This window comes from Enterobacteriaceae endosymbiont of Donacia bicoloricornis, from assembly GCF_012567955.1.
Taxonomy (GTDB): Bacteria; Pseudomonadota; Gammaproteobacteria; order Enterobacterales; family Enterobacteriaceae.
In genome coordinates this window covers 134,470-183,326 of the sequence record NZ_CP046186.1, presented here as the reverse complement: position 1 = coordinate 183,326, position 48,857 = coordinate 134,470, and the positions used below count along the sequence as shown (strand labels likewise).

The window sequence follows — 48,857 nt, the reverse complement described above, 5'->3', positions numbered from 1 at the left end:
TATAAAAAAGATAATTTTTATAAAAAATAATAATTTTTGGAATAAATTTTATATGAAGATAGGTTATCCTATCATTGATAATAAAGAAAATTGTAATTTGTTTTTTCCACAACAAAGTAATATGGAGAAATTTGATGCAATTGATGTTAATAAAGGTTGTTATTTAGGCCAAGAATTAATTAGTGCTTTAAAATTTAAAAATAAGAAAAAGAAACAATTATTCTTATTAGAAGGTAAAACAAACATTTTTCCATTATTTAATGATTTATTAGAAATAAAAGAAAATAAAAATCAAAAATGGCAAATAATAAGAGGTAGTGTTATCTTAAAATCATTATTAATTAAATCAAATTTAATTTGGATGCAAGTTATATTGCAAAATAATATTTTTAAAAATTCTTTAATTAGATTAAAGAGAGATAAAAAAAGTATTTTTTCGATTATTAAGATTTTTAAATAATTGAAAAATATTTTAAAAATGTAAATATTAAATATTATTAATAATAATAAAGGGTTTATATCAAAATGAAAAAAATAACTATTATTTTTATAATGATTATAATGAATATTTATAATATTGCTAATGCTGGATCTAATTTTAAAGAATATTGGTATTTTGGTTCTAAATTTGGATTATCACAATATGATAATATTAAATTATTAGGAAAAGATATTGATAATAAAAAATATACCGTATTTAATAAAATAGGTAATGGATTATTTGTTGGTTATCAATCGAATAATTTTTTTGGTTTTGAAATGGGTTTTGATTGGCTAGGAATTGTTAAAAAAAATATAGAAGATAAAGGAACTACAAATTTTTTTGAATCTAAAGGTGTCCAATTAACATCTAATTTTAGATATCCTATATTTAAAAATGTATATTTATATAGTCGTTTAGGTGGTTTATTTACTCAATCAATTAATCAACAATCTGATAAGAATAATGGTAATAGAAATATAAATAATAAATATTATAGTATTTCTCCAGTAATTGTTTTAGGAGGAGAATATATTATAAATAATAATCTTTCATCTAGAATAGAATATCAATTTTCAAGTAATATAGGAAATAAATATGATGATGATTTAGGTCAAAGAACTAACAATTCTATGTTGACTCTTAATTTAGTATATAAATTTACTGATAAATACCACGTTCCTTCAATAAAATCTTTTATTAAAAAAGTAAAAAATAATCACTATAATAATTATGGAAATGGTCATGTTTTATCTAAAACAAAAGTTTATTTTAATTCTAATAAATCTGTTTTAGGGAAACAAAATAAAAAAAAATTAAATAAAATATTAGATATTAATATTAAAAATAAAAATTTATCTAAAAATAATGATAATCAAATTGTAATTATAGGTCACTCTGATTATTTAGAAAAAGATAATGATAATATTTTATCTGAAAAAAGAGTTAAACAAGTTATTAAACATTTAAAATCTAAGAATAAAAATTTATTTAAAAAAATAATTATTAAAAAAGGATTAGGTAGTAGTTTATTAATTAATAAAAATTGTCAAAAAATCAAAAATCGTAAACTTTTAAAAAGATGTTTAGTAATAGATCGTTATGTAGAAATAAAAATTTTAAAAGTTTGTAAAAAAACTAAAAAAAGAAATAACTTTTATAAAAATCATTATTTTATAGACGATAATAATCGTAATTATGAATATAATTATTGTCTTAAACATGGATTACATAATTGTAAAAATAAATTTTTTATCTATAATTTACTTTTAAAAAATAAATTATTAAAAATATATCAATTAAAAAAAAAATTATATTCAATAAGTAATTTTTTATATAAAATTTAAATAAAAAATGCAGAAAATTTTTTTTTCTGCATTTTTTATTTATGAAAAAGGTATGAAAAACATTTTAATAACAAAATAAAAATGCCCGAAGGCGGAATTGAACCACCGACACGGGGATTTTCAGTCCACTGCTCTACCAACTGAGCTATTCGGGCATATATTAAAATATTTTTATATTATGACAATATTTATCATTAAACGTCAATATTTTTTGTAAAAAAAATAAATAAAATTTTATAAAGAAAATATATAATATTTTATATATATATTTAGTTATATATAAATTAAATTTTTTAAAAAATAATTTTAGTAAAAAAATAATTTTTTAGTATAAGACTTGAAACAGAGAATATATGTCCTTATCTTTCAGTTCACATTATTTAAAATAAATTAATATTGTTTATGATAATTAAACTTCTTAAAAGGAGAATTATTAATGAATATTCGCCCATTACATGATCGTGTTATTGTAAAAAGAAAAGAAGTTGAATCTAAATCTTCAGGTGGAATTGTTTTAACAGGTTCTGCTGCGGGTAAATCTACAAGAGGTGAAGTACTAGCAGTAGGTAAAGGACGTATATTAGATAATGGAATTGTAAAACCATTAGATGTTAAAAAAGGTGATACAATCATATTTAATGATGGTTATAATGTAAAAACAGAAAAAATTGATGATGAAGAAGTTCTTATAATGTCTGAAAGTGATATTTTGGCTATTATTAAATAATAAAATTTGTCATTAAATAAATAAAATTATAGAAAATTTAATTAATTTAATATAAATAAATTTAAGGAATATTTAAAATGGCAGCTAAAGACGTAAAATTCGGTAATGATGCTCGTGTAAAAATGTTACGAGGTGTAAACGTACTTGCAGATGCAGTCAAAATTACTCTTGGACCAAAAGGTAGGAATGTAGTATTAGATAAATCATTTGGAGCACCAGCTATAACTAAGGATGGAGTAACAGTAGCTAGGGAAATAGAACTAGAAGATAAATTTGAAAATATGGGAGCACAAATGGTAAAAGAAGTTGCTTCCAAAGCTAATGATGTAGCAGGAGATGGTACAACTACAGCTAGTGTATTAGCTCAATCTATTGTAAGTGAAGGTTTAAAAGCTGTTGCTGCTGGAATGAATCCTATGGATTTAAAAAGAGGAATAGATAAAGCTGTTATAGCAGCTGTAGAAGAACTAAAAGTAATTTCTGTTCCATGTTCAGATTCAAAATCTATAGCTCAAGTAGGAACTATTTCTGCTAATGCTGATGAAACTGTAGGTAATTTGATAGCTCAAGCTATGGAAAGAGTCGGAAAAGAAGGAGTTATTACAGTTGAAGAAGGTACTGGATTACAAGATGAATTAGATGTTGTTGAAGGAATGCAATTTGATAGAGGATATTTATCACCATATTTTATAAACAAATCAGAATCTGGTACTGTAGAACTTGATAATCCATACTTATTATTAGTAGATAAAAAACTTTCTAATATTAGAGAAATTTTACCTATTTTAGAAATGGTTGCTAAATCAAGTAAATCATTATTAATCATAGCTGAAGATGTTGATGGGGAAGCTTTAGCTACTTTAGTAGTTAATACTATGCGTGGAGTAGTAAAGGTTGCTGCTGTTAAAGCTCCTGGTTTTGGAGATCGTCGAAAAGCTATGTTACAAGATATTGCAATTCTTACAGGTGGTAATGTTATTTCAGAAGAAGTAGGTTTAGAGTTAGAAAAAACTACATTAGAAGATTTAGGACAAGCAAAAAAAATAGTTATAAATAAAGATACTACAACCATAATAGATGGTACTGGTAATCAAAATGATATTTCAGGTCGTGTTAATCAAATTAGACAACAAATAGATGAAGCAACTTCTGATTATGACCGTGAAAAACTTCAAGAAAGAGTAGCAAAATTAGCAGGTGGGGTAGCAGTATTAAAAGTTGGTGCTGCAACTGAAGTAGAAATGAAAGAAAAAAAAGCTAGAGTAGAAGATGCTTTACATGCTACAAGAGCAGCAGTAGAAGAAGGTGTTGTTGCAGGAGGAGGAGTAGCATTAGTACGAGTAGCTGCTAAATTAATGAATTTAACTGGTCAAAATGAAGATCAGAATATGGGTATAAAAGTAGCATTAAGAGCAATGGAAGCTCCTTTACGTCAAATAGTTTCTAATGCTGGAGAAGAACCATCAGTAATTGCAAATAATGTTAAAGATGGTCATGGTAATTATGGATATAATGCTGCAAATGAAGAATATGGAGATATGATTAAATTTGGTATTTTAGATCCAACTAAAGTAACAAGATCAGCATTACAATATTCTGCATCTGTAGCAGGTCTTATGATTACAACAGAATGTATGGTTACAGATTTACCAAAAGATGAAAAATCAGAAATATCTAATACCCCACCAGGTGGTATGAGTGGTGGTATGGGTGGTATGATGTAATTTTTTATTAAATTACTAGTATTAGCTGTGCATTAATTTTCGGCACAGCTTTTTTATTTTAAACCTTTATATTTTTTTAAATGATAAATTTTTTATTTTTTCCTCCATAAATATCTTTAGTTAATCTAGGTACTAAAAATCCTGGTAAAAATAATAATATTTTTTTCATGATTTTTTTAGCTTTATTTTCAGATACATAAAAATGTTTACTTCCTTCTATTTTATCTAAAAGATGTAAATAATAAGGTAATATTCCAATATTAAATAAGTTATTACTTAAATTAACTAAAATTTTATAATTATCATTTATATTTTTTAATAAAACACTTTGATTCAAAATAGTTATTCTCCTTTTTTTTAAAAAATTAATTTTTTCAAATAATTCTTCACTAATTTCATTAGAATGATTAATATGTGTAACTATTACAATATGAAATTTACATTTACTAAATATTTTTAATAAATTTTTAGAAATTCTTTGAGGAAGAATACATATTATTCTGGTATGTATTCTTAATATTTTAATATGAGGTATTTTATTTATATCATTAATAAAAAAATTTATTTTTTTATCATTTAAGACTAAAGGATCTCCCCCAGAAAAAATAATCTCATTAATTTCAAAATTTTTTTTTATATATTTAATTATTATTTTCCAATTACATATTGTAATTGAGTTAATTTTTTTGGTGTTTTTACGAAAACAATATCTGCAATGTACTGCACAAATTCCTGTTAATAATATTAATACTCTATTTTTGTATTTGTGAATCATTCCTGGAATAATAAATTTTTCATTTAATGGATTTTTATTATATTTTTTATATTGAATTAATTCTTTTTTATTAAAAATAAACTGTAGTAAAATAGGATCTTTAGGATTCTTTTTTTCTATTTTTTTCAGAAAAATTATGGGTATTTTCACATTGAAAAAAATGTTTTTTTTTTTATATAAAAATTGAGGATTATCTTTTTGTTTTATTTTTGTGATTTTGATAAGATCAATATTATTATTAATGTTATTTGATAATTGTTTTAACCATAATTCTTTCATAAAATAATTTCATTTTTATAAATATATATTATTATAAATTAATATTTTTTTTTTAAAAAGAATAAAAATGGTTAACTATTATAGTAATAATTTTAGAATTGGGATGAAATTTATTTTTTTAAATCAACCCTATATTATAGAATCTAGTGAATTTGTGAAACCAGGAAAGGGACAAGCATTTGTAAGAATAAAAATGAGAAATCTAATTACAGAAAAATTAATTGATAAAACATTTAAATCTACTGATAATTTGAATACAGCAGATATTTTAGAAAAAAAATTAAAATATTTATATAATGAAAAAAATTATTTTTATTATTTTATGGATAAAAATAATTTTGAACAAACTATAATTCATAGTAAAATTATCAAAAATAAAAAAAAATGGTTAATTACTCAGTATGAATATGTCATAACATTTTGGAATCAATCACCAATATTTTTAACATTACCTAATTTTTTAAACTTAAAAGTAATAAATACAAATATAAATTTAAAAGGAGATTCAGTAAACAATAATAAACAAGCCATAATTAGTAATGGAGAAATAATAAAAGTTCCATCTTTTATTAAAACTGGCGATATTATTAAAATTGATACAAGAAAAAAAAAATATATTTCTCGTTTTAAATAAATAAAATATATAAATTTAAAAAAACAATATGAAAAATTTAAATTACTTAACCAGTGCAAATATTAATGTTTTAATTAAACGTGCTATTATAATAAAAAAAATCAGAAAATTTTTTGATAAAAAAAATTTTATTGAAGTAGAAACTCCAATATTAACTCAATTTGAAAATACAAGTATTTATTTAAAACAATTTAGTACAAATTTTATTAATAATAAAAATAAAAAAAAATTATTTTTAATTACTAGTCCTGAATTTCACATGAAAAGAATAATTGCATCTAAAATAAATGCTTCAATTTATCAAATATGTCATAGTTTTCGTAATAGTGAATTAGGTCAATATCATAACCCTGAATTTACTATATTAGAATGGTATCACAAAAATTATAATTTAAAACAATTAATGAAAGAAACAAATAATTTTTTTATAAAATTTGGATTTCATAAACCTAAAAAATATTCATATAAAAAAATTTTTTTAAAATATTTGAAAATAGATCCTTTTCATATAAATCAAAAAAAATTATTATTTCTAATAAAAAAAATAGGTTTTGTAAAAAATAAAAGTAATACTCTAATCACAGATGATTATTTACAAATATTATTTGATTTATATATTGTCCCTAAATTAGGGATAAAATATCCTGTATTAATATATAATTTTCCTTCTTCTCAAAAAACTACTGAAACTATAAATATAAAAAATAAAAATATAGCAAATAGATTTGAAATATTTTTTAAAGGTGTTGAGTTAGGTAACGGATTTCATGAATTAACTAATTATAAAGAGCAAAAAAAAAGATTTAATGAAGATAATAAAAAACGTAAATTAATTGGTTTACCAATTAAAAAAATTGATACTTATTTGCTAAAAGCAATAAAATATGGCATTCCAAATTATTCAGGTATGGCAATAGGTTTAGACAGATTTATTATGTTTTTATTAAAAAAGAAATCTATTCATAAATCTATTAGTTTTTCTATAAAAAATGCTTAACATTTAATGTTAAAAATTTATTACTAAATAATATGAGCTAATAATTCTCCAATTTTAATATTTAATCCTTTTTTTAAAATAGAATTAAATTTAATTGTTTTAGGTGGAAATAAGGTAATAACAGTTGATCCTAAATTAAAGTACCCCATTTCTTCTCCTTTTTTTAAAAAAATAAAATCTTTTTTATAACAATTTTTAATATATGGCCAGTTCCAAGTTTTTATTTTATTCTTTTTAGAAGGAAGAACTAGGCCATACCATGAATTATAAATACTTCCTACTATTTGTGCACCAATTAAAATTTTAACCATGAAACCAAAAGATGTTTTAAATAAAAAAATTACTCTTTCATTTAAAATAAATAAATTACATAAATTTTCAGATAATATTTTATTAACAGGAAATAATTTTCCAGGTATATATATCATTTTTAATAAAAAACCATTATAAGACATATGTATTCTATGATAATTTCTAGGTGCTAAATATATATTAATAAAATATCCATTAGTAAAAATATTATTTAAATTATTATCTCTACCTAAGAGGTCGTATAAAAAATATTTACAACCTTTAAATTGTAAAAGTTTATTTTTTTTTATAATACCTAACTCATTAATAATCCCATCTGTATTTTGAACTATGTGATTTTTATTATTGTCAATCGGTCTATTATTCATATCTAATTTTCTTATAAAAAATTTGTTAAAAGTTTTATAATAAAAAATATCAGGATATTTTGTTTCTTTCATATTTACCTTATTTATTTTAATAAATAAAAATATAAAAAAAGTAGTTATTATACTAAATTTTTTTTTTGAAATATATCCAAAAAATTTTGTAATTAATAGTTTTGGTAATAAATTTTGTATATATATATATATTCTTTTTTTCATTTTATGATTAATTATTATTATGAAATAATTTAATATAATATATAAAAAATATATATAATAGTATTGAAAAATTTAAATTAAAAATATAAGGATATTTCGTGCAAATTAATAATTATTTAATATGGTTAGATCTAGAAATGACTGGACTTAATCCTAATAAGGATTATATAATTGAAATTGCTATAATTATTACTAATAATAATTTAGATATTATAAATAAAGGAATAGTTTTACCAATATATCAATCAGATACTATTTTAAATAGTATGGACTCATGGAATAAAAACACACATAAAAAAACTGGTTTAATTAAAAGAATTAAAAATAGTAATTTTAATGAAGTAAAAGCAGAAAAATATATTTTAAATTTTTTAAAATCTTATATTAAACCTAATACTACACCTTTATGTGGCAATAGTATTTATAAAGATCGTATATTTTTATGTAATTATATGCCTAAACTAGAAAAATACTTTCATTACCGAAATATTGATGTTAGTTCAATTAAAGAACTCATTAAAAGATGGAAACCTAAAATTTATTCTAAATTAAAAAAAAAAAAACATCAACATAATGCATATTATGATATATATGAATCTATAAATGAATTAAAATTTTATAAAGATTTTATTTTTAATAAAAATAAATTTTTATCTAAAATAGATTGACAAATAAAAGTTAAATTTAATATGATAAAACAATTATCTAAATTTTTTTTAGCGGGAATAGCTCAGTTTGGTAGAGCACAACCTTGCCATGGTTGTGGTCGCGAGTTCGAATCTCGTTTCCCGCTCTATACCTTAATTTAATAAATAATTTTAGTTTAAATTAAAAAAATTTTATTAAAAATATTATTTAATGTCTATTAAAATTTTACCTAAAAATGTTATAAGAAGTATAGCTGCAGGGGAAATAATAGATAGACCTGCTACTGTTGTTAAAGAATTAATTGAAAATAGTATTGATGCAAAAGCATCACAAATAAATTTATATATAGAAAAAGGAGGAATAAAATATATTTATATAAATGATAATGGAATAGGTATGAATAAAAAAAATTTAATTTTATGTATTAAAAAATATGCTACAAGTAAAATAAAAAATTTAGATGATTTAGATTCTTTTACAAGTTTTGGTTTTAGAGGAGAAGCCTTGACTAGTATAAAAACTATATCTAGAATGAGTATTACATCTAAAACATTAAAACAAAAAATTGCTTGGCAATTGTATACAGAAGGATTTAATGAAAAAATTATTTATTTAAAACCAATTTCACATCCTATTGGTACTACAATAATTTTGTCTGATCTTTTTTATAATTTTCCTGCAAAAAGGTCATATTTTTCTAATGAAAAAATAGAATTTATTTATATTAAAAATATTATTAAAAAAATTATTTTAATGAAATTTGGTATAGGAATACAATTTAAATATAATAATAAAATTATTTATAATTTTAAAAAAGTAACTAATAATCTTTCTTATTTAAATAGAATACAAATTATTTTTGGTAGTAATTTTTTAAAAAATGCATTAGAATTAAATTTTATTTATAAGAAATTAGAATTATATGGATGGTTAGTTTTATTTAAAAAAGATATATTAAAAAATAATTTATTTAAATATTTTTATGTTAATGATCGTATTGTCTCGACTAATTTTATTTATCGTATTATAAAAGAAATAATATATGGTTATTTAGATAATAATTATAATTTTTCTTTTATCTTTTTTTTAAAATTAGAACCTAATCAAATTGATATTAATATACATCCTCAAAAAAAAGAAGTATGTTTTTATAACATAAAATTAATATATAATTTTATATTTAAAAATATTAAAAAATTATTAATTAATAATAATTTAATAAATGATACTAAAAATATTTTTTTTAATAAAAATAATAAAGAAAAAGAAAAAAATTTAGGATATACATTTATTACAAATAAGTTATTAACTAAAAATAAATTATTATTTAATCAAATTAAAAAAAAAAAAATAGTATATTTAGATAATTCACCAAATTTTTTTTTTAAAAATTTTGGTAAATTTTTAGCAATTTTAAAAAATACTCATATTATTGTAGAAAAAAAAAAAAAATTATACTCTATTGTAATAAATAAAATGATTTATTTATTATTAAAAATAAAATTTAAATTACATTTAAAAAATAAAAATATAATAAATAAAATAAAAACAAATATTAAAATAAAAATAAAAAAAGATGAATATCTTATTTTATATAAAATAAAAATATTTTTAATTAAATTAGGATTTAATTTAAAATTAAATAATAAAAATATCATTTATATATTATGTGTACCTATATTTTTATTTATCTATAATATAGAAAAATTTTTTTTAAATTTATTAAAATATTTTATAAATATAAAAAAAATTTCTTTAATTAAAATTAAAAAATGGATAATTAATTATATAATTAATATATACATATTATGGGATTTTTCAAAAATAATAAATTTATTAATGGAATTAGAATTATTAAAATTAGAAAATAATAATTTTTCAATAAAAAAATTATTTTGTTTAATTAATGTATAATTTTTATTATGAATAAAAAAAATAAAAAATTACCAATAGTTATTTTCTTAATGGGAACTACAGCATCTAAAAAGACCTTTTTAGCTACTAGATTAGCAAAAGTTTTACCTATTGAATTAATTAGTGTAGATTCATCTCTAATTTATAAAAAATTAGATATAGGAACTGATAAACCAAAAAAAAGTGATTTTTTTTATGAAAAACATTGGTTAATTGATATTAAAGATCCTTCTCAATTATACTCTGTTATGGAATTTTATCATGATGTTTTAAATATTATGGATAAAATTATTAAAAGAGGTAAAATTCCATTGTTAGTTGGAGGAAATATGTTTTATTTTAAAAAATTAATTAATACTATTTCTCCTTCATTACCTGCATCTGATTTGAAAATACGTAAAATGATTATTAATCAAATAAAAAATAAATCATATAAATCATATCATCATATGTTAAAATCAGTTGATGTTATATCTGCAAATAACATTCATCATAATGATATACAAAGAAATTTAAGAGCTTTAGAAATATTTTTTTTAACTGGAAAACCTTTAAGTAAATTACAAAAAAATATAGGTAATAAAATTCCTTATAAAATATATCAATTTGGATTAACTTATTATAATAGACAAATTTTATATGAAAATATAGAAAATAGAATTTTTAAAATGTTAGAATTAGGTTTTGAAAAAGAGGTAAGAGATCTTATCAAAAATAAATATTTAGAAATTAATTTTCCTGCAATACGTTGCATTGGATATAAACAAATGTTTCTATATATTTTAAATAAAATTTCTTATGAAGAAATGATAAAATCAACTACTATTAGTACACGTCATTTAGCAAAAAAACAACTAACTTGGCTACGTTATTGGGAAAATATATACTGGTTTGATAGTAATCAAATTTATAAAGCTTATGATTTTATTATAAAATTTGTAAAAGAAAAATTAAATTAATTAATTAATAATAATAATTAAAATTTATATTATTATTCTTTAATATATATAATTTATTAAAAATATTTATTAAATAATATGAGAGATATTATTTTTGGAATACATTCTATTGTTAATATGTTAAAAAATAATCCTATTTCTTTAAAAGAAATATTTATTTTAGATAGTAAAAAAAAATCTAATAAAATTAAAGAATTATTTTATTATATAAATAAATATAATATTAATATACATAAGGTAAATAAAAAATGGTTGGATAAAAAAACTAATAACAGTGTTCATCAAGGAATTATGGCAGTAATAAATATATCAAAACCTTTAACTGAAAAAGATATTTTAAAAATTATTAATACATCAAAAAAAATATTTATTCTTATTTTAGATAGAATTACAGATACTCATAATTTAGGAGCATGTATCCGAAATGCTGTTGCATTTAATGTTAATATGATTATTTTACCTAAAAAGTATTCTGTTAAAATAAATGCTATGGTAAAAAAAGTATCTTGTGGAACATCAGAATATATACCTATAATTTATGTAAAAAATTTAAAAAATACTATTAATTTTTTAAAATTTTATAAAATTAAAATTATTGGAACTGATAATAATACTAAAAATAGTATTATTTATAATAATAAATTATTATTTCCTATATGTTTAATTATGGGATCAGAAGATAAAGGTATTAAAACTTCTATTAAAAATAAATGTGATTTATTAATTTCTATACCTATGCTTAATAATTTAAATTCTTTAAATGTTTCTGTAGCAACAGGAATTTGTCTTTATGAAATAATGAAACAAAATTTTATTTTTAATCTTAAAAATTAACTTTATAAAATATATTTTATGAATGTTTTGCAAATATATTTTATATATAACTGGAAATTTATTATGATTAATCCTTTATTATCTAATTTCTTATTACCGCCTTTTGATAAAATAACTAATGATTGTATGATTCCTGCAATAAAAATTACAATTCAAAATTCTAAAACTAAAATTAATAAAATTTTAAATAAATATAAACATAATTATAATTGGGAAAATTTTTGTCAATATATATTGGAATTAAATGAACATTTGTATCGTATTTTTTCCCCCATAAATCATTTATATTATGTTTGTAATAACAATAAAATTAGAAAAAATTATGAAATTATTCTTAAAATGATAACAAACTATAATATATGGATTATACAAAACATACATTTATATAATGCTTATATAAAAATACAAGATAACCAAGATAATTTAAATTTAAATGAATTACAAATTGAATCTCTTAATAATATAATACGTGATTTTAAATTTTCAGGAATTTTATTATCTCAAGAAAAAAAAAAAACATATACAGGATATGTAACAGATTTATTAAAATTACAAAATATTTTTAATAATAATATTTTAGATAGTACTCAAAAGTTAGAAAAAAATATTTTAGATAAAAAAAAATTAAATGGGGTTCCTAAACATATAATAGATTTTATGCATAAAAATGCTTTATTAAAAAATAAAGAAGGATATTTAATTACTTTTGATTTTCCTATTTATTCATCTATAATAACATTTTGTAAAAATGATGTTTTAAGAAAAAAAGTATATTATATGTATAATACGAGGGCTTCTTCTTTAGATCAAAATACATCCCAATTTAATAATGAACCTATTATAATAAAAGAACTATCATTACGTTTAAAATTATCTAAATTATTAGGATATCATTCTTATGCTGAAAAATCATTAGTAATGAAATCTGCTAAGAAAGTTGATAAAGTCTTATCTTTTTTATATAAATTAATAAAATTATCTAAAAAACAAGCAGAAAAAGAAGTGTTTGATTTAAAACATTTTATTAAAAAAAAATATAATTTAGTTAAAATTAATCCATGGGATATAGCATTTTTTTCAGAAAAATTTAAATTTTATTTATATGGAATTGATGATAATATTATTCGTGATTATTTTCCAATTGATATTGTAATTAAAGGCATGTTTCATATTATTAATAAAATATATGGTTTATTTTTTAAACAAAGAAAAGTACCAGTTTGGCATGAAAATGTCATGTTTTTCGATATTTTTAATTCAAAAAATCAATTATATGGAAGTATTTATTTTGATTTATATATGCGTCCAGAAAAACGTAGTGGTGCTTGGATGGATATATGTCAAACAAGAATATTAAAAAAAAATGGAACAATTCAGTATCCGATTGCTTATATTAATTGTAATTTTACTCCATCTTTTAATAAAATTTTTTTACTTAATCATAATGAAGTTTTAACTTTATTTCATGAATTTGGACATGCTTTACATCATATTACTTCAAAAATAAATATACCTAATATTTCAGGAATTAATGGAATACCTTTAGATATTGTAGAATTTCCTAGTCAATTTATGGAATATTGGGGTTGGGAAACAGAATCTTTAAAACTTATTTCTCAACATTATAAAAATAAAAATGTTATTCCAAAAAATATAATGAATAACTTAGTTAAATCTAAAAAATATAATGCTGCTTTATTACTTATGAGACAAATAGAATTAAGTTTATTTGATATAAGAATACATAAAGAATTTAATTTAAATAAAAAAAATCAGATATTAGATTTAATTCAAGAAATAAGAAAAGATTTAGTAACTATCTCACCTATGCCTATTTGGTATAAATATACTAATATATTTAACCATATATTTGGTGGAGAATATGCTGCTGGATATTATAGTTATTTATGGGCAGAACAATTAGCAGCAGATTCTTTTTTATATTTTAAAAAAAATGGATTATTTAATCAAACAATTGGAAAAAAATTTTTGAATAATCTTTTATCTTTAGGTAGTTCTAAAGATCCTATTATTTTATTTAAAAATTTTAGAGGTAAAGAATTAAATATTAATTCTTTACTTATACAAAGAGGTATTAATTATAATTAACAATATATTCTATTAAATTTTTTTTATATTTATAGGTTTTAAAAATATTATTTTATGAAAAATATAAGAAATTTTTCAATTATTGCTCATATTGATCATGGTAAATCAACATTTGCAGATAGATTAATTGAAATTTGTGGTGGTTTATCTTATAGAGAAATGACATCACAAGTATTAGATACTATGGATTTAGAAAGGGAAAGGGGAATTACAATAAAAGCACAAAGTGTTTCTTTAAATTATAAGGCAAAAAATAATAATTTTTATAAATTAAATCTTATTGATACTCCAGGTCATGTAGATTTTTCTTATGAAGTTTCTAGATCTTTATCTGCATGTGAAGGAGCATTATTATTAATAGATGCTTCGCAAGGGATTGAAGCACAAACTTTATCTACTTATAATACTGCTCTTAAAATGGGATTAAAAATCTTACCAGTTATTAATAAAATTGATTTATTAACTGTAAATATTGAAAAAATTCAGCAAGATATTAAAGAAATAATAGGTTTTGAATCAAAAGAAATTTTTAAATGTTCAGCTAAAACTGGATTAGGAATTCTAGAAATAATAGAAAATTTAGTTAAAAATATTCCTTCACCAAAAGGTGATATTAATACTTTATTACAGGCTCTCATTATAGATTCATGGTTTAATAATTATTTAGGAGTTATAGTTTTAATTTGTATTAAAAATGGTCAAATTTTTAAAGGAATGAAAATAATGGTTTTAAATACAAAAAAAAAGTATATTGTTGAAAAAATAGGTATTTTTACTCCTAAAAAAAAAAATTTAAATATATTAAAATGTGGTGATGTTGGTTGGATAGTTTTAGGTATAAAAAATATAAATGAAATTCCAGTAGGTGCAACTATAACATCATATATAAAACCATCTACTATAACTTTACCTGGGTTTAAAAAAAGTGTTCCTAAAGTTTTTGCTGGATTATTCCCAATAATATCAGATGAATATAAAATTTTTAGTAATGCATTAAAAAAATTAAGTTTAAATGATTCTGCTTTGTTTTTTGAGCCAGAAAATTCAGAAATATTAGGTTATGGATATAGATGTGGTTTTTTAGGATTATTACATATGGAAATTATACAACAACGTTTATTAAAGGAATATAATATAAATATTATTACTACTATGCCTTCTGTAAGATATGAAATAGAAACAATTAATAAAGATATTTTATATATAGATAATCCATCTAAATTTCCATCATCTTTTTTAATAAAAGAAATAAGAGAACCTATTTTAAAATGTAAAATTATTTCTCCCATTAAATATATAGGTAAAATTATTCAATTATGTGTAGTAAAAAATGGCATACAAAAAAATATAATATATCATGGTAATCAAGTAATATTAATTTATGAGATACCTATGATTGAAGTGATTATAAATTTTTTTGATAAATTAAAATCTATCACAAAAGGATATGGATCTTTAGATTATAATTTTATAAAATTTAAAAAATCAGATTTGATTTGTATTAATATTCTTGTGAATAAAAAGAAGGTAGATGCATTAACAACAATTACTCATAAAAAAAAAATTTATTCTTACAGTCGTATTCTAATAGAAAAAATTAAAAAATTAATTCCAAGACAACAATTTAATATTGTAATTCAAGCTGCAATCGGGAAAAAGATTATTTCTAGTACAAATATTAAACAATTACGTAAAAATGTTATTGCAAAATGTTATGGAGGAGATATTAGTAGAAAAAAAAAATTAATTCAAAAACAAAAAGAAGGGAAAAAAAAAATGAAAAAAATTGGTAATATAAAACTACCAACTTCAGTTTTTTTAGCCATGTTAAAAATAAATAAATAATTTTTATTATATTAAGATATATACATAACTACTTATTAAATAAAAAATTTTAAATTATTTTATTTATATAAAAAATAATATATTTAACTTTTACTATATAAAAATATATGTTAAAAAAAAATTTTTGGATACACCAAATTGGTTCTTTACTACCTATAATATTATTAATTTTTATAATTCGCATATTTATATATGAATCTTTTTATATTCCATCAAATTCAATGGTACCTACCCTATTTAAGGGTGATTTTATTTTAGTAAATAAATTTATTTATGGAATTAAAAATCCTTTAAATAATAAAATTATTATTAAAAATAAAATACCTAAAAGGGGAGATGTAATAGTTTTTAAATATCCTAAAAATACAAAAATAAATTATATTAAAAGAATTATTGGATTACCAGGAGATACTATTGTTTATAATTATAAAAATAAACAAATAACTTTATTAAAAAGTAAAGATTTTAAAAAAAATATTTTTCAATATAAAAAATTAAAAAAAAGTAAATTTATTAAAATTTTTAAAAATTTTAATAAAAAACATATTTTTGGTAAATTAAGATTATTCCAATATACAGAATATATAAATAAATTATCACATGAAATTTTATTTATACCTGAATTAGAAAATCAAACATTAAATATATATAAACAAAAAAATATTCCGTTGTATACTTGGATAATTCCAAATAATTATTATTTTGTTATGGGTGATAATCGTGATGATAGTTTTGATAGTAGATATTGGGGGTTTGTACATAAAAAATATTTATTAGGAAAAGCTATATTTATTTGGTTAAATATTAAAAAAAATACAAATTCATGGTTTTTTAAAGTTCAATTTAATCGAATACATAAAGTTAACTAATTTATTCAAAATAATACTTATTCTATATAATAGATTATAATTCAATTATGTGAATTTTATTATGATTAATCAATTACAAAAAAGATTAGGTTATATTTTTATTCATCAAGATTTATTATATCAAGCTTTAACACATAGAAGTGCAAGTAGTAAACATAATGAAAGATTAGAATTTTTAGGAGATTCTATATTAAGCTATATAATAGCTAAAGCATTATATAATAAATTTCCTGGTGTAAATGAAGGAAATATGAGTCGCATGCGTGCAACTTTAGTAAGAGGTAATACATTAGCAAGTATTGCAAGAGAATTTAACTTAGGTGAGTATTTATTTTTAGGTCCAGGAGAATTTAAAAATGGAGGATATAACAGAGAATCTATTCTTGCTGATACAATGGAAGCTTTAATTGGTAGTATTTGTTTAGATAGTAATATAAAAGTTGTAGAAAAAATTATTTTACTTTGGTATCAATTTAGATTAAAAAAAATATTACCTGGGAATAATCAAAAAGATCCAAAAACAAGATTACAAGAATATTTACAAAGATCACATCTTCCCCTACCTTATTATTTTATTATACAAATAAATGGTGAAGTACATAATCAAAAATTTACAATACAATGTAAAATTAGTGGAATATCAGCAATAATAATAGGAATAGGATCAAGTCGTCGTAAAGCTGAACAATCAGCAGCAGAAAAAGCTTTAAGGAAACTTGGTCTTGAATAATTTATTTATTATAAAGGTAATTTATGTGAAAATGATATCTTCATATTATGGTAGTATTTTAATCTTAGGAAGATCTAATTCAGGAAAATCTACTTTACTAAATACTTTAGTAGATAAAAAAATATCTATAATTTCTCATAAAATTAATACTACTAATTATAACATTATAGGAATATATAATAGAAATTCTTATCAAATAGAATATATTGATACTCCAGGAAATATATTTTATAATAATAAAATTTTAAATTCATTAGAAAATAACAAATATAATTATATTTTTTTTATTTTAGATCAAAATAGATGGAATTATATAGAAGAAAAATTTGTAAAAATTTTTAATAAAATAACTATACCGGTAATTTTAATTATTAATAAAATTGATAAAATTAATAATAAAAATATTTTATTACCTTATATTAATTTTCTTAAAAAAAAAATTAAATTTATTTATTTATTTATGATTTCAGCAAAATATAAATTATATACTAATGATATTAATGATGTTATTTGTAAAAAATTACCCAAAAAAAAACATAATTATCCTAAAAATTATATTACTAATCAAACAGAAAAATTTATTTTTAAAGAAATTATAAGAGAAAGTATTATAAAATATCTCCATAAAGAATTACCTTATTTAATAAATATTAAAGTAAATTATTTTAAAAAATTAAAAGTATTACCAGATAAAATAAATGTTTTTTTATTAACAAAAAATATAAATCAGAAAAAAATAATAATAGGTAAAAATTCGAAAATGATAAAATTAATTAAATATAGATCTGAAAAAAAAATAGAAAATTTTTTTAAAAAAAAAATAAGTTTAAACTTATGGATAAAAATACAATAATTAATTTATAAATGATTTATTTAAATTTAAAACATAAAATGAAAATTATTGGCATAGGTATTGATATAGTAGAAATAAATAGAATTAAAAAAATTTTTACACGTTTTGGAGAACGTTTTGCATATAAAATACTTACTAAAAATGAATTAAATGTATATAAAAAAAATAATAATAAAATTAAAATTTTAGCAAAATATTTTTCAGTAAAAGAGGCAACTGTAAAAGCATTAAGTACTGGTTTTGCTAATGGTATATTTTTTAATCAAATAGAATTATCTTATTATTTAACTGGTAAACCAAAATTAAAACTTTATCAAAAAGCATTAAAATTTTTAAAAAATATAGTTTATAAATATGATATTCATATTTCATTATCTGATGAAAAAAAATATACTTGTGCAATAGTTATAATTGAAAAAAAATAAGATATAAATTTATGTTATATTTTTTTTAATTATATTATATGCTTTATGTATATTTTGTGTTTTAATTTTTGCTATTTCTAATTGTTTAGATGAATATCCTTTAGATATTAATTTATCTGGATGATATTTACTAATTAATTTATGATATGCTCTCTTTATTGTTAATAGATTATCATTATAATTAATTCCTAATAATTTATAAGCTTTATCTAATTCTGATTGAGAATTATTTTTAGTTTGAAAATTATTGTTTTTATAAAAATTATTATTATAATTATATTTTTTTTCTTCTTTATTTTGATGAAAAAAATAATTATCAAATAAATCTTTTTCATTAATAAATTTATTATTATATTTTAATTTTTTTATTATAAAAAATAAATCAATAAATGATATATTCAATTCTTGAAAAATAATATTTAATATTTTTTTATTTTTGTTATTTAAAAAATTATTTATAAAAGATAATTCAATTTGTATTTCTAAAAATTTATTTATTAAACTTTTATTTTTATAAATTAAATAATTTAAATTATTTAATTCATAAACTAAAGGATAATTCTTTTTTTTACCATTATTAAATGATTTTTTTGCAAAAATTGTTTCTTCATCATTTAAATTCATTTTTTTAATTAATTTAATAGTAAAATTTATGTCATTTTTATTAATAAAGCCTTTTGATTTACTTATATAACCCATCACCTCAAAATTAGTTTTAAGAAATAATTTTTTTATATTATTTTTGTTATTATAATTATATTTTTTATTATAAAAATTTGTTATTTTATTAATTAAAAAACTTATTAATATTAATAAAATTATATTTAATAAATTAAAACTTACATAATAATTAATAATTAAATTTATTAAAAAGAATAATAATTGTAAATAAGAAAACATATATTCTCCAATAAATAGATTTAAAATTATAATTTAATTATCTATAATAATTATTAATTATACTAATTTACAATAATTAAATATGATTATTTATTAATAATAATTATTTACGAATTTAAATTATCTTTTATTATTATAAATAATGTAAAATTTAATTATTAATAGGATTAATAATGATAATTAAAAAAGTATTTTATATCATAATATTATATTTTTGTTTATTCAATATTTCTTACTGTATGTCTATAAAAAATATTAATAGTACTAAAGTTATTATAAATAATAATTTAATTTTAAAAAAAGAAATAGATGAAATTTTATCTATTACAAAAAAAATTTATAATAGTAAATATCCAATATTATATTCATTTTTAGATATTAAAAATGTTAAGGATGTAATAAAATATTTTATTTTTTTAGATATTATAAAAAATAATAGTTTATTTTTATTAGAAGAAGATTTGGAAAATCTTGTTTTGAACATATATCAATCAAATAATATTGATGAAAATTTACTAAAAAATAATTTTTTAGCTAAAAATATTAATTATTTAAAATTTTATAAAATTTTTAAAAATATTATATTAATTAATGTATTAAAAAATAAACTTTTATTCAAAAATTTTAATATTTATGATGAAGAAATTGATTCATTAAGTAATAAATTATATTTGACAGGAAAAACACATAAAATATATGATATTACATTATTTTATTTTTTAATAAACAAAAAACTTTTAAAAAATAAATTTAATCATAAAATTTTTTTATTAAATCAGTTGATATTTTTATTAAAAAATAAGAAATTAAATAATAACTTTAAAAATTATAATAAAAAAACATTTATTTCCCATTTTCATATAAAACAAATGTTTTTAAAAAACAAAAAAGAAAATCAATTATCAAAAAATATTATTAATTATTTAGATAATGTTAAAAAAAAAGATATAATTGGACCAATATATTTAAATTCAAAATTATTTATTTTAAGAATAAATAATATTTTTGTAAAAAAAAATACAGATAATGAAAAAGTTTTATTAAAATTTTTATATATAAAAAAAAATAATTTAAGTAATAAAGATTTTAATAAAAAAATTAAAAATATATATTTTAGTCTTTTAAAAAAAAGAATAACTTTTCAAAAAGCCATTGAATTATTTTCCGATGATATATTATCAGTTAGATTTAAAAATAATGAAAATTGGATATTATTAAATAATTTTTCTTCAAAATTTAAAAAAATTATAACAAAATTAAAAATTAATGATTTTAGTTTACCTATTCAAGAATCAGATGGGGTTTTTATAATACAATTATTAAATAGAAATAATATTACAACTAATAAATTATTTTTAAAAAAAAAAGCATATAACATTCTTTTACAAGAAAATATAGAAAGAGAGATCAATCTTTTTATTTTTTCATATGCTAAAAAAATATATATAAAAAATATAAGTGAATAATAAAATATTAATTTGTATTAAAATTTAATATTTTATATATAATAATTAATTTTTTGTAAAAAATATTATCTATATAATAATATGAAAATTATTTTAAAAAAAAAATATGGACAACATTTATTAATTAATACAAAAATTATTAAACAAATTATATCTTTTATTAATCCAAAATATTATCAAATTATGTTGGAAATAGGACCAGGTTTAGGAGCATTAACTATTCCAATTATAAAATATAATAAAAATCTTTCTATTATTGAAATAGATAAAAATTTTGTTAATATTTTAAAAAAAAATAAAATTTTAATAAGTTCAAAAATTAATATTATATTAAATAATATATTAAATTTTAATTTTTTAATTTTAACTAAAAAATATAAAAAAAGAATACGTATATTTGGTAGTTTACCGTATAATATTTCTATTACAATAATTTTTTATTTATTTAATTATTTAAATAATATTAAAGATATGAATTTTATTATGCAAAAAGAAGTAGTAGATAGATTAACTGCACATCCTGGAGGTAAAAATTATGGATGTTTAAGTATAATAGCTCAATTATTTTGTAAAATAAAATCTTTAATAGAAATTAAAGAAAATTCTTTTTTTCCTAAACCTAAAATTATTTCTAATATGGTATTTATGAGGCCATATATAAATAATCCTTATAATTTAAATAATATTTTTTTTCTAAAAAAAATTATAAAACAAGCTTTTAGTATGAGAAGAAAAATTTTACGAAATAGTCTAATGAATTTATTTTCTATAGAAGAATTAAATTATTTAGGTATTGATTATAAAATACGTGCTGAAAATGTTTCAATATCAGAATATTGTCAATTAGCTAATTGGTTGGAATTTAATAATAAAAGGTTATAATTAAATGAAATCATTATTATCTCAAGTTTATATAAAAACAAATGGTGTTTATATAAAATCACAATCCATACCTAAAGTTAATCGTTATGTTTTTACCTATACAATTACTATTCATAATTTAGGAAAAAAAATTTTACAATTAATTAGTTGTTATTGGAGTATAACTGATGGTAATGGTAAAAAAAATCAAATATATGGTGAAGGAATTACATGTAAAAAACCATATATAAAACCAAGTAATAAATTTCATTATACTAATCTAACTATTTTAGATACTCCTATTGGAATTATAGAAGGACATTATTTAATGATAGATGAAAATAATCATGTTTATCATGTAGAAATTCCTATTTTTCGTTTAGCGATTAAAACTTATATTCACTAAAATAATTAATTTATAAAACAATATGACTACTTACTTTATTGGAGATATTCATGGTTATTATAATGAATTTATTTCCTTATTAAAAAAAATTAATTTTGATTATGAAAATGATAAATTATGGATTACAGGAGATCTTATAGCAAGAGGACCTGATTCCATAAAAGTTTTATATTTTTTGTATTCTATTAAAAAATCTATAAAATTAGTTTTAGGAAATCATGATTTATACTTAATATTTCTTATATTAAATCCTAAAAATAATGATATTAATGATAAAAAGATTTTAGATTTATTAACAAATAAAAAAATAATCTTTATTGTCAAAAATTGGTTAAAGTATCAACCTTTAATACAATATGATAAAAAAAAAAAAATTTTAATGTCACATGCGGGAATCCCTCCTCAATGGGATAATATTGAGATAATATTATCTGCTGCTAATGAAGCAAAAAATATTATTTCAAGTAAAAATAATATTTTTTTTTTAGATTATATAAATAATGAAAAATATCAAATAAATGATTGGAAAAAAAATACATTAGTAGGTTTTAAACGTTTTAATTATATTATTAATGGATTAACTAAAATGAGATATTGTTATTTAGATGGAACATTAGAAATGTTTACTAAAAAAGCACCTAATGATATTAATTCTAAAACATTAAAACCATGGTTTTGGATACCAAATATTTTATACAAAAAATATACAATATTTTTTGGTCATTGGTCTGATTTACAAGGAGGAGAATATACTCAAAAAAATATAATAGGATTAGATACTGGATGTTGTTGGGGAAATAAATTAACAATTTATTCATGGGAAAAAAAACAATTTTATAACATAAAATGTATTATCTAATATAATGTATACATTATCATCAATAAATAAATATTTTTTACGTTTATTTAAAAATAAATTTTTGAATAAAAAAGTTATTTTTGCTGGAAATATTAAAGATAAAATACCTATTTATTTAAATACTTTTATAAGTTTTATAAATACTTATAATTATAATTATTATATTTGGTTGAAAAAAAATATAAATAAGAATTATTTATGTTATGGTTTAATGGATAAGAAATATAAAAATTATAATTTTAATATTTTAATATTTTTTTGGTTAAAAAATAAACAAGAATCATTATTTATATTAAATAATATTTTATCTTTATTCCCTTTAAATAGGGAGATATTTATTATTGGTTCTAATAATTGTGGTATTAAAAAAATTAATAATATAAAAGAATTAGAGATTTTAAATTTAAAAAAAATTATTAATGCAAGAAAACATATTATTTTTCATGGGGTTTTAACAAAAAATATTTATTTTAATATGAATAATTATTGGAATTATTATTATTATGATAACTATAAGATATATAGTTTACCTGGGGTTTTTGGGGGTAAAAAAATTGATAATGGGAGTAAATTTTTAATATCTACTATTATAGATAGTAATATTTTTATAAAAGGTAAAATTTTAGATTTAGGTTGTGGTTCTGGTGTTATTTCTATTGCTATCCAGAATAATTTTAAAACAAAATATTCAATACATGCTATTGATATAGATGCAAAAGCAATATACTCAACTATAAAAACATTTAATAAAAATTTAATAAAAAATGTTAATGTATTTCCTAGTAATATTTATTCTAATATTCAAGGAAAATTTGATTTGATTTTATCTAATCCTCCTATTCATAAAAATTTATCTTTTTCATTAGATTTTATTTATCAAATGATAAATGAGTTTAAAAAAAATATAAATTATAAAGGAGAACTATTATTTGTTACAAACAATTTTATATCATATAAAAAATTTTTTAATAATTTTTCATTAAAAATTGATATTTTATCTAAAAATAAAAAATTTTCTGTATATAGAATTAAAAATACATAAATTTTAATAAAAAATTTTTATGAAAAATATGAGTAAAAAATAAATTTGAAATATATAAAAAAGTTTTTTATAAAAAAATAAACAATATATATATACTAAAATTATAAAAAATATAAATAAGAGAGATAATATGACATTAGTAACTAAAAAAGCTCCAGATTTTAATGCTTCGGCAGTTCTTCCTGATGGAACTATTCTAGATAATTTTAATTTATATAAATATTCAGAAAATAAGATAACTATATTATTTTTTTGGCCTTTAGATTTTACTTTTGTCTGTCCTACAGAAATTATATCTTTAAATCAACATTTTAATAGTTTTTATAAAAGAAATGTTAAATTATTAGGTATATCATGTGATTCTCAATTTGTTCATCAAGCATGGCGTAATACTCCTATCAATAAAGGAGGTATTGGAAATATTAAATTTATAATGATATCTGATACTACAAAAAATATACAACAATCTTATGGGATTGAACATCCTCAATTAGGAATTGCATTAAGAGCATTATTCTTAATAGATAAAAATAAAATAATAAGACATCAATTAGTTAATGATCTTCAATTTGGAAGAAATATAAATGAAATAATTCGTATGATTGATGCTTTAGAACATAATGAAAAATATGGGGAAGTATGTCCTGCTCAATGGGAAAAAGGTAAAAAAAGTATAACTCCTACTTCTAAAGGTATTATCAATTATTTATCTAAAAATATAGATGAATTATAATATTTAAATTTAATAAATATTAGATTATTTAATAATATCAGCACATTGTGCGCGATAACGTAATAAATGATCCATTAAAATGATAGCAACCATTGCTTCTCCAATTGGAACAGCTCTAATTCCTACACAAGGATCATGACGTCCTTGTGTAATACAATATATTTCTTTTCCTGAAGTATTAACTGTTTTCCCTGGAATAGAAATACTAGATGTTGGTTTAACAACAAAATTTATAATGATATTTTGACCTGTACTAATTCCCCCTAAAATTCCTCCAGAGTTATTACTTTTAAATCCATTTTTATCCATTTCATCTCTATAATTACTTCCTAATTTATTTATTGAATTAAATCCATCTCCTATTTCAATACCTTTTACTGCATTTATACTCATAATTGCATGTGCTAATTCAGCATCTAATTTATCAAATACTGGTTCTCCTAACCCTATTGGTACATTTTCTGCAATAATAGTAATTTTAGCTCCTATAGAATTACCAGATTTTTTTAAAATATTTATCATATTTTGTAAATCTTTTATTTGATATTTATTTGGACAAAAAAAAGGATTTTTATTAACTTCAGCCCAATTTTCAAAATTACAAATTATATCTCCCATTTGAGATAAATATCCTTTAATTTTTAAATTATATTTTATTGATAAATATTTTTTAGCAATAGCTCCTGCAGCAACACGCATAGTTGTCTCTCTAGCTGATGAGCGACCACCACCTTTATAATCTCTAATTCCATACTTTTGTTCATAAGTATAATCAGCATGTCCAGGCCTAAAAACATTTTTTATATTACTATAATCTTTAGATCTTATATCCATATTATTTATTAATAATCCAATACTTGTTCCGGTTGTAAAATTATTAAATACTCCTGATAAAATTTTTATTTGATCTAATTCTCTCCGAGGAGAAGTATATTGCGATTGTCCTGGTCTTCTCCTATTTAAATCTTTTTGTATATCTTTTATTTCTAAGGGAATTTGAGGAGGAACCCCATCTATAATACATCCTAAAGATTTTCCATGTGATTCTCCAAAAGTTGTAACTTTAAATAATTTTCCAATACTATTGCCTGCCATAAATATTTCTCCTAAATTTATAAAAATTATTTATTAAATATAATTTTAAATTATATTTTCTCTATTTTAAATATCCCTATACCTCCATTTTTTATATTAAGCCATTGAAAATTTATTTCAGGATATTTTTTTATAATATCTAACATTTTATTTCCTACTTCACAAATTAAAATACCACCTTTTTTTAAGTAAAAATTTGATTGAAATATGATTTTATCGATAATTTCCATACCATTATTTTCACAAAATAAACCTATTTTAGGTTCATAGAAATATTCTTTTGGTAAATATTTTATTTCTTTTTTATCTACATATGGAGGATTAGTAATAATTAAATCATAAGTTAATTTAGTTAATTTATTAAATAAATCACTACATATTGGTGTAATACGATTTTCTAATCCATGTAATTGGATATTATGTTCTGCAACATTAATAGCTTCTAAAGAAATATCTACTGCATCTATATGTGCATTAGGAAATAAATATGAACATGCAATAGCTATACATCCACTTCCAGTGCATAAATCTAATATAGATTTAGGTTCTTTATTATTAGGAAAAATAACTGATTTAAATTTATTATTAATTAATTCAGCAATTGGAGATCTAGGTATTAATACCCTTTTATCTATATATAATTCATGACCACAAAACCAGGTTTTTTTTGTTAAATATACTACTGGTATTCTTTTTTTTATACGTTTATAAACTAATTGATAAATTAGTTCACGTTCTTTAAATGATAATTTAGAATTAAAAATTTCTTTAAATAAATAAGGAGGTAACCCTATTAATGGTAAAACTAAATTTATCGCTTCATCCCATGGATTATCACTACCATGTCCATACCATAAATTAGAAATACTAAAACAGCTTGTTACCCAACGTATCATATCTTGGATAGATGATAATTCAGTAATAATATTTTTGTTAAGTAAAAATTCTAATTTTATTACCATATAATATATCCTATAATAAAATATTTATTAAATAATTTAAATATAAAAAATATAAAAATATATTTTATGATAAAAAATTTTTATAATTTTCTCCCCTGACTGGATTCGAACCAGTGACATACGGATTAACAGTCCGCCGTTCTACCTACTGAACTACAGAGGATCTATAAATGATTATATTTGTATAATAGTAAAAATATTATATATATGTCAAGAAAATTATATTTAATAATAAAAATATTCAATTTTATTTATATTTTATATTCAAAATTATAAATTTTTTAATTTTTGAAACTCTATTTCATATTCTTTACTTATATTATTATTAACATAATTTTGCCATATACCATTATTAATGATCTCATCATTAGGATATAGTATATCATTATTAATCATATCTAAAGGTAATAATTTTTGTGCTTTTAAATTTGGAGTAGAAAAACCTGTTTTTTTAGCTATTTTTGCTGCAATATCAGGTCTTAATAAAAAATTAATTAATTTTAATGCACCTTTGATATTTTTTGCATTTTTAGGAATAACAAAACTATCCATCCAAAAAATCCCTCCTTCTTTAGGCCAAATAAATTTTAAAGGAATTCCTAATTTTTGTACAAGATAAGCAGATCCATTCCAAATCATACCTATATTTACAGAACCTTCAATAAAAGGATATCCAGGATTATCAGAATTAAATAAAATAACATTAGGCATTAATTTTTTTAGATCTATAAAAGATTTTTTTATATAAAAAGTATTATTTGTATTAGCTGGATAACCTAATTTAATTAATGACATTTGAAATACTTCCTTAGCATCATCTATTAAAGACAAAGATTTATAATATTTAGGATTCCATAAGTCTTTCCAACTATGAATAGATTTTGAATTTATTATATTTGTATTAATTCCTATACCCGTTGCACCCCACATATACGGGATAGAATATTCATTATTTAAATCAAAAGATTTGTTTAAAAATTTATGGTCTAAATTAGAAAAATTAGGTATTTTTTTTTTTTCTATTTTTTGTATCATACCTTCATTTTTCATTTTTACTACAAAATAATTGGATGGTACGACTAAATCATATGGTTGTTTTGTATAAGTTTTTAACTTGGCATACATACTTTCATTAGATTCATATGTAGAATAAATAATTCTAATTCCTGTTTCTTTTGTAAATTGGTTTAAAATTTCTTGAGGAACATATTCAGTCCAGTTATAGAAAAAAATAGTATCTTTATATGATTTCGTATTATTTAAATATTTGTTTGTAATTGGTAATAATAATATAAAAATAATAAATATTAATCTAAAAAATGAAAACATTTTTATTAAATCCTATAAATATATTTAAATTATTTAATTTTTTACATTATTAATAAATTTTTCATAAAAAATATTTTATATATTTTAATATTGAGAGTATTTCTTTTAAATTTTTAATAAAAAAAGTTTATTAATAATTCATTATTATTTTTTATTTTTTGTAAAAATTATTATAAATATTTTTTATATTTTTTCTTTTAATAAAGAAGTCATTATTATTGCCTTAATAACATGAATTTTATTTTCTGCTTGCTGAAATATAATATTATTATTAGATTCAAAAATTTCATCTGTTATTTCTAATCCATTATATAAATTATATTTTGAAATAATTTCTTTAGTAAATAATTTTTTATAATGACTATATAAATGTAATGAAGGTAAACAATGCATAACTTTAATATTTTTATTTTGACTTTTTTGTAATAAAAGTTTATTAACTTGATAATTATGTAATTTTTTTATTTTTTTTTCCCATAATTGTAAAGAGGTTTTTTCTCCCATGGATAACCAAATATCTGTATAAATAAAATCTGCATTTTTTATGCCTATATCTATATTATTAGTAATATGGATATTATTGTAATGTTTAATTTTATCTATTATTTTATTTATATAAAAATTATTATTTGATTTAATTTTTTGTGGAGAAATTAAACATAATTTAAAACCTATAATAATAGATGCATTTATTAAACTATAAGATATATTATTATTTATATCACCTATATAACATAATTTTATTTGATTTATTTTTTTATTTTTTATGTTTTCTTTAATAGTTAATAAATCTGCTAATATTTGAGTAGGATGAAATTCATTTGTTAATCCATTCCATACAGGAATGGTTGAATATTTAGCTAAATTTTCAATATTTTTTTGATATTTTCCTCTATATCCTAATCCATGATACATATTACTTAAAATTCTAGCTGAATCTTTTAGTGACTCTTTATTTCCAATATGACTATCTTTTATATTTAAATAAGTAATATTTGCTCCTTGATCAAAACAAGCTATTTCAAAAGCACATCTAGTTCTTGTTGAATTTTTTTCAAAAATTAAAATAATATTTTTATTAATTAGTTTTTTTTTTTCTTTAAAATTTTTTTTATTGTATTTTAATTTTTCTGAAATTTTAATTAATTTATAAAGATCTTTTTTTGAAAAATCTGATAATTTTAAAAAATGCTTATTATAAAATTGATTCATAATATTAATCTCTATTCATTTATTAATAATGTAAAATTATAAAATATATAAATATTATAAGTTTTTAATTAAAAAAAACTTTTGTAATAATTCTTTTTTTAAAATTTTACAATTTTTTAATTTTTCTAAATTTTTTAAAATAATATTTTTAGGTGCTTTTGATAAAAAATTTTTATTTTTTGTATTTTTTATTAAAAAATTTATTATTTTTTGATTATTATTTAATTTTTTATTAATTTGATTCAATAAGTTTTTTTGATTAATAATTTTATTATTTAATGGAATCCCAAATTCAATATTATCAATTTTATTTATCAATATTTTTTCTGGAAAATTAATTTCTTCTTTAAGAAAGAAAATTTTTTTTAAATTTACAAATTTTTTTAAAATATTTATATTAATTTTTAAAAAATTATGAAATTCATAACTTATATTTTTTATATATAAATTAATTTTTATATCATTTTTTATGTTCATTTCAATTTTATTATTACGAATAATTGTAATTACATTTATAAATGTATTAAAAATATTTATTGTTTTTTTATTTATTTTTGATGTGTTAACTTTAGGAAAGGATTGTATCATAATACTACTTTTAAATAAATTTTTTTTATTTTTAATTATTTTTTGCCATATTATTTCTGTAATAAATGGAATTATAGGATGAGAAAGTCTTAATAAAGATTCAAAAAGATTATATAATGTATAATATGTGCCAACATATTTTAATTGATTTTTTTCTTTGAAAATTATTTTACTATATTCTAAATACCAATCACAGAATTTATTCCATATAAAATTATATAAAAGATTAGCGGCATGATCAAAACGATATTCATTTAATGCTTTTGTATAATATTTTACAAGTAAATAATATTCTGACCAAATCCATTGATCTATTAAAGATAGATTTTTTGTTTTATGAATAAATTCATATTTAATATTTTTTAAAATAAAAATACTTGCATTCCAAATTTTATTACAAAAATTACGATAACCTTCTAATCTAGTTATATCCCAATATATATCACGTCCTGTAGACGATAAAGCAGCTAATGTAAATCTTAAAGCATCTGCTCCATAAATTTTATTATTTTTTTTAAAATTTATAGCAGAAATACCTTCAATAAAATCTATAGGATTGATCACATTACCTTTTGATTTAGACATTTTATTTCCCTTATTATCTCTAATTAATCCTGTCATTAAGATATTTTTAAAAGGTATTTGAGGTGTATTATCTTTGTTTTTGACAAAATGCATTGTCATCATTATCATTCTAGATATCCAAAAAAAAATAATGTCGAAACCACTTATAATAACATTTGTAGGATGAAATAAATAAAAATTTTTGTTATTGGGCCAATCTAAAGTAACAAAAGTCCATAAACTTGAAGAAAACCATGTATCTAAAACATCAGAATCTTGTTTTAAAATTAAATTTTTATTTAAATTATATTTTTTTTTTATTTCTTTTTCATTTTTTCCTACATAAATATTATTTTTATTATCATACCAAACTGGAATTCTATGTCCCCACCATAGTTGTCGTGAAATACACCAATCCTGAATATTATTCATCCAAGAATAAAACATATTTTTATATTTTTTAGGGAAAAAAATAATTTTGTTATTTTTTACAGCATCTATTGCATTTTTAGATAAAATTTTAGTATTTAAATACCACTGATTTGTTAACATAGGCATAATAATAGTATTACTACGAATACTAAATGGAATTAATCTAATTTTTATTTCATATTTAGTTAATAAATTATTTTGTTTTATTTTTTCTATAATTATGGTTCTTGCTGTTAAAAAATTTATTTTTTGTAAGTATTTTGGAATATCATTGTTTAATTTTATTTTTTGTTGTTTTTTATTTAAAATTTCACATTTTTTTAAAATATTACCGTTTAAATCAAAAATATTAATTAGAGGTAAATTATGTTTTAATGCAACTTGATAATCATTAAAATCATGAGCTGGACTAATTTTAACACATCCTGTTCCTTTCGTTATTTTAACATAGTTATCAGCTATAATAGGAATTTGACGATTAATAATAGGTATTATTACAAATTTACCTACTAAATTAGTATATCTTTTATCTGATGGATTAATAGCAATAGCGCTATCTGCTAATAATGTTTCTGGTCTAGTTGTTGCTACAGTTAAATAATTTTTATTATTTAATGTTGTTAAACTATCTTGAAAAAAATATTTTAAATACCATATACTTGTTTTTTTTTCTTTATATTTAACTTCTAAATCAGAAATAACAGTTTTAAGTTTAAAATCCCAATGTATTAATTTTTTTTTTTTATAAATTAGTCCTTGATTATAAAGAATAATAAAAATATCTCTTACTGATTTTATAAATTTATTATCCATTGTAAATCTTGTTTTTTCCCATTCTGTAGATAAACCTAAACTTTTCATTTGATTATAAATAATTTTACAATATTTATCTTTCCATTCCCAAATATGTTTTAAAAAAAAATTTTTACTATAATGATTTTTCGTTTTTCCTGTTTCATTAAAAATTTTTTGTTCTATTAAATTTTGTGTAGCAATTCCTGCATGATCTATCCCAACTTGACATAATATATTTTTACCTAACATACGATGATAACGTGTTAAAATATCAATAAGAGTATATTGTAATGCATGTCCTATATGTAAATAACCTGTAATATTAGGTGGAGGAACCATAATAGAAAAACATTCTTTTATACTATCTAATTTATTTTTTAAAAAATTATTTTTTTCCCAATAATTATAAATTTTTTTTTCAAAAATTTTTGGATTATATATTTTATCCATAACAAAAAAATATCCTTTATATAAGGTAAATTAATATGAAAATATAAAAAATTATTTATTATGAAATGTTTGATTAATTAAAAATTGACATAACATATTAATAGGACGGCCAGAAGCCATTGCTTGATTATTTACATAATACCAAGCAGTACCAGCAATATCTATATGAGCCCATTTATATTTTGTTGCAAATTTAGATAAAAAACAAGCGGCAGTTATTGCACCTGCAACACCATTATTACTATTAACTAAATGAGCAATATTAGATTTCAATTGATCAAAATATTTTTTATCATTAATCGGTAATTCCCAAACACGATCATCTGCTTCTAATGAAGCTTTTATAATTTTTTTAGATAATCGTTTATTATTAGACATTAATCCACTAATATTATTACCTAATGCTATAACACATGCTCCTGTTAGAGTAGCAATATCAATGACATATTTAGGATTATATTTTTTAATATATGTTAATATATCACATAATATTAAACGTCCTTCAGCATCTGTATTTTTAATTTCAACAGTAATACCAGACATTGTTTTGATCACATCACTAGGTCTATATGCATTAGAACTAGGCATATTTTCTCCACATGCTAAAATAGCAATAACATTTAAAGATAAGTTTAATTTTGCGATTGCATGTATTGTGCCATATATGGCTGCTGCCCCGCACATATCATATTTCATATCTTCCATATTTTTACTAGGTTTTAAAGATATTCCTCCAGAATCAAAAGTAACTCCCTTGCCTAATAAAACAATAGGTTGTAACTTATTATTAGTTTGATATTTTATAATAGAAATATAAGGTTTATTTTTGGATCCTTTACTAACAGATAAATAAGCATTCATACCTATTTTTTGCATCATTTTTTCATTAATAATTTCTACAGAAATATTATTATATTGTTTTGTTAATTTTTCAGTTTTAAGAGATAAATATTTAGGAGTACATATATTTGGTGGTAAATTAGCTATATTTTTAGCTTTTTTTATACCTAAATTAATAGCTTTTCCATGTTCTATTGCAGAAAAATAAACATTTTTATTATTATCAGTAATAACAAATTTTATTTTTGATTTAAAAAACAATTTTTGTTTTTTAAATTTATCAAATGAATAAATATTATCTTCAATAATATTAATTGTATCTCTAATATTCCAATATAATTTACAATTATCTATTTTTAGATCTGTAAGGTACCAATAAATTTCTTTAAAAGAGTATTTTTTTATAATATTAATTATATTATTTATAATTAATTTATTTTTTTCTCTATTAAGAGAATTTTTAATTCCACAACCCACAATAATAATTGTATTACATAAAACATTAGGTATTTTGTATAAAATTATATTTTGATTAATTTTTCCTTTTATGTTATTTTTTTCTAAAATATTTAAAATATAATTATTTGATATATCATTTATTTTTTTAAAAATTTTAGAAAACTTATATTGTTCAAATATAGGTATTACTATGCAATCTAGTGTATTTTTATTTGGAAAAACTATTTTTTCTGCAAAATATCGCATTTTATAATCCTTATTATTTAAAATAATTAAAATAAATATAAATTATTTTATATATATTAAAAAATATAATTTATTTTTTAATAAAAAAATTGTTACAATTAATATATAACATTTTTTAAAAAAAATAATAATTTATATTAAAATAGATAAAAATTTTTATATTTAAAAAAAAAAAATAGACTTCCCCCTTGATGCATTAATATGTGGCCCCATTTCCCCTTCATTAGGGATTTTTTTATATAAAATAAATTATTAAAATTTATTTTAATAATGTTTATATTTTAAAAATTAATTAATTTATATATAAAATAAGGGTAAGTAATTAATATGGGTAAAATAATTGGTATTGATTTAGGTACAACTAATTCTTGTGTGGCAATTATTGATGGTAATAAACCACGTGTTTTAGAAAATTCTGAAGGTGAAAGAACCACACCTTCAGTTGTTGCATATACACAAGATGGTGAAATTTTAGTAGGTCAACCTGCAAAACGTCAAGCTGTTACAAATCCTAAAAATACTCTTTTTGCTATAAAAAGATTAATTGGTAGAAGATTTGATGATAAAGAAGTACAGCGTGATATAAAAATAATGCCGTATAAAATTATAAAATCTGATAATGGTGATGCATGGATAGATATTAAAGGAAAAAAAATAGCTCCACCACAAATTTCAGCTGAAATTTTAAAAAAAATGAAAAAAACAGCTGAAGATTTTTTAGGTATTCAAATAAATGAAGCCGTTATTACAGTACCTGCTTATTTTAATGATGCTCAACGTCAAGCTACTAAAGATGCTGGTAGAATAGCAGGATTAGAAGTTAAAAGGATTATAAATGAACCTACAGCAGCTGCATTAGCTTATGGTTTAGATAAAGGTAAAGGAAGTAGAATAATTGCTGTATATGATTTAGGAGGAGGGACTTTTGATATTTCTATAATTGAAATTGATGACGTAGATGGTGAAAAAACTTTTGAAGTATTATCTACCAATGGAGATACCCATTTAGGGGGTGAAGATTTTGATAGTCGTATCATAAACTATTTAGTAAAAGAATTTAAAAAGGACCAAGGAATAGATTTAAAAAATGATCCATTAGCAATGCAAAGATTAAAAGAATCTGCAGAAAAAGCAAAAATTGAATTATCTTCAGCACAACAGACAGATATAAATTTACCTTATATTACAGCTAATTCTACCGGTCCTAAACATTTAAATATTAAATTAACAAGAGCAAAATTAGAATCTCTAGTAGAAGATTTAATTGATCAATCAATAAAACCATTAAAAATGGCTTTAAAAGATGCTAATTTATCTTCTTCTGATATTAATGATGTTATTTTAGTAGGTGGGCAAACTCGTATGCCTATGGTTCAAAATAAAGTATCATCATTTTTTGGAAAAAAACCAAGAAAGGATATTAATCCTGATGAAGCAGTAGCAATAGGAGCTGCAGTACAAGGTGGAGTATTAGCCGGAGATGTTAAAGATGTATTATTATTAGATGTAACTCCTTTATCTTTAGGTATTGAAACTATTGGAGGAGTAATGACTACATTAATAAACAAAAATACAACTATTCCAACTAAACATAGTCAAATTTTTTCAACAGCTGAAAATAATCAATCTTCGGTTACAATTCATGTTTTACAAGGGGAACGAAAAAGAGCAAGTGATAATAAATCTTTAGGTCAATTTAATTTAGATGGAATTAGTCCTGCTCCAAGAGGTATTCCTCAAATTGAGGTAACATTTGATATAGATGCAGATGGAATTTTACATGTTTCTGCAAAAGATAAAAAAAGTGGTCAAGAACAAAAAATAACAATACAAGCATCATCTGGTTTAGATAAAAATGAAGTAGAAAAAATGATAAGAGATGCAGAAGCTAATACTGAATCTGATCGTCTTTTTGAAGAATTAGTAAAAATACGTAATGAAGGTGACCAACTTATTCATAATACCGAGAAGAAACTAAAAGAAGTAGATAATCAAGTTAATAAAGAAGATAAAGTTTTAATACAAAATTCTATTAATGAATTAAATGAAACTCTCAAAAAAGAAGATAAAAATGATATAAGAATAAAAATACAAAAATTAATTGAAGTATCTAGTAAAATAATGAATTTAACTAATAATCAAAATAATAAAGAAAATAAAGATAATAATATTAAAAATGATAATCAAGAAAACGAAGTTGTTGATGCTGAATTTGAAGAAGTTAAAGATAAAAAAAAATAATTTTTTAATAATTATATAAATGAATAATTAAATTATGTTATTAAAACTGTTTATATTTTATAAATAAAATAATTTGTATTAATAAAATTATGGGATTAGATTAGGACAGTAATTTATTATGGCAAAAAAAGATTATTATGATATTTTAGGTATTACTAGGAATGCTGCAGATCGTGAAATTAAAAGAGCATATAAACGGTTAGCTATTAAATTTCACCCAGATCGTAATCCCGGAAATAAAAATGCTGAAAATAAGTTTAAAGAAATAAAAGAAGCTTATGAAATTTTAAGTAATGAAAAAAAAAGAGCAGCTTATGATCAGTATGGACATTCTGCTTTTGAACAAGAAAACATAAATAATACAACTGATTTTAGTGATATTTTTGGTGATGTTTTTGGAGATATTTTTGGAGGAAATTCTAGATCTAAAAAAAAATCTAGAAAAGGTTCTGATGTAAAATATTTAATTGAAATTTCTTTAGAAGAAGCAATTAAAGGAACAACTAAAAAAATAAAAATTCCTGTTTTAAAAAATTGTAATTATTGTAATGGGACAGGTGCCCAAGGAGCATTACAAAAATGTCATACATGTAATGGATATGGACAAATCCAAATGAGTCAGGGTTTTTTTACTGTTCAACAAACATGTCCTAGATGTCATGGTCAAGGTAATTTTATTAAAAATCCTTGTTTTTATTGTAAAGGTAAAGGTAAATTAAAAATTTATAAAAATTTATCAGTAAAAATTCCTAGCGGGATTGATAATGGAGATCGAATTAGATTAAATGGTGAAGGAGAATCAGGTGAAAATGGAGCTCAATCTGGAGATTTATATATAGAAATTAAAATTACAAAACACCCTCTTTTTATTAGAGAAGGGAATAATTTATACTGTGAATTACCAATTAATTTTATTACAGCTATATTAGGTGGAGATATAAAAATACCTACATTTGATGGTTATGTAAAATTAAAAATTCCAGAAGGAACTCAAACAGGTAAAATGTTTAGAATACGTAATAAAGGTATAAAATCAATTAGAAGAAATAGTAATTTTGGTGATTTATTATGTAAAATAATCGTTGAAATTCCAATTAATTTAAATAATGAACAAAAAAATATTTTATATCAGTTAGATAAAAGTTTTAAAAATATTTCTATTTATAGAAATAATCCTAAAATAGGAAAATTTTTAAATAATATTAAAGATTTTTTTTATAATATAAAGAGTTAACAACAATAGAGGGTATAAAAAATAAACTTATTTTTTATATTCTCTATTGTTAAATTTATTTAATTATCAAACCATGACAAAATTTATATTTTTTACCTGAAAGACAAGGACATTTTTCATTTCTACCTATTTTTTTTTTAAAAAAATTTATATTATTTAAATATTTATCTTTTTCATTTAGAGATGAAACATCAGATTTTTTTTTTATAATCATAAAATTATTGTTTTTTGTATTATTAATAATTTTAGTATTTTCTATTAAAATATCTGAAGATTCATCATAGTTTATTATTATTTCTTTTTCTAATTTACTTAAAATAATAATAACTTCTTTCTTTAAAGTATTTAACATTATATTAAACATATTAAAAGATTCTTTTTTATATTCTTGTTTAGGATCTTGTTGTGCATAACCTCTTAAATGAATACCTTGTTTTAAATATTCTATTGCAGCAAGATGTTCTTTCCATAAATTATCTAAAATTTTTAAAATAATATTTTTTTCAAAAATTTTTATATTTTTTATTTTTAAATTGTTTATTTTTTTAAAATATTCTTTTTCTGAAAAATTAATAATTTTTTTTAAAAAAAAAGTTTTATTAATTTTTTTTTTGTTTTTTTCTAGATATATATTTATCCAATTTTTAATTGGTAGTTTTAAATTAAAAACATTAGAAAAATAAATTTGTATTTTTTTTAAATTCCATTTTTCTTTAATATAATTATCAGATTGAATATAGGTATTTATTATTTTTGTAAATATATCAATTCTAAAATTTTTAATTATTTGTTCAGTTTTTAATAATTTTAATAATTTATCTCTTTGAGCATATATTGATAAGCGTTGATCATTGATCACATCATCATACTCAAGTAATTGTTTACGTATAGCAAAATTATAATTTTCTACTTTTTTTTGTGCTTTAGAAATAGCTTTTGTTATCCAGGGATGTTCAATAAAATCATTATTTTTCATGCCAAGTTTTTGCATTAAAAATAACATATTTTTAGGTGCAAAAATACGCATTAATGAATCTTCCATTGATAAATAAAATCTTGAAACACCTGGATCCCCTTGTCTACCAGAACGTCCTCTTAACTGATTATCAATTCTCCTAGATTCATGACGTTCAGTACCAATAACATATAAACCACCTAATTTTATAATTTCTTCATGTTTTATTTGCCATTGTTCTTTTAATTTTTTTAATTTATCTAAATTATCTTTTTTATTTAAAATAAAGTTTCCACCCAGAACAATATCAGTTCCTCTTCCTGCCATATTAGTCGCAATTGTTACTGCATATTTCATGCCAGCTTTTGATATAATTTCTGCTTCTCTAGCATGAAATTTTGCATTTAAAACATTATGTTTAATACCTATTTTTTTTAATTTTTGTGAAATTAATTCTGATTTTTTTATCGAAATAGTTCCAACTAAAATAGGTTGTCCTTTTAAATTTTTTTTTTTAATATCTTTAATTATGGCTTTTATTTTTTCTTTTTTAGTTAAATAGATTAAATCTGGTAAATCTTTTCTAATCATAGGTTTATTAGTAGGTATAACTATTGTATCTAATTTATAGATTTCTTTAAATTCATAAGATTCAGTAATAGCAGTTCCTGTCATCCCAGATAATTTATTATATAATCTAAAATAGTTTTGAAAAGTAATAGATGCTAAGGTTTGATTTTCATTGTTAATTTTTACATTTTCTTTTGCTTCTATTGCTTGATGTAATCCTTCTGACCACCTTCTTCCTTCCATTAATCTTCCAGTATGTTCATCTACTATTATGATTTTATTATTTTTTAATATATAATCTACATTTTTTTTAAAAAGTTTATGTGCTCTTAAAGCAGAAATAATATGATGTAAAATAATAATATTATTACCAGAGTATAAAGATTCGTTTTGATTTATTATTTTTTTTTCTATCAATAATTTTTCTAAAAAAATTAAACCTTTTTCAGTTAAATATGCTTGACGAGATTTTTCATCTATAAAAAAATGTCCTTTTCCTTGAAAGGAATTAGAATCTTCTTGTGATTGATAAATCAATTTCGGTATAATTTTGTTTATTTTTGTATATAGTTTTGAACTATCTTCAGCTGCTCCTGAAATAATTAAAGGAGTTCTAGATTCATCAATAAGTATTGAATCAACTTCATCAATAATAGCATATTGTAAACCACGTTGCATTTTATCAGTATAATTAAAAACCATATTATCTTTCAGAAAATCAAAACCATATTCATTATTAGTACCATAGGTAATATCTGCTTTATAAGCCTTTTTTTTTTCTTTTGATGACATAGATGATATATTAATACCAACAGTTAATCCTAAAAATTCAAATAATTTTTTATTGTTTATAGCGTCACGTTGTGCTAAATAATCATTAACAGTAACAATATGTACTCCTTTTCCATTAAGAGCATTAAGATAAGCTGGTAATGTAGAAGTTAATGTTTTACCTTCTCCTGTTTTCATTTCAGCTACACAATTATTATTTAAAACAATACCTCCTATTAATTGCACATCAAAATGACGCATACCAAATATTCTTTTACTAGTTTCCCTAACTGTAGCAAAAGCTTCTGGTAAAATATTTTCTAAAGAAAAATTATTTTGTAATTGTTCTTTAAAATATAAAGTTTTATTTTGTAATTCAAAATTAGTTAATTTTTCAAATTCTGTTTCCATTTTATTAATAATATTTACAGTTTTTTGAATATTTCGTAAAATACGATCATTATTACTACCAAAAATTTTGGTAAAAATTTTTTTTAACATATCAATACTCTTAATAAAATATACTTGTATAATTAAAAATATTATTTAATGTTTATTTTAACAAAATAAAAAAAACATATATAATTTTTTTTAAAATTTAAAGGATAAATTTATGCGTAATAATAAATTACTACTAATTAATGAAATTTTTCAAAAAAAAAAATATTCATCATATACAAAAATATTATATAATATATATATACATACTAATCTTTTGATAAAAATTGATAAGTTTATAAAAAAAAATTTACCTATAGAGTTACATAACTTATATAATGTAAAAAATTTTAAAAATTATCTTTTAATAATAGAAACATATAATGCTAGTTCCATGATTAGATTTATGTCAGAAAAATCTAATATTTTATATTTTTTAAAAAAAAATATTATCCCTTCTTTAAGAAAGATAGAGATTAAAATCAATCCTCTTTTTTTTAAAAAAAATTTTATGTCTTATAATATTCATAATAAACGTATTATGAAAAAAAATTCATTAAGTAAATATAGTACTAAATTATTATTAAATGTTGCAAAAAAAAGTTCTAAAACTTTAAAAAATAAAATTAAAAAATTTATCAAAATTAAATAATAATAATTTTTTAAATAAAAATTTTTAAAAAAACATTTTATTTAGTTAAATTTAAAATTTTTAGAACTAAATCATAAAAAGATAATCCTATTTTTTTTGCTGCTAATGGATATAAACTATTTGACGTCATTCCAGGAATGGTATTTATCTCTAAAAGTTTAAATTCTTTATTTTTATCTAAAATTACATCTATTCTTCCCCATGTTTGACATTTTACTGCATTCCAAGCACGCAAAATAATATTTTCTAATTCTTTTATTTTATTTTTCTTTAATCCACTAGGGCAAAAGTATTTAGTTGTATTTAAATAATATTTAGCTTGATAGTTATAAAAATCATTAGGATATTCTATTTTTATAGGAGGTAAAATTTTTTTATTTAAAATTCCTACTGTATATTCTTCTCCTTTTACATATTTTTCAATTAAAATATCATCACTATATATAAATGATTTTTCTATCGCATTAAATAGATCATCTACATGATCAATTTTTGAATTACCTAAACTAGAACCATTACAATTAGGTTTAATAAAAACAGGTAAATTTAATTTTAAGATTTTTTTTTCTATTTTTAGATAATTTGATTTTATAAAATCTTTTTTATTTAATAAATAATGAGGATAAATAACTGGTAATCCATACTCATTCCATATAATTTTTGTAAGATATTTATTCATAGTAATTGCTGAAGATAATAAATTACTTCCAGTATAAGGAATTTTAAGATAATCTAATATCCCTTGGATAGTTCCATCTTCACCTCCTTTCCCATGTAGAGATATAAAAATTTTTTTAAACCCATATTTTTTTAGATATAATAATGGGAAATTTATTGGATCTATTCCAATAGCATTAATTCCCGATTTTATTAAAGCTTTTAAAATTGTTTTACCAGATTTTAAAGAAATTTCTCTTTCTGGAGAATTACCTCCAAATAAAACAGCTATTTTTTTTGACATAATTTTTAATTAAAACTTACTATAATTATTATTATTAAATTAATTTTTTAAATTTTTAAAATTATTACTTATTAATAATGATGATATATTATTTATATTACCCGCTCCTTGAAAAATTAATATTTCATTTCCTTTTAATTTTAAATATATATTATTTGCAATATCATAATAATCTGTTAAATTAATAAATTTAGGATTTATTATACCTAATTCTCTTATTTTCTTAGTTAAGAATTCACTATTTGCTTTTTTAATAATATTTTCTCCTGCAGAATAAGTATTTAAAATAAATAATTTATCAACTTTAGATAATATTTGTACAAATTTGTTTAATAAGTTTTTAGTTCTAGAATAACGATGAGGCTGAAAAACCATTACTAATTTTCTATTTGGCCATATTTTTCGAGCTATATTTATAGTTATATTTATTTCAGTAGGATGATGACCATAATCATCAATAATAATTATATTTTTTTTATATTTTATTTTTTGATAAGGTAATATATGTCCTAAAATATCAAATCTTCTTTCAATACCTTTAAATTTTTTTAAAAATTCTATAATCATTATAGGGTCTAAACCAACATAAGACGCTGTAGCAAATGCGGCAATTGAATTTAAAGCATTATGATATCCAGGAATATTTAAATTTATTTCTAAAGATATTTTTTTTTTTTTTTCTAATAAATAAAATCTACTTTTATATCCATTTTGTTGATAATTATATAATTGTAAATCAGCTTCCTTATGGAAGCCATAAGTAATAATATTTTGTTTTAAAAAATTTTTATTTTGTTTTATTAAATTATAATTATGAATATTATCTATACAAATAATAATACATCCATAAAATGGAATTTTTTTTAAAAATTTTAAAAATGTTTTTTTTAAAATTTCAATATTATTTTGATAATAATCTAAATGTTCACTTTCAATATTTGTAATAATATTTATTATTGGATTCAAATATAAAAATGATTTATCACTTTCATCTGCTTCTGCAATAAAATATTTACTTGAACCTAAATAAGCATTTTCTTTAGAGAATTTTAAAAAACCACCATTAACAAATGTTGGATCTAACATAAATAATTTAAATATTTTGTATACTATTGCAGTAGTTGTAGTTTTACCATGACTTCCTGTAATAGTTATTCCATAAAAAAATCTCATTAATTCTGCTAACATTTCCCCTCTACTAATGATAGCAATATTTAATTTTTTAGCTGCAATTAATTCTGGATTATTATTTTTAATAGCACTAGATATAATAATAAGATCTATATTATTTGTAATATTTTTAGCATCATGTTGTAAGTTTATTTTTATATTTAATAAACTTAATTTTTTTATAATAAAATTAGATGATATATCTGATCCACTAATTTTATAACCTTGTTTAACAAGAATTGTTGCAATACCTCCCATTCCAGAACCGCCAATACCAATTAAATATATATAATGAATATTATTCATTTTTGGTATTTTATTTAAATTTTTTTTATTAAACATATTTATAAATTTTATTTTATTTTAAATTAATTAATTTTTATTTTTTTTAATTCTTGATAAATTAATTCTATAGAATTTTTTCTTACTAAATTATATGATCTTTTTGCTATATATGCTATTTTTTTTTTATTTAAAGTTAATATAATATTAGCAATTTTATTAATATCTAAATTATGTTTTTCATATATTTTGGCAATTCCTATTTTTTTTAACTTTATTGCATTAAAATATTGTTGTTTATCTTTATGTTCAAAAGGAATAAAAATAGCAGGTAACCCTATTGTAGTAATTTCAGCTACAGTCATAGCTCCTGATCGACATAATATAATATCAGCCCATTTATATGCTTTATCTATATTTTCTATATGTTCTTTTATAGTTAAATTATAAATTTTGTTTTTTTTATATTCATAATATATTTTTTTAAAATTACCTTTTCCAACTTGATGTAAAATAGATATTTTATTTTTTAGAATTTTTGATAATTTTATTCCTATTTTATTTATTAAATCTGCTCCTTGACTCCCTCCTGTAATTAATAAATGGATAGGTTTATGAATTTTTATAAAAGATCTTTTATATAAAGATAATTTTATAATTTTATTACTTATAGGATTTCCTACTAATACTGCATTATGTAATGTATTAGGATATGCTTGCATTTTTATTGTTGCTATTTTAGATAAAATTTTATTTGTTATTCCAGAAATACTGTTTTGTTCATGTATTATTAATGGAATATTACATAACCAGGCAGCTAAACCACTAGGGCCAGAAATATAACTTCCCATTGTTAAAACTAAATGTGGTTTATATTTTTTATAAATTAAAATTGTTTTATAAGTTGATATAATTAATTTAAGTATAGTAATAATTATTGAAAAAATATTTTTATTTTTAAATCTAGAAAATTTTATTAAATAAATACGTATATTTTTTTTAGGAATAATTTCAGCTTCCATTCTAGATGGAGTTCCTAACCAACGTACTTCCCATCCTTTTTTTATTAATTTATATGCTATATTTAAAGCTGGATTAATATGACCTCCTGTACCTCCAGCTACTATAATAATTTTTTTTTTTTTTTTCATGTTTAAAATATTTTTAATATAAATAAAAAATGTATAAAATTATATATTATTTTTTTTATAAAAATATATTATTTAGAATTATGAAATTTTTTAACTAATCTTATAAATTCTTTACCACGATGTTTAAAATTTTTAAATTGGTCAATACTAGAACAAGCTGGTGATAATAATACAACATCTCCAGCTTTAACTAATTTAATAATTTGTTCTATTCCTTGATATATTGTTTTTACTATTTTTGCTTTAGGATAAAAAGATAATATTTTTTTACTTGATATTCCAAAACAATAAACATTAATATTATTTCTTTTTTGTAAATATTTTTTTAATAAATATAATTCGCAATTTTTATCATATCCCCCTAATAATAACCAAATTCTTTTTTTTTTATATAAATATTTTAATGCTGCTTTAGTACTACTAATATTTGTAGATTTTGAATCATTGATCCAAGTAACTCCATTTTCTATATGAATTATTTGTAATATATGGTCCATATTTAAATAATTACTTATTTCTTGTAAAGAAATTTTTTTAGGAATTTTTAATACATCTGTTACTGCTAATACTGCTAGAGCATTTAAATAATTATGGATACCAATTAATTTTGTTTTATTAAAATTTAAAATTTTTTTATTATTGATTTGTAAATAAATATTTTTTTTAAAATAACATAATGTATATTTACCAGAAAATTCTCCAAAAGTAATATATTTTTTTTTTTGGTCAAAATATTTAGGATAGCATAAAATATTATCTGCATTATATATGCAAATAGAAGCATATTTATAAATACGTAATTTAAAATTACGATATTGTTCCATACCTAACGGATATCGATCCATATGGTCTTGTGAAATGTTTAAAATTATAGCAATATAAATATTTAATTTTTTTATTGTTTCTAATTGAAAACTAGATATTTCTAAAATATAAAAATCTCTTGTAAAAGATAATAAATCTAAAACAGGGTAACCTATATTACCACCAACACTGATATTAAAATTATTTTTTTTCATAATTTTTCCTATCATGTTAGTGACAGTACTTTTCCCATTTGTCCCCGTAATGGCTATTACAGGAGTTTTATTATAACGAGCGAATAATTCTATATCTCCTATTATTTCAATACCTTTTTTTTTTGCTTCTAATAAAAGATTATTAAATATTGATATACCAGGACTTAAAATTATTAATTGTGAATTTAATATCCAGTCTTTTTTTAAGTAACCTAAATGACATGGAACATAAGATGGTATTTTTTTTATAAATTTCGGATAATTACGTGTATCCATAACAGAAGGTATAATATTTTTCTTTAAAAGAAAATTTAAACATGATATACCTGTTAATCCTAATCCAATAATAAGTATTTTTTTATTCATTTTTAAATTTTTTATATTATTATAATTAAAGAAAATAACACTAATATTAATGAAATAATCCAAAATCTAATAATAATACAAGGTTCTGTAATCCCTTTTAACTCATAATGATGATGTAAAGGAGCCATTAGAAAAAAACGTTTTTTGTTGTATTTAAATTTAATTACTTGAATTATTACAGAAATTGATTCTAGTATAAATACTCCACACATTATAAGAAATAAAAATTCTTGTCTTATTAAAATTGCTATTATAGATATAATACAACCTAATGATAAAGATCCTACATCTCCCATAAAAATTTTGGCAGGATAAGTATTATACCATAAGAATCCTAATCCAGACCCAACAATAGCTAAACATATAATTATTAATTCTTTTGCATTTTTTATATAAATAAAATTAAAATATTTAGAAAGATATATATCTCCTGAAAAATAACATAATATAGCTAATCCTAAAGAAATAAAAATAATAGGCATTATTACTAAACCGTCTAATCCATCAGTTAAATTTACAGAATTACTAATTCCTACAATTATAAAATAAGAAATAATTAAATATAAAATATAATTCAAATTATATTTAATTACTTTATTTATAAAAGGTATACTAAATTGTATATATAATTTTTCTGTATTATTTAGATAAATAAATGATACTACTGCAATAGTACATATTGATTGGAAAAAAAATTTTTTAAAAATAGATAATCCTATAGAATTATTTAAAATTATTTTGTAAAAATCATCTATAAATCCAACTACTGAATATAGTATCATTATAAGTAATGAATAAAAAATATATTTATTTGTTAAATCTGAACAAAAAATAACAGATAATATAATTGCTAATAATAATATTATTCCACCCATGGTAGGTGTTTTGTTTTTAGTAAAATGTGTAATAGGTCCATTTTTTCGAATAATTTGAGAAATTTTTTTTTTATTAAAATAATTAATAAAAAATGGACTTAAAAAAAAAGTAATTATAAAAGATATAAAAAAAACCATTATAAAACGAATTTTAAAATTTATTGAAAATAAATCTAAATTTTTTAAAAAAAATTGTAGATATTTAAATAATATTAATAACATTTTAATTTCTCCAATAAAATATTAATTAATATTTCCATTTTATTATTACGTGATCCTTTAAATAAAATTGTATAATTTTTTAATTTTTTTATTATTAAAAATAATTTGTTTATTAATTTTGTTTTATTTATAAAATGTTTTGCATTTATATTATTTTCAGTAATATATTTACTATATTTTCCAAAACTAAAAATATAATCTATATTAGTTTGTAAAATTAAATTTTTAATTTTTTTATGAAAGTATATTGTATACATTCCTAGTTCTAACATATCTCCAATAATTAAAATTTTAGTACTTTTAAAATTTTGAAGAATATTAATTGCTATAATTACAGAATTAGGATTTGCATTATATGTATCATTAATAATTAATTTATTGTTATCAATAATAATTGGAAACATTCTTCCGGGAACAGGTCTAAAATATTTTAATCCATTAGCAATTTCTTTTAACGAACATCCTATAGAAAAAGATAATGCAGCAGATGCTAATGCATTATTAATATTGTGAATTCCTCCTCCTATTAAAAATAATTTAATTAATATTTCTCCAATAGGAGAAATTAAAGTAAATATAATTTTATGAGAGAAAATTTTTATATTTTTTGTAAAAAAATTAGTTTTTTTATTATATAAAGAAAAAGTTAAAATATTATAATTATTTGTTAAATGTTTTAAAATTTTTTTTTGATTAATATCATCATAATTAAAAATAGCAGTTCCTTTGTTTGTTAAATAATTAAAAATACTAATTTTACATTTAATAATATTTTTTAATGATTTGAATCCTTCTAAATGTGCTTCTGATATATTATTAATTATTGCAATATTAGGTTTAACTAAACTTGTAGAATAAGAAATATCATTAATTTGATTTCCTCCTATTTCAATTACTGCACACTGATGTTTATTTGTCATATTTAATAACGTTAAAGGAATACCAATATGATTATTCATATTTTTTTTAGTAAAAATAATTTTATATTTTTTCTTTAAAATAGATATTGTCATTTCTTTTACTGAAGTTTTACCTGATGATCCTGTGATTCCTATTACAGGATTATTAAATTGTGTTCTTTTCCATAAACCTAATTGACCTAATGCTAAAATAGTATCAGATACTATAATTTGAGAAATATTAATATCAAAAAATTTATTTACTAATATAGCTAATGCTCCATTTTGAATAGCTTCTGTAATAAAAGAATGACCGTCATATTTTTTGCCATGAATAGCAATAAAAATACAATTTTTTTTAATTTTTTTACTATTTATAGTAAAATTCAATATTTTAATATTATTACCAATTAATACTCCATTAACTATTTTTGATAATTTTTTTAAACTAATTAATTTATTCATATTTATTTTTTAGTATATTTTGGATAGTATGAAAATCTGAATAATTTAAAATCTTATTACCAATAATTTGATAATTTTCATGACCTTTACCTGCTACTAAAATTGTATCTTTTTTGGAAGCATTATATATTGCATAAGAAATTGCTTTAATTCTATCAATAATAATATATATATTACTTGATATATTACATCCTTTTTTTATATCTTTAATTATATTATTTATATTTTCTGTTCTAGGATTATCAGTAGTTAAAATGACATTTTCAGCATATTTAGTAGCTATATATCCCATTATTTTTCTT

At 19.4% G+C, this 48,857-nt stretch carries 42 protein-coding genes and 3 tRNA genes (1 of these 45 running past the window's edge); 26 read left to right on the top strand and 19 right to left on the bottom strand.

Annotated elements, in window-relative coordinates:
* Nucleotides 1-460, top strand: a 460-nt coding sequence (gene ygfZ / locus GJU03_RS00905; protein ID WP_484489002.1) for a CAF17-like 4Fe-4S cluster assembly/insertion protein YgfZ, incomplete at its 5' end; no start/stop codon positions are given.
* Nucleotides 461-525: 65 nt separating this feature from the next.
* Nucleotides 526-1,827, top strand: a complete 1,302-nt coding sequence (locus tag GJU03_RS00900; protein WP_168918823.1) for an outer membrane beta-barrel protein — start codon at nucleotides 526-528, stop codon at nucleotides 1,825-1,827.
* A gap of 82 nt (nucleotides 1,828-1,909) precedes the next feature.
* On the opposite strand, the gene GJU03_RS00895 is transcribed toward GJU03_RS00900, so the two are convergent.
* Nucleotides 1,910-1,982: transfer RNA gene (locus GJU03_RS00895), tRNA-Phe, on the bottom strand.
* Nucleotides 1,983-2,263: 281 nt separating this feature from the next.
* Between GJU03_RS00895 and GJU03_RS00890 the strand changes: the two genes are divergently transcribed.
* Both GJU03_RS00890 and groL read left to right on the top strand, forming a co-directional pair.
* Nucleotides 2,264-2,554, top strand: coding sequence for a co-chaperone GroES (locus GJU03_RS00890; RefSeq protein WP_168918822.1), 291 nt, complete (start codon nucleotides 2,264-2,266; stop codon nucleotides 2,552-2,554).
* A 77-nt stretch (nucleotides 2,555-2,631) separates the two neighbouring features.
* Entirely contained in the window at nucleotides 2,632-4,278 is a 1,647-nt protein-coding gene (groL, locus tag GJU03_RS00885; protein WP_168918821.1) for a chaperonin GroEL, read from the top strand.
* A 76-nt stretch (nucleotides 4,279-4,354) separates the two neighbouring features.
* Here the strand turns inward: groL and GJU03_RS00880 are convergent, their stop codons facing one another.
* Complete coding sequence (locus tag GJU03_RS00880; protein WP_168918820.1) at nucleotides 4,355-5,332, bottom strand: KamA family radical SAM protein; 978 nt, start codon at nucleotides 5,330-5,332, stop codon at nucleotides 4,355-4,357.
* Between the two features lie 67 nt (nucleotides 5,333-5,399).
* On the opposite strand from GJU03_RS00880, the gene efp reads away from it, so the two are divergent.
* Together efp and epmA are read left to right on the top strand one after the other, a co-directional pair.
* Nucleotides 5,400-5,966: an elongation factor P gene (gene efp, locus GJU03_RS00875; RefSeq protein ID WP_168918819.1), complete on the top strand. Its 567-nt coding sequence runs from the start codon at nucleotides 5,400-5,402 to the stop codon at nucleotides 5,964-5,966.
* A gap of 28 nt (nucleotides 5,967-5,994) precedes the next feature.
* A complete protein-coding gene (gene epmA / locus GJU03_RS00870) occupies nucleotides 5,995-6,963 on the top strand; it encodes an elongation factor P--(R)-beta-lysine ligase (RefSeq protein WP_168918818.1) in 969 nt (322 codons plus the stop codon).
* A 23-nt stretch (nucleotides 6,964-6,986) separates the two neighbouring features.
* Here epmA and asd read toward each other — a convergent pair whose 3' ends face one another.
* A complete protein-coding gene (gene asd / locus GJU03_RS00865; protein WP_168918817.1) occupies nucleotides 6,987-7,859 on the bottom strand; it encodes an archaetidylserine decarboxylase in 873 nt (290 codons plus the stop codon).
* Between the two features lie 98 nt (nucleotides 7,860-7,957).
* Here asd and orn point away from each other — a divergent pair, with 98 nt between their 5' ends.
* The 11 genes from orn (at nucleotide 7,958) to acpS (ending at nucleotide 19,045) form a co-directional block, all read left to right on the top strand.
* Nucleotides 7,958-8,527: an oligoribonuclease gene (orn, locus tag GJU03_RS00860; protein WP_168918816.1), complete on the top strand. Its 570-nt coding sequence runs from the start codon at nucleotides 7,958-7,960 to the stop codon at nucleotides 8,525-8,527.
* Nucleotides 8,528-8,578: 51 nt separating this feature from the next.
* Nucleotides 8,579-8,652 (top strand) — tRNA-Gly (locus GJU03_RS00855).
* 65 nt (nucleotides 8,653-8,717) lie between these two features.
* The gene (gene mutL, locus GJU03_RS00850) at nucleotides 8,718-10,421 is read left to right on the top strand and encodes a DNA mismatch repair endonuclease MutL (RefSeq protein WP_168918815.1); all 1,704 of its coding nucleotides are present in this window, start codon (nucleotides 8,718-8,720) and stop codon (nucleotides 10,419-10,421) included.
* 8 nt (nucleotides 10,422-10,429) lie between these two features.
* A complete protein-coding gene (miaA, locus tag GJU03_RS00845; protein ID WP_168918814.1) occupies nucleotides 10,430-11,380 on the top strand; it encodes a tRNA (adenosine(37)-N6)-dimethylallyltransferase MiaA in 951 nt (316 codons plus the stop codon).
* Between the two features lie 78 nt (nucleotides 11,381-11,458).
* The gene (gene rlmB, locus GJU03_RS00840) at nucleotides 11,459-12,214 is read left to right on the top strand and encodes a 23S rRNA (guanosine(2251)-2'-O)-methyltransferase RlmB (protein WP_168918813.1); all 756 of its coding nucleotides are present in this window, start codon (nucleotides 11,459-11,461) and stop codon (nucleotides 12,212-12,214) included.
* A 63-nt stretch (nucleotides 12,215-12,277) separates the two neighbouring features.
* Nucleotides 12,278-14,323: a M3 family metallopeptidase gene (locus GJU03_RS00835; RefSeq protein WP_168918812.1), complete on the top strand. Its 2,046-nt coding sequence runs from the start codon at nucleotides 12,278-12,280 to the stop codon at nucleotides 14,321-14,323.
* Between the two features lie 54 nt (nucleotides 14,324-14,377).
* Nucleotides 14,378-16,168 (top strand): translation elongation factor 4, encoded by a 1,791-nt coding sequence (lepA, locus tag GJU03_RS00830; RefSeq protein WP_168918811.1) that lies wholly within the window; start codon nucleotides 14,378-14,380, stop codon nucleotides 16,166-16,168.
* 107 nt (nucleotides 16,169-16,275) lie between these two features.
* Nucleotides 16,276-17,037 (top strand): signal peptidase I, encoded by a 762-nt coding sequence (gene lepB, locus GJU03_RS00825; RefSeq protein WP_168918810.1) that lies wholly within the window; start codon nucleotides 16,276-16,278, stop codon nucleotides 17,035-17,037.
* Between the two features lie 49 nt (nucleotides 17,038-17,086).
* Nucleotides 17,087-17,767, top strand: coding sequence for a ribonuclease III (gene rnc / locus GJU03_RS00820; RefSeq protein WP_168918809.1), 681 nt, complete (start codon nucleotides 17,087-17,089; stop codon nucleotides 17,765-17,767).
* Between the two features lie 31 nt (nucleotides 17,768-17,798).
* Nucleotides 17,799-18,620: a GTPase Era gene (era, locus tag GJU03_RS00815; protein WP_246208764.1), complete on the top strand. Its 822-nt coding sequence runs from the start codon at nucleotides 17,799-17,801 to the stop codon at nucleotides 18,618-18,620.
* 11 nt (nucleotides 18,621-18,631) lie between these two features.
* Entirely contained in the window at nucleotides 18,632-19,045 is a 414-nt protein-coding gene (acpS, locus tag GJU03_RS00810; protein WP_246208760.1) for a holo-ACP synthase, read from the top strand.
* A gap of 9 nt (nucleotides 19,046-19,054) precedes the next feature.
* Here acpS and djlA read toward each other — a convergent pair whose 3' ends face one another.
* Nucleotides 19,055-19,945 (bottom strand): co-chaperone DjlA, encoded by an 891-nt coding sequence (gene djlA, locus GJU03_RS00805; RefSeq protein WP_168918807.1) that lies wholly within the window; start codon nucleotides 19,943-19,945, stop codon nucleotides 19,055-19,057.
* 173 nt (nucleotides 19,946-20,118) lie between these two features.
* On the opposite strand from djlA, the gene GJU03_RS00800 reads away from it, so the two are divergent.
* From GJU03_RS00800 to GJU03_RS00775, 6 genes are all read left to right on the top strand, one after another.
* Nucleotides 20,119-21,411 (top strand): peptidylprolyl isomerase, encoded by a 1,293-nt coding sequence (locus GJU03_RS00800; RefSeq protein ID WP_168918806.1) that lies wholly within the window; start codon nucleotides 20,119-20,121, stop codon nucleotides 21,409-21,411.
* A gap of 81 nt (nucleotides 21,412-21,492) precedes the next feature.
* Nucleotides 21,493-22,293: a 16S rRNA (adenine(1518)-N(6)/adenine(1519)-N(6))-dimethyltransferase RsmA gene (gene rsmA / locus GJU03_RS00795; protein ID WP_168918805.1), complete on the top strand. Its 801-nt coding sequence runs from the start codon at nucleotides 21,493-21,495 to the stop codon at nucleotides 22,291-22,293.
* Between the two features lie 4 nt (nucleotides 22,294-22,297).
* Nucleotides 22,298-22,678 carry a Co2+/Mg2+ efflux protein ApaG gene (gene apaG / locus GJU03_RS00790; RefSeq protein WP_168918804.1) on the top strand — a complete coding sequence of 127 codons (381 nt, stop codon included), beginning with the start codon at nucleotides 22,298-22,300 and terminating at the stop codon, nucleotides 22,676-22,678.
* Between the two features lie 22 nt (nucleotides 22,679-22,700).
* The gene (gene apaH / locus GJU03_RS00785; RefSeq protein ID WP_168918803.1) at nucleotides 22,701-23,537 is read left to right on the top strand and encodes a bis(5'-nucleosyl)-tetraphosphatase (symmetrical) ApaH; all 837 of its coding nucleotides are present in this window, start codon (nucleotides 22,701-22,703) and stop codon (nucleotides 23,535-23,537) included.
* Nucleotides 23,538-23,541: 4 nt separating this feature from the next.
* Nucleotides 23,542-24,579 (top strand): methyltransferase, encoded by a 1,038-nt coding sequence (locus GJU03_RS00780; RefSeq protein ID WP_168918802.1) that lies wholly within the window; start codon nucleotides 23,542-23,544, stop codon nucleotides 24,577-24,579.
* Nucleotides 24,580-24,709: 130 nt separating this feature from the next.
* Complete coding sequence (locus tag GJU03_RS00775) at nucleotides 24,710-25,312, top strand: peroxiredoxin (RefSeq protein ID WP_168918801.1); 603 nt, start codon at nucleotides 24,710-24,712, stop codon at nucleotides 25,310-25,312.
* 24 nt (nucleotides 25,313-25,336) lie between these two features.
* Here GJU03_RS00775 and aroC read toward each other — a convergent pair whose 3' ends face one another.
* From aroC to GJU03_RS00740, 7 genes are all read right to left on the bottom strand, one after another.
* The gene (gene aroC, locus GJU03_RS00770) at nucleotides 25,337-26,407 is read right to left on the bottom strand and encodes a chorismate synthase (RefSeq protein ID WP_168918800.1); all 1,071 of its coding nucleotides are present in this window, start codon (nucleotides 26,405-26,407) and stop codon (nucleotides 25,337-25,339) included.
* Nucleotides 26,408-26,457: 50 nt separating this feature from the next.
* Complete coding sequence (gene prmB / locus GJU03_RS00765; RefSeq protein WP_168918799.1) at nucleotides 26,458-27,369, bottom strand: 50S ribosomal protein L3 N(5)-glutamine methyltransferase; 912 nt, start codon at nucleotides 27,367-27,369, stop codon at nucleotides 26,458-26,460.
* A 90-nt stretch (nucleotides 27,370-27,459) separates the two neighbouring features.
* Nucleotides 27,460-27,532 (bottom strand) — tRNA-Asn (locus GJU03_RS00760).
* 107 nt (nucleotides 27,533-27,639) lie between these two features.
* Nucleotides 27,640-28,698 carry an extracellular solute-binding protein gene (locus GJU03_RS00755; protein ID WP_168918798.1) on the bottom strand — a complete coding sequence of 353 codons (1,059 nt, stop codon included), beginning with the start codon at nucleotides 28,696-28,698 and terminating at the stop codon, nucleotides 27,640-27,642.
* Between the two features lie 183 nt (nucleotides 28,699-28,881).
* Nucleotides 28,882-29,910: an ornithine carbamoyltransferase gene (argF, locus tag GJU03_RS00750; RefSeq protein WP_168918797.1), complete on the bottom strand. Its 1,029-nt coding sequence runs from the start codon at nucleotides 29,908-29,910 to the stop codon at nucleotides 28,882-28,884.
* Between the two features lie 54 nt (nucleotides 29,911-29,964).
* The gene (locus tag GJU03_RS00745) at nucleotides 29,965-32,739 is read right to left on the bottom strand and encodes a valine--tRNA ligase (RefSeq protein WP_168918796.1); all 2,775 of its coding nucleotides are present in this window, start codon (nucleotides 32,737-32,739) and stop codon (nucleotides 29,965-29,967) included.
* Between the two features lie 51 nt (nucleotides 32,740-32,790).
* A complete protein-coding gene (locus tag GJU03_RS00740; protein ID WP_168918795.1) occupies nucleotides 32,791-34,284 on the bottom strand; it encodes a leucyl aminopeptidase in 1,494 nt (497 codons plus the stop codon).
* 327 nt (nucleotides 34,285-34,611) lie between these two features.
* Here GJU03_RS00740 and dnaK point away from each other — a divergent pair, with 327 nt between their 5' ends.
* Both dnaK and dnaJ read left to right on the top strand, forming a co-directional pair.
* Nucleotides 34,612-36,525, top strand: coding sequence for a molecular chaperone DnaK (gene dnaK / locus GJU03_RS00735; protein ID WP_168918794.1), 1,914 nt, complete (start codon nucleotides 34,612-34,614; stop codon nucleotides 36,523-36,525).
* 118 nt (nucleotides 36,526-36,643) lie between these two features.
* Nucleotides 36,644-37,759 carry a molecular chaperone DnaJ gene (gene dnaJ, locus GJU03_RS00730; protein WP_168918793.1) on the top strand — a complete coding sequence of 372 codons (1,116 nt, stop codon included), beginning with the start codon at nucleotides 36,644-36,646 and terminating at the stop codon, nucleotides 37,757-37,759.
* 55 nt (nucleotides 37,760-37,814) lie between these two features.
* On the opposite strand, the gene secA is transcribed toward dnaJ, so the two are convergent.
* Nucleotides 37,815-40,556, bottom strand: coding sequence for a preprotein translocase subunit SecA (gene secA, locus GJU03_RS00725; RefSeq protein WP_168918792.1), 2,742 nt, complete (start codon nucleotides 40,554-40,556; stop codon nucleotides 37,815-37,817).
* Nucleotides 40,557-40,668: 112 nt separating this feature from the next.
* Here secA and GJU03_RS00720 point away from each other — a divergent pair, with 112 nt between their 5' ends.
* Nucleotides 40,669-41,145 (top strand): hypothetical protein, encoded by a 477-nt coding sequence (locus tag GJU03_RS00720; protein ID WP_168918791.1) that lies wholly within the window; start codon nucleotides 40,669-40,671, stop codon nucleotides 41,143-41,145.
* 37 nt (nucleotides 41,146-41,182) lie between these two features.
* On the opposite strand, the gene GJU03_RS00715 is transcribed toward GJU03_RS00720, so the two are convergent.
* The 7 genes from GJU03_RS00715 to murE form a co-directional block, all read right to left on the bottom strand.
* Entirely contained in the window at nucleotides 41,183-42,106 is a 924-nt protein-coding gene (locus GJU03_RS00715; protein WP_168918790.1) for a D-alanine--D-alanine ligase, read from the bottom strand.
* 39 nt (nucleotides 42,107-42,145) lie between these two features.
* Complete coding sequence (gene murC / locus GJU03_RS00710) at nucleotides 42,146-43,618, bottom strand: UDP-N-acetylmuramate--L-alanine ligase (protein WP_168918789.1); 1,473 nt, start codon at nucleotides 43,616-43,618, stop codon at nucleotides 42,146-42,148.
* 26 nt (nucleotides 43,619-43,644) lie between these two features.
* Nucleotides 43,645-44,709 carry an undecaprenyldiphospho-muramoylpentapeptide beta-N-acetylglucosaminyltransferase gene (gene murG, locus GJU03_RS00705; RefSeq protein ID WP_168918788.1) on the bottom strand — a complete coding sequence of 355 codons (1,065 nt, stop codon included), beginning with the start codon at nucleotides 44,707-44,709 and terminating at the stop codon, nucleotides 43,645-43,647.
* A gap of 68 nt (nucleotides 44,710-44,777) precedes the next feature.
* A complete protein-coding gene (gene murD, locus GJU03_RS00700) occupies nucleotides 44,778-46,094 on the bottom strand; it encodes a UDP-N-acetylmuramoyl-L-alanine--D-glutamate ligase (protein ID WP_168918787.1) in 1,317 nt (438 codons plus the stop codon).
* Nucleotides 46,095-46,105: 11 nt separating this feature from the next.
* Nucleotides 46,106-47,191, bottom strand: coding sequence for a phospho-N-acetylmuramoyl-pentapeptide-transferase (gene mraY, locus GJU03_RS00695; RefSeq protein ID WP_168918786.1), 1,086 nt, complete (start codon nucleotides 47,189-47,191; stop codon nucleotides 46,106-46,108).
* Nucleotides 47,182-48,555, bottom strand: coding sequence for a UDP-N-acetylmuramoyl-tripeptide--D-alanyl-D-alanine ligase (locus GJU03_RS00690; protein WP_168918785.1), 1,374 nt, complete (start codon nucleotides 48,553-48,555; stop codon nucleotides 47,182-47,184). Before GJU03_RS00690 ends, mraY begins: the two co-directional genes overlap by 10 nt.
* Nucleotides 48,548-48,857: the end of a UDP-N-acetylmuramoyl-L-alanyl-D-glutamate--2,6-diaminopimelate ligase gene (gene murE, locus GJU03_RS00685; protein WP_168918784.1), read on the bottom strand. The gene runs 1,193 nt beyond the window's last position; the window shows 310 of its 1,503 coding nt (coding positions 1,194-1,503); its start codon lies off the right edge, out of view — the gene reads right to left on this strand; the stop codon is at nucleotides 48,548-48,550. Before murE ends, GJU03_RS00690 begins: the two co-directional genes overlap by 8 nt.

Excerpts from the sequence above, each read along its gene's own strand:
- GJU03_RS00900 (WP_168918823.1), top strand. The coding sequence starts at position 526 with ATGAAAAAAATAACTATTATTTTTATAATGATTATAATGAATATTTAT.
- GJU03_RS00890 (WP_168918822.1), top strand. The coding sequence starts at position 2,264 with ATGAATATTCGCCCATTACATGATCGTGTTATTGTAAAAAGAAAAGAA.
- groL (WP_168918821.1), top strand. The coding sequence starts at position 2,632 with ATGGCAGCTAAAGACGTAAAATTCGGTAATGATGCTCGTGTAAAAATG.
- GJU03_RS00880 (WP_168918820.1), bottom strand. The coding sequence starts at position 5,332 with ATGAAAGAATTATGGTTAAAACAATTATCAAATAACATTAATAATAAT.
- efp (WP_168918819.1), top strand. The coding sequence starts at position 5,400 with ATGGTTAACTATTATAGTAATAATTTTAGAATTGGGATGAAATTTATT.
- epmA (WP_168918818.1), top strand. The coding sequence starts at position 5,995 with ATGAAAAATTTAAATTACTTAACCAGTGCAAATATTAATGTTTTAATT.
- asd (WP_168918817.1), bottom strand. The coding sequence starts at position 7,859 with ATGAAAAAAAGAATATATATATATATACAAAATTTATTACCAAAACTA.
- mutL (WP_168918815.1), top strand. The coding sequence starts at position 8,718 with ATGTCTATTAAAATTTTACCTAAAAATGTTATAAGAAGTATAGCTGCA.
- miaA (WP_168918814.1), top strand. The coding sequence starts at position 10,430 with ATGAATAAAAAAAATAAAAAATTACCAATAGTTATTTTCTTAATGGGA.
- rlmB (WP_168918813.1), top strand. The coding sequence starts at position 11,459 with ATGAGAGATATTATTTTTGGAATACATTCTATTGTTAATATGTTAAAA.
- GJU03_RS00835 (WP_168918812.1), top strand. The coding sequence starts at position 12,278 with ATGATTAATCCTTTATTATCTAATTTCTTATTACCGCCTTTTGATAAA.
- lepA (WP_168918811.1), top strand. The coding sequence starts at position 14,378 with ATGAAAAATATAAGAAATTTTTCAATTATTGCTCATATTGATCATGGT.
- lepB (WP_168918810.1), top strand. The coding sequence starts at position 16,276 with ATGTTAAAAAAAAATTTTTGGATACACCAAATTGGTTCTTTACTACCT.
- era (WP_246208764.1), top strand. The coding sequence starts at position 17,799 with ATGATATCTTCATATTATGGTAGTATTTTAATCTTAGGAAGATCTAAT.
- acpS (WP_246208760.1), top strand. The coding sequence starts at position 18,632 with ATGATTTATTTAAATTTAAAACATAAAATGAAAATTATTGGCATAGGT.
- djlA (WP_168918807.1), bottom strand. The coding sequence starts at position 19,945 with ATGTTTTCTTATTTACAATTATTATTCTTTTTAATAAATTTAATTATT.
- GJU03_RS00800 (WP_168918806.1), top strand. The coding sequence starts at position 20,119 with ATGATAATTAAAAAAGTATTTTATATCATAATATTATATTTTTGTTTA.
- rsmA (WP_168918805.1), top strand. The coding sequence starts at position 21,493 with ATGAAAATTATTTTAAAAAAAAAATATGGACAACATTTATTAATTAAT.
- apaG (WP_168918804.1), top strand. The coding sequence starts at position 22,298 with ATGAAATCATTATTATCTCAAGTTTATATAAAAACAAATGGTGTTTAT.
- apaH (WP_168918803.1), top strand. The coding sequence starts at position 22,701 with ATGACTACTTACTTTATTGGAGATATTCATGGTTATTATAATGAATTT.
- GJU03_RS00780 (WP_168918802.1), top strand. The coding sequence starts at position 23,542 with ATGTATACATTATCATCAATAAATAAATATTTTTTACGTTTATTTAAA.
- GJU03_RS00775 (WP_168918801.1), top strand. The coding sequence starts at position 24,710 with ATGACATTAGTAACTAAAAAAGCTCCAGATTTTAATGCTTCGGCAGTT.
- aroC (WP_168918800.1), bottom strand. The coding sequence starts at position 26,407 with ATGGCAGGCAATAGTATTGGAAAATTATTTAAAGTTACAACTTTTGGA.
- prmB (WP_168918799.1), bottom strand. The coding sequence starts at position 27,369 with ATGGTAATAAAATTAGAATTTTTACTTAACAAAAATATTATTACTGAA.
- GJU03_RS00755 (WP_168918798.1), bottom strand. The coding sequence starts at position 28,698 with ATGTTTTCATTTTTTAGATTAATATTTATTATTTTTATATTATTATTA.
- argF (WP_168918797.1), bottom strand. The coding sequence starts at position 29,910 with ATGAATCAATTTTATAATAAGCATTTTTTAAAATTATCAGATTTTTCA.
- GJU03_RS00745 (WP_168918796.1), bottom strand. The coding sequence starts at position 32,739 with ATGGATAAAATATATAATCCAAAAATTTTTGAAAAAAAAATTTATAAT.
- GJU03_RS00740 (WP_168918795.1), bottom strand. The coding sequence starts at position 34,284 with ATGCGATATTTTGCAGAAAAAATAGTTTTTCCAAATAAAAATACACTA.
- dnaK (WP_168918794.1), top strand. The coding sequence starts at position 34,612 with ATGGGTAAAATAATTGGTATTGATTTAGGTACAACTAATTCTTGTGTG.
- dnaJ (WP_168918793.1), top strand. The coding sequence starts at position 36,644 with ATGGCAAAAAAAGATTATTATGATATTTTAGGTATTACTAGGAATGCT.
- secA (WP_168918792.1), bottom strand. The coding sequence starts at position 40,556 with ATGTTAAAAAAAATTTTTACCAAAATTTTTGGTAGTAATAATGATCGT.
- GJU03_RS00720 (WP_168918791.1), top strand. The coding sequence starts at position 40,669 with ATGCGTAATAATAAATTACTACTAATTAATGAAATTTTTCAAAAAAAA.
- GJU03_RS00715 (WP_168918790.1), bottom strand. The coding sequence starts at position 42,106 with ATGTCAAAAAAAATAGCTGTTTTATTTGGAGGTAATTCTCCAGAAAGA.
- murC (WP_168918789.1), bottom strand. The coding sequence starts at position 43,618 with ATGTTTAATAAAAAAAATTTAAATAAAATACCAAAAATGAATAATATT.
- murG (WP_168918788.1), bottom strand. The coding sequence starts at position 44,709 with ATGAAAAAAAAAAAAAAAATTATTATAGTAGCTGGAGGTACAGGAGGT.
- murD (WP_168918787.1), bottom strand. The coding sequence starts at position 46,094 with ATGAATAAAAAAATACTTATTATTGGATTAGGATTAACAGGTATATCA.
- mraY (WP_168918786.1), bottom strand. The coding sequence starts at position 47,191 with ATGTTATTAATATTATTTAAATATCTACAATTTTTTTTAAAAAATTTA.
- GJU03_RS00690 (WP_168918785.1), bottom strand. The coding sequence starts at position 48,555 with ATGAATAAATTAATTAGTTTAAAAAAATTATCAAAAATAGTTAATGGA.